50 protein-coding genes, 2 tRNA genes and 1 rRNA gene are annotated in these 47790 nt (G+C 46.1%); 3 read left to right on the top strand and 50 right to left on the bottom strand.

What is annotated here, in order from left to right; genetic code table 11:
• Window positions 1-194: 194 nt before the first annotated feature.
• The 13 genes from lysS to spoIIE form a co-directional block, all read right to left on the bottom strand.
• The gene (gene lysS, locus AXG56_RS18485) at window positions 195-1679 is read right to left on the bottom strand and encodes a lysine--tRNA ligase (protein WP_008633529.1); all 1485 of its coding nucleotides are present in this window, start codon (window positions 1677-1679) and stop codon (window positions 195-197) included.
• A gap of 202 nt (window positions 1680-1881) precedes the next feature.
• Complete coding sequence (gene folK / locus AXG56_RS18490; RefSeq protein ID WP_062515801.1) at window positions 1882-2382, bottom strand: 2-amino-4-hydroxy-6-hydroxymethyldihydropteridine diphosphokinase; 501 nt, start codon at window positions 2380-2382, stop codon at window positions 1882-1884.
• Window positions 2379-2744 carry a dihydroneopterin aldolase gene (folB, locus tag AXG56_RS18495; RefSeq protein WP_008633527.1) on the bottom strand — a complete coding sequence of 122 codons (366 nt, stop codon included), beginning with the start codon at window positions 2742-2744 and terminating at the stop codon, window positions 2379-2381. The genes folK and folB overlap by 4 nt, the downstream gene beginning before the upstream one ends.
• Window positions 2737-3507: a dihydropteroate synthase gene (folP, locus tag AXG56_RS18500; RefSeq protein WP_081594773.1), complete on the bottom strand. Its 771-nt coding sequence runs from the start codon at window positions 3505-3507 to the stop codon at window positions 2737-2739. The genes folB and folP overlap by 8 nt, the downstream gene beginning before the upstream one ends.
• Before the next feature lie 180 nt (window positions 3508-3687).
• Window positions 3688-4614: a cysteine synthase A gene (gene cysK / locus AXG56_RS18505; protein WP_008633525.1), complete on the bottom strand. Its 927-nt coding sequence runs from the start codon at window positions 4612-4614 to the stop codon at window positions 3688-3690.
• Window positions 4615-4828: 214 nt separating this feature from the next.
• Window positions 4829-5713: an Hsp33 family molecular chaperone HslO gene (gene hslO, locus AXG56_RS18510; protein WP_008633523.1), complete on the bottom strand. Its 885-nt coding sequence runs from the start codon at window positions 5711-5713 to the stop codon at window positions 4829-4831.
• Between the two features lie 5 nt (window positions 5714-5718).
• Window positions 5719-6510, bottom strand: coding sequence for a type III pantothenate kinase (locus AXG56_RS18515; RefSeq protein WP_026577053.1), 792 nt, complete (start codon window positions 6508-6510; stop codon window positions 5719-5721).
• 128 nt (window positions 6511-6638) lie between these two features.
• Window positions 6639-8681 (bottom strand): ATP-dependent zinc metalloprotease FtsH, encoded by a 2043-nt coding sequence (gene ftsH, locus AXG56_RS18520; RefSeq protein WP_008633518.1) that lies wholly within the window; start codon window positions 8679-8681, stop codon window positions 6639-6641.
• Between the two features lie 117 nt (window positions 8682-8798).
• The gene (gene hpt, locus AXG56_RS18525; protein ID WP_008633516.1) at window positions 8799-9338 is read right to left on the bottom strand and encodes a hypoxanthine phosphoribosyltransferase; all 540 of its coding nucleotides are present in this window, start codon (window positions 9336-9338) and stop codon (window positions 8799-8801) included.
• An 11-nt stretch (window positions 9339-9349) separates the two neighbouring features.
• Window positions 9350-10744, bottom strand: coding sequence for a tRNA lysidine(34) synthetase TilS (gene tilS, locus AXG56_RS18530; RefSeq protein WP_064503525.1), 1395 nt, complete (start codon window positions 10742-10744; stop codon window positions 9350-9352).
• Between the two features lie 80 nt (window positions 10745-10824).
• Entirely contained in the window at window positions 10825-11748 is a 924-nt protein-coding gene (locus AXG56_RS18535) for a protein kinase (RefSeq protein WP_062515802.1), read from the bottom strand.
• The gene (locus AXG56_RS18540; protein ID WP_255358545.1) at window positions 11729-12496 is read right to left on the bottom strand and encodes a VWA domain-containing protein; all 768 of its coding nucleotides are present in this window, start codon (window positions 12494-12496) and stop codon (window positions 11729-11731) included. The genes AXG56_RS18535 and AXG56_RS18540 overlap by 20 nt, the downstream gene beginning before the upstream one ends.
• 31 nt (window positions 12497-12527) lie before the next feature.
• Window positions 12528-14969: a stage II sporulation protein E gene (gene spoIIE, locus AXG56_RS18545; protein ID WP_062515803.1), complete on the bottom strand. Its 2442-nt coding sequence runs from the start codon at window positions 14967-14969 to the stop codon at window positions 12528-12530.
• A gap of 276 nt (window positions 14970-15245) precedes the next feature.
• Between spoIIE and AXG56_RS18550 the strand changes: the two genes are divergently transcribed.
• Both AXG56_RS18550 and AXG56_RS18555 read left to right on the top strand, forming a co-directional pair.
• A tRNA-Met gene (locus tag AXG56_RS18550) sits at window positions 15246-15322 on the top strand.
• A gap of 21 nt (window positions 15323-15343) precedes the next feature.
• A tRNA-Glu gene (locus AXG56_RS18555) sits at window positions 15344-15415 on the top strand.
• Window positions 15416-15577: 162 nt separating this feature from the next.
• On the opposite strand, the gene AXG56_RS18560 is transcribed toward AXG56_RS18555, so the two are convergent.
• The 25 genes from AXG56_RS18560 to metG form a co-directional block, all read right to left on the bottom strand.
• Complete coding sequence (locus AXG56_RS18560) at window positions 15578-15964, bottom strand: S1 domain-containing RNA-binding protein (RefSeq protein ID WP_008633506.1); 387 nt, start codon at window positions 15962-15964, stop codon at window positions 15578-15580.
• A 75-nt stretch (window positions 15965-16039) separates the two neighbouring features.
• Window positions 16040-16423: a septum formation initiator family protein gene (locus AXG56_RS18565; RefSeq protein WP_008633504.1), complete on the bottom strand. Its 384-nt coding sequence runs from the start codon at window positions 16421-16423 to the stop codon at window positions 16040-16042.
• Window positions 16424-16439: 16 nt separating this feature from the next.
• Complete coding sequence (yabQ, locus tag AXG56_RS18570) at window positions 16440-17030, bottom strand: spore cortex biosynthesis protein YabQ (RefSeq protein ID WP_008633502.1); 591 nt, start codon at window positions 17028-17030, stop codon at window positions 16440-16442.
• A complete protein-coding gene (gene yabP, locus AXG56_RS18575; protein WP_026577056.1) occupies window positions 17027-17302 on the bottom strand; it encodes a sporulation protein YabP in 276 nt (91 codons plus the stop codon). Before yabP ends, yabQ begins: the two co-directional genes overlap by 4 nt.
• Window positions 17303-17432: 130 nt before the next feature.
• Window positions 17433-17693, bottom strand: a complete 261-nt coding sequence (locus tag AXG56_RS18580; protein WP_008633497.1) for an RNA-binding S4 domain-containing protein — start codon at window positions 17691-17693, stop codon at window positions 17433-17435.
• A gap of 3 nt (window positions 17694-17696) precedes the next feature.
• Window positions 17697-19163, bottom strand: a complete 1467-nt coding sequence (mazG, locus tag AXG56_RS18585; protein WP_008633495.1) for a nucleoside triphosphate pyrophosphohydrolase — start codon at window positions 19161-19163, stop codon at window positions 17697-17699.
• Window positions 19160-20740, bottom strand: coding sequence for a polysaccharide biosynthesis protein (locus tag AXG56_RS18590; RefSeq protein ID WP_008633493.1), 1581 nt, complete (start codon window positions 20738-20740; stop codon window positions 19160-19162). The genes mazG and AXG56_RS18590 overlap by 4 nt, the downstream gene beginning before the upstream one ends.
• Window positions 20741-20834: 94 nt before the next feature.
• Window positions 20835-21371: a stage V sporulation protein T gene (spoVT, locus tag AXG56_RS18595; RefSeq protein ID WP_008633491.1), complete on the bottom strand. Its 537-nt coding sequence runs from the start codon at window positions 21369-21371 to the stop codon at window positions 20835-20837.
• A 181-nt stretch (window positions 21372-21552) separates the two neighbouring features.
• Window positions 21553-25092, bottom strand: a complete 3540-nt coding sequence (gene mfd / locus AXG56_RS18600) for a transcription-repair coupling factor (RefSeq protein WP_062515813.1) — start codon at window positions 25090-25092, stop codon at window positions 21553-21555.
• Window positions 25093-25139: 47 nt separating this feature from the next.
• The gene (locus AXG56_RS18605) at window positions 25140-25370 is read right to left on the bottom strand and encodes an anti-sigma-F factor Fin family protein (RefSeq protein WP_008633487.1); all 231 of its coding nucleotides are present in this window, start codon (window positions 25368-25370) and stop codon (window positions 25140-25142) included.
• 81 nt (window positions 25371-25451) lie between these two features.
• The gene (pth, locus tag AXG56_RS18610; protein WP_062515804.1) at window positions 25452-26015 is read right to left on the bottom strand and encodes an aminoacyl-tRNA hydrolase; all 564 of its coding nucleotides are present in this window, start codon (window positions 26013-26015) and stop codon (window positions 25452-25454) included.
• Window positions 26016-26166: 151 nt separating this feature from the next.
• Window positions 26167-26820 (bottom strand): 50S ribosomal protein L25/general stress protein Ctc, encoded by a 654-nt coding sequence (locus AXG56_RS18615; protein WP_008633484.1) that lies wholly within the window; start codon window positions 26818-26820, stop codon window positions 26167-26169.
• An 81-nt stretch (window positions 26821-26901) separates the two neighbouring features.
• Window positions 26902-27855, bottom strand: a complete 954-nt coding sequence (locus AXG56_RS18620) for a ribose-phosphate diphosphokinase (RefSeq protein WP_008633483.1) — start codon at window positions 27853-27855, stop codon at window positions 26902-26904.
• 16 nt (window positions 27856-27871) lie between these two features.
• Window positions 27872-29251, bottom strand: a complete 1380-nt coding sequence (gene glmU, locus AXG56_RS18625) for a bifunctional UDP-N-acetylglucosamine diphosphorylase/glucosamine-1-phosphate N-acetyltransferase GlmU (protein WP_062515805.1) — start codon at window positions 29249-29251, stop codon at window positions 27872-27874.
• A 157-nt stretch (window positions 29252-29408) separates the two neighbouring features.
• Window positions 29409-29708, bottom strand: coding sequence for a septation regulator SpoVG (gene spoVG / locus AXG56_RS18630; RefSeq protein ID WP_008633479.1), 300 nt, complete (start codon window positions 29706-29708; stop codon window positions 29409-29411).
• Window positions 29709-29871: 163 nt separating this feature from the next.
• Window positions 29872-30690, bottom strand: a complete 819-nt coding sequence (gene purR / locus AXG56_RS18635) for a pur operon repressor (RefSeq protein WP_008633477.1) — start codon at window positions 30688-30690, stop codon at window positions 29872-29874.
• Between the two features lie 60 nt (window positions 30691-30750).
• Complete coding sequence (gene ispE, locus AXG56_RS18640; RefSeq protein ID WP_062515806.1) at window positions 30751-31617, bottom strand: 4-(cytidine 5'-diphospho)-2-C-methyl-D-erythritol kinase; 867 nt, start codon at window positions 31615-31617, stop codon at window positions 30751-30753.
• A 104-nt stretch (window positions 31618-31721) separates the two neighbouring features.
• Entirely contained in the window at window positions 31722-31901 is a 180-nt protein-coding gene (locus tag AXG56_RS18645; RefSeq protein ID WP_008633473.1) for a small, acid-soluble spore protein, alpha/beta type, read from the bottom strand.
• A gap of 167 nt (window positions 31902-32068) precedes the next feature.
• The gene (veg, locus tag AXG56_RS18650; RefSeq protein ID WP_008633471.1) at window positions 32069-32329 is read right to left on the bottom strand and encodes a biofilm formation stimulator Veg; all 261 of its coding nucleotides are present in this window, start codon (window positions 32327-32329) and stop codon (window positions 32069-32071) included.
• A gap of 196 nt (window positions 32330-32525) precedes the next feature.
• Window positions 32526-33398, bottom strand: coding sequence for a sporulation peptidase YabG (yabG, locus tag AXG56_RS18655; RefSeq protein WP_008633469.1), 873 nt, complete (start codon window positions 33396-33398; stop codon window positions 32526-32528).
• Window positions 33399-33470: 72 nt separating this feature from the next.
• The gene (gene rsmA / locus AXG56_RS18660; RefSeq protein WP_062515807.1) at window positions 33471-34340 is read right to left on the bottom strand and encodes a 16S rRNA (adenine(1518)-N(6)/adenine(1519)-N(6))-dimethyltransferase RsmA; all 870 of its coding nucleotides are present in this window, start codon (window positions 34338-34340) and stop codon (window positions 33471-33473) included.
• Window positions 34333-34893 (bottom strand): ribonuclease M5, encoded by a 561-nt coding sequence (gene rnmV, locus AXG56_RS18665; protein ID WP_008633465.1) that lies wholly within the window; start codon window positions 34891-34893, stop codon window positions 34333-34335. Before rnmV ends, rsmA begins: the two co-directional genes overlap by 8 nt.
• A gap of 94 nt (window positions 34894-34987) precedes the next feature.
• Window positions 34988-36229, bottom strand: a complete 1242-nt coding sequence (locus tag AXG56_RS18670) for a G5 and 3D domain-containing protein (RefSeq protein WP_062515808.1) — start codon at window positions 36227-36229, stop codon at window positions 34988-34990.
• Between the two features lie 223 nt (window positions 36230-36452).
• Window positions 36453-37226, bottom strand: coding sequence for a TatD family hydrolase (locus AXG56_RS18675; RefSeq protein ID WP_008633463.1), 774 nt, complete (start codon window positions 37224-37226; stop codon window positions 36453-36455).
• Window positions 37227-37293: 67 nt separating this feature from the next.
• Window positions 37294-39246 (bottom strand): methionine--tRNA ligase, encoded by a 1953-nt coding sequence (gene metG, locus AXG56_RS18680; RefSeq protein ID WP_062515809.1) that lies wholly within the window; start codon window positions 39244-39246, stop codon window positions 37294-37296.
• Between the two features lie 417 nt (window positions 39247-39663).
• Between metG and AXG56_RS18685 the strand changes: the two genes are divergently transcribed.
• Window positions 39664-39939, top strand: a complete 276-nt coding sequence (locus tag AXG56_RS18685; RefSeq protein ID WP_008633460.1) for an AbrB/MazE/SpoVT family DNA-binding domain-containing protein — start codon at window positions 39664-39666, stop codon at window positions 39937-39939.
• Between the two features lie 108 nt (window positions 39940-40047).
• On the opposite strand, the gene rsmI is transcribed toward AXG56_RS18685, so the two are convergent.
• From rsmI to rrf, 12 genes are all read right to left on the bottom strand, one after another.
• A complete protein-coding gene (gene rsmI, locus AXG56_RS18690) occupies window positions 40048-40920 on the bottom strand; it encodes a 16S rRNA (cytidine(1402)-2'-O)-methyltransferase (RefSeq protein WP_026577065.1) in 873 nt (290 codons plus the stop codon).
• Window positions 40889-41188: a GIY-YIG nuclease family protein gene (locus tag AXG56_RS18695; protein WP_026577066.1), complete on the bottom strand. Its 300-nt coding sequence runs from the start codon at window positions 41186-41188 to the stop codon at window positions 40889-40891. Before AXG56_RS18695 ends, rsmI begins: the two co-directional genes overlap by 32 nt.
• Window positions 41178-41921: a tRNA1(Val) (adenine(37)-N6)-methyltransferase gene (locus AXG56_RS18700; protein ID WP_062515810.1), complete on the bottom strand. Its 744-nt coding sequence runs from the start codon at window positions 41919-41921 to the stop codon at window positions 41178-41180. Before AXG56_RS18700 ends, AXG56_RS18695 begins: the two co-directional genes overlap by 11 nt.
• A gap of 76 nt (window positions 41922-41997) precedes the next feature.
• Window positions 41998-42345: a DNA replication initiation control protein YabA gene (gene yabA / locus AXG56_RS18705; protein WP_008633452.1), complete on the bottom strand. Its 348-nt coding sequence runs from the start codon at window positions 42343-42345 to the stop codon at window positions 41998-42000.
• A 15-nt stretch (window positions 42346-42360) separates the two neighbouring features.
• Window positions 42361-43188, bottom strand: a complete 828-nt coding sequence (locus AXG56_RS18710) for a stage 0 sporulation family protein (RefSeq protein ID WP_008633451.1) — start codon at window positions 43186-43188, stop codon at window positions 42361-42363.
• 7 nt (window positions 43189-43195) lie between these two features.
• Complete coding sequence (gene holB / locus AXG56_RS18715) at window positions 43196-44182, bottom strand: DNA polymerase III subunit delta' (RefSeq protein WP_026577068.1); 987 nt, start codon at window positions 44180-44182, stop codon at window positions 43196-43198.
• Between the two features lie 15 nt (window positions 44183-44197).
• Complete coding sequence (locus tag AXG56_RS18720) at window positions 44198-44638, bottom strand: YaaR family protein (RefSeq protein ID WP_008633445.1); 441 nt, start codon at window positions 44636-44638, stop codon at window positions 44198-44200.
• An 18-nt stretch (window positions 44639-44656) separates the two neighbouring features.
• Complete coding sequence (locus AXG56_RS18725; RefSeq protein ID WP_008633442.1) at window positions 44657-44986, bottom strand: cyclic-di-AMP receptor; 330 nt, start codon at window positions 44984-44986, stop codon at window positions 44657-44659.
• Between the two features lie 53 nt (window positions 44987-45039).
• On the bottom strand, window positions 45040-45672 hold the full coding sequence (gene tmk, locus AXG56_RS18730) for a dTMP kinase (protein ID WP_062515811.1): 633 nt from the start codon (window positions 45670-45672) through the stop codon (window positions 45040-45042).
• 2 nt (window positions 45673-45674) lie between these two features.
• Complete coding sequence (locus tag AXG56_RS18735) at window positions 45675-47102, bottom strand: aminotransferase class I/II-fold pyridoxal phosphate-dependent enzyme (RefSeq protein ID WP_062515812.1); 1428 nt, start codon at window positions 47100-47102, stop codon at window positions 45675-45677.
• A gap of 139 nt (window positions 47103-47241) precedes the next feature.
• The gene (locus tag AXG56_RS18740; protein WP_008633437.1) at window positions 47242-47421 is read right to left on the bottom strand and encodes a sigma factor G inhibitor Gin; all 180 of its coding nucleotides are present in this window, start codon (window positions 47419-47421) and stop codon (window positions 47242-47244) included.
• Window positions 47422-47584: 163 nt separating this feature from the next.
• Window positions 47585-47698: ribosomal RNA gene (gene rrf / locus AXG56_RS18745) — 5S ribosomal RNA — on the bottom strand.
• Window positions 47699-47790 lie beyond the last annotated feature (92 nt).

Raw genomic sequence — 47790 nt, forward strand, 5'->3', positions numbered from 1 at the left:
ACAACTTTTTTATATTTTGTTTCGTTAAGTTCTGTGCGGTGCGCCGCTCTCTTAACGCGACAAGTAATAATATATCATGGATATTAAACCTTATCAAGCGTATTTTTGTAATAAAATAATTCAGATAATTTACCCTGTATATAAGAAAAGCCCCCGCTGAAAACGGGGGCTTAGATTTGTAATTCAATCTTCCTTTATTCTTTGTTTCTCATTTGAGGGAACAGCAGTACATCACGAATAGACGGGGAGTTCGTCAACAGCATAACAAGGCGGTCGACTCCGATACCAAGTCCTCCTGTAGGCGGCATACCATATTCCAATGCCTCCAGGAAGTCCTCATCCATCATGTGTGCTTCATCGTTACCTTCTTCTCTTTCTTTCAATTGAGCTTCAAAGCGCTGGCGCTGATCGATTGGATCATTCAACTCGGAGAAAGCATTCGCGTGCTCTCTTCCTACAATAAACAATTCGAAGCGATCCGTGAAGCGTTCATCTTCACGGTTCTTCTTAGCCAACGGTGAGATTTCGATCGGATGCCCGTAGATAAAGGTCGGCTGAATCAATTTCTCTTCTACACGCTGCTCAAAGAATTCATTTACAATATGACCGAAAGTCATCGTATCCTTAATCTCAATACCATGCTCTTCAGCAAGTTCTTTCGCACGTTCATCAGACATCTGTTCCCAGAAATCTACGCCAGTATATTCTTTAATAGCGTCGACCATATGCAGACGTGCCCATTCAGGCTCCAGGTCAATCTCTTCATCGTTGTACATCACTTTAGTCGTTCCCAGCACTTCTTTCGCTATGTGAGCAACCATATTTTCAGTAAGAGCCATGATATCCTGGTAATCCGCATAAGCCTCATATAACTCGATCATTGTAAATTCCGGGTTATGGCGGGTAGACACCCCTTCATTACGGAAAACTCGACCGATCTCATATACCTTCTCCAATCCTCCCACGATTAGACGCTTCAGATGAAGTTCGATAGCGATACGCATGTACAGCTGCATGTCCAAGGCATTATGGTGCGTGATGAATGGACGTGCCGATGCACCACCTGCAATCCCGTGCATAAGTGGTGTTTCCACTTCCAAGAAGCCCAGGCCGTCTAAGTACCGGCGCATAGACTGGATGATCTTACTGCGCAGCACGAATGTATCGCGGCTTTCCGGGTTGGTAATGAGATCAAGATAACGTTGACGGTAACGCTGTTCCACGTCCTGCAGACCATGAAACTTCTCCGGCAATGGACGAAGTGACTTAGTCAGTAGTTGGAACTCACTAGCTTTTACCGAAAGCTCTCCTACGTTCGTTTTGAACATAACGCCGCTGACACCTACGATATCTCCAAGATCGGCCGCTTTGAAAACGTCGTACGCTTCATCACCGATTTCATCTTTACGGACATACAGTTGGATTTGGCCGGAAAGATCCTGGATATGAGTAAATCCAGCTTTTCCTTTTCCGCGTTTCGTCATAATACGGCCCGCTATAGTAGCAGGAAGCTGTTTCTCTTCCAATTCATCTTTCGTAAACTGGTCGTATTTCTCTATAAGTTCTTGAGCAGAATCGGTACGTTCGAATTTGTCACCGAAAGGATCCATCCCTTTCTCACGGTGTGTATCCATCTTATCGCGCCGCACCCGCATATGTTCATTTAGTTCTTCCGCCATTATGATCACTCCATTCTTTATCTTTAGGTTAACTCCGTTACAATAATAAAAACTGCCAGTATTGGACTGGCAGTATCTAACTAAGATTTAGTATAAAAAAGTCCTATGGTCGTGTCAACGATTCAAGAGGCACGAAAAGCGCAAACACGGTTTCCGGAAAATGTATCCTTCCATCCCGAGCTGCTGTTTATGACTGTAACTCTCAAAGATTCCCCCACCTTTTCACCTCTGCTCGTTCTGTCTCTGGAATTTGATCCAGCACATCCTGAGCCTTGCGGTTTAAATGAGGAAGAACAACATCGCAGCTGATATCTACGAGAGGAACCATCACAAAGGCCCGATCTTGCATATATGGATGAGGAATCTTCAAGTGTTCCTCGTTCACACCTTCCTGATTATACAACAAAATGTCAAGATCGATCGTCCTCGGCCCCCATTTCACTACTCTCCTTCTGCCCAATTCTTCTTCTATCACCTGGCAGTATGCCAATAAGGGAGAAGGAGCAAGATCTGTTTCCACTCGGATGACCATATTAAGAAAGTCCGCTTGATCCGTGTACCCCACAGGGGCAGTTTCATAGACGGCGGACTTATTAGTAATTTGAATCGATGCGTGTTCATCCAGGAGAGTCAGCGCGTCCTGAAGGAACTCTTCTCTTGTATTAATATTGGATCCTAATGCAATGAAGGCGATATTTCTCATGAATGGCGGCTCCTGTGAATCTCAACGGCAACAGAGTCATAATGCCCCGGGATCGGCGGGTCCGGTTTGTACCCTTTGACCGTACATGCTTCTAACAGGTCGAAAGAGAGAAAGAGTTCCGCAGCTATTTTCTCTACCAGCGTCTCGACTAAACGATATGCCTCCCCTTCCACAACCTTCTTCGTCACTTCATAAACAGCGCCGTAGTCTATAGATTTGGTCATATCATCACTGGTCGATGCCGGTTTCAAGTCCAATTCCAGCTGCAGGTCGACATAAAATCGCTGTCCCAATTTATTTTCTTCCGGAAAAAGGCCGTGATATCCCCAGAACTCCATTTGATTAAGATAAATTTTATCCATTCTTCTTCACTCCTATCATAGCATCCATCATCTTCGTCATTTTCACTATTGGCTCTACATCATGGACACGTACCATATGTACGCCTTGCGAGATCCCAAAACAAACCGTTGCACCAGTTCCCTCCATGCGTTGATCCTTCGGAAGATCCAGCACCGTTCCAATAAAAGACTTTCTTGATGTGGCAAGAAGAATCGGATAACCCAGCTCGTGAAAGTCATTTAAATGACGCATGACTACAAGATTATCTTCCTGCGTTTTGGCGAAACCGATACCTGGATCAAGAATAATCTGGTGGTCTTTTACGCCCGCTTCCTTCGCGATGGCCACACTCTGTTTCAAATCTGATTTCATATCTTCGATTAAGGATCCGTACGTTTTGTCTGTACGGTTATGCATAAGGATAATCGGTACATCATAGCGGGCAGCAACGTCGGCAATTTCCGGTTCTTTCTTTGCGCCCCATACATCATTAATAATGGAGGCCCCTGCTTCTACTGCCTGTTTAGCCACTTCCGCCTTATACGTATCAATAGAGACCGGAATATGCACAGCGCGAGTAACAGCTTTAATAATCGGCAACACCCGTGCCAGTTCTTCTTCTTCTGAAACAGGCGCATGCCCTGGGCGTGTGGATTCGCCCCCTATATCAATAATATCCGCACCGGCTTCTTCCATTCTGACTGCTTGTCTTACAGCATCATCCATATCATTGTATAGTCCCCCGTCCGAAAAGGAGTCCGGGGTTACATTCAATATTCCCATAACATGTGTCCGTTCATTCAACGTAAATGTCTTCTGAGGTGTCTCTAATGTAAAAGCCACGCTTGATTCCCTCGTTTCCAAATAATTTCTTCCCCTATCTTACAACATTTTTTAATTTCTATCAGGAACTTCTTATATAAAAAAACTGCACCCCTTCAAAAGGAGTGCAGTTCCCATTATTTACTCTTCGTCGAATTGATAAAGTGGTGTAGACAGGTAGCGCTCCCCATTACTCGGAATAATCGCTACGACTTTTTTTCCTTTACCAAGCTTCTTCGCCACTTGTTTGGCTACGTGAATCGCAGCTCCGGAAGAGATTCCGCCAAGGATTCCATCTTTCCTTGCAGCATCTCTTGCTGCAGCAAACGAATCATCCTTCGACACAGTGACCACTTCATCATAAACTTCTGTGTCCAAGATGCCGGGAACAAAACCTGCTCCGATTCCCTGAATCTTGTGCGGCCCCGGGCTCCCTCCGGACAATACCGGAGACTCTTCCGGTTCAATAGCATAAATCTTAATATCCGGATATTTTTCCTTGAGTACTTTACCAGCTCCGGTGATTGTTCCTCCAGTACCAATCCCTGCAACAAAGGCATCCAACTGATCGCCCATCTGCTCCACGATTTCCGGTCCTGTCGTTCTTTCATGAACAAGTGGATTTGCTTCGTTATTGAACTGTTGCGGCATGAAATAACCGTGCTTCTCTTCCAGTTCTGCCGCTTTTTTAATCGCGCCCTTCATTCCATCACTACCAGGAGTGAGAACAAGATCCGCACCATACGCACGCAGTAAGTTACGACGTTCTTGACTCATCGTATCAGGCATAACCAGAATTGCTTTGTAACCTTTAGCTGCAGCGATCATCGCAAGACCGATACCAGTATTACCGCTTGTCGGTTCGACGATGGTATCTCCAGCTTTCAGACGTCCGGCCTTCTCGGCCTCTTCTATCATAGAAAGGGCAATCCGGTCTTTCACGGAACTCCCGGGATTCATGTACTCAAGCTTCAAGTAAACGTCTGCACTGTCTGCATCTGCGCTTCCGTTCAATTTAACTAAAGGCGTTTGTCCAACCAACTCTGTAACATTATTTACGATTCTCATACATTCACTCCTAAAACCAAGTATTTTTATAGGATTTAAACCTAATGTACTTAAAAAATCGTCAATTGTCAAACATTTCAATCATTATTTCGACTTATTTTTCCTTTGAGTCAAACTGCATTGCATGGTCCATAAGGAGCGCTTCTCCTTATAATAAAAGAAATGGCGGATCACAATCACCCGCCATTTCAAACTTAATATTCTCCGGTACGAATTATGAATCAGAAGACGTTGATTTCAATGCTTCTAATTCGTCCACGCCGAAGTGATATTCCTCATTACAAAAATGACACTTCGCTTCGGCTCCTTTATCTTCCTCAATCATACGTTCAATTTCTTCGTTACCAAGACTTGAAAGCGCCATTTCGACACGCTCTCTTGAGCAGTGACATTGGAATTTAATCGGCATCGAATCCAACACACGTACATTTTCTTCCCCTAGAAGGGCGTACAGAATTTCTTCCGGTGATTTCCCATCACGCACTAGAGAAGAGATTGCCGGCATTTCCGACAGTCGTTTCTCAATCAAACTCGTTGTCTCTTCATCCGCCCCAGGCATCATTTGAATAATAAAGCCGCCCGAAGCAAGGATGGTGTGGTCTGTATTCACTAATACTCCAGCGCCTACAGCAGAAGGAACTTGTTCCGATGTTGCAAAGTAATACGTGAAGTCCTCACTGATTTCACCGGAAACAATAGGAACCTGACCGGTGAAGTGATCTTTCATCCCCAGATCCTTAACGATACTCAATGTACCGGATGTACCGACCGCACGGCGCACATCCAGCTTTCCTTTTTCATTCAAATCGAAATCGACATGTGGATTTTTAATATATCCACGGACTTCTCCTTTGGCATTGGCATCTGCGACGATTGGTCCAGCCGGGCCGTCTCCTTCTACTTTAACGGTCAGTTTGTCTTCCCCTTTGAGCATAGCACCCATCATGGAACTGACTGTCAGCGTTCTTCCCAGCGCGGCAGATGTCGTCGCCCACGTGTCCTGCCTGCGTCTTGCTTCTTCCACTGTATCTGTAGACTTAACTGCAAACGCTCTGACCTGACCGTCAAAAGCTATTGCACGCACTAAATAATCGGACATGCTGATCATTCTCCTTTAAATACTTCTTTTTCTTTGTTGCGCTGATATATCTTATGCAGACCTTTCAAAGTCAGATAAGGATCTACATGGTCGATCGTCCGGGACTGACCCGCAATTAAGTTGGCTAGACCTCCCGTTGCGATTACCGTAGGAGTTTGTTCCGCTGTTTCCTTCATCCGCCTTACCACTTCATCCACTTGACCGACATACCCATAAAACACACCGGACTGCATTGCTTCAACTGTGCTTTGGCCGATGACTTGTTCCGGTTTCTTAATTTCGATCTTAGGAAGCTTGGCAGCCTTGGCATACAATGCCTCCATGGAAATATTTATTCCCGGGGCAATAGCCCCTCCCAAATATTCCCCTTCCGCATTAATGTAACAATACGTCGTTGCCGTTCCGAAATCAATGATGACCAGCGGCAGCTCATATTCGTCTTTTGCACCGACAGCATTCACGACCCGATCCGCTCCGATCTCTTCCGGGTTCGGGTATTTCATCTCAAGGCCGTGATCCACATGACCATCTCCGATGATCATCGGCTGCTTTTTAAAATAATAACGAGACATGCGCTCCAGTGCAAACATTATGGGCGGAACAACAGAAGAAATAATGACTCCGTCCATATCTTCAAAGCGAAGACCTTCATGATCGAACAAAGACTTGATGAGCATTCCGAATTCATCTTCTGTTTTATGACGATCCGTCTTGATCCTCCACTGATATTTTAATGTATCCCCTTCGAATACACCTAGTACTGTATTGGTATTTCCCACATCAAGGACAAAATTCATACGTATAGCCTCCCGCATCGTTTCCTTCGGCTACCATCATATCACAACAACGGTTCCCGCGCGCTTCTGCGGCACAGGAAAAGCCACACCGCTCGGGTCATGAGCTGGTGTGGCCTGGTTAAATCAGATTAAGAACGACGGTCTTCGGAATCAGGGGAATGGTTATCTCCCTCTTGCTCCGCTGTGTCTGCTTCTTTTTCCTCTTTCACGGTATCTGTTTCCTGTACATTTTCCTCATCTTTAGACTGGATGTTGACGCGTACGTCCTCATCAACAGAAGAGGTGTTATTTTTTATCTTCGCATTGTTTTCCTGTGCAAGTGCTTCCAGTTCTTCATCCGTAGGTAAACGCCCTTTGTCGAAAAGGGAACGGATTTGGACAGCATCAAGCGTCTCAATATCCAACAATGTCTGCGCGATTAACTCCAACTTATCCTTGTTCTCGGTAAGAATCGTCTTCGCACGGTCATAGCAATATTCAATGAAGTTTTTAACTTCCTGATCGATTTCATAAGCGATTTGATCACTATAGTTCTGTTCATTTTGGATATCACGGCCCAAGAATACTTGACCGCCTGAATTGGAACCGAACTGAAGCGGACCGAGTTTCTCGCTCATTCCGTACTCGGTAACCATCTTACGAGCGATGTTAGTCGCACGCTGGAAGTCGTTATGAGCACCTGTACTCACTTCACCGAAAATGATTTCCTCAGCAACACGTCCACCCAGCAAACCTGTAATCTTATCGAACAGTTCCGGCTTCGTCATGAAGTAACGATCTTCTTTCGGAAGCATTACGGCATAACCGCCGGCTTGGCCACGAGGAACGATGGTAACTTTGTGAACCATATCGGCATCATCAAGCACCATACCGATTACCGTGTGACCACTTTCATGGTGAGCAACGATGTCACGTTCTTTCTTGGAAATGACACGGCTCTTCTTAGCAGGTCCTGCAATGACGCGATCGATCGCTTCATCGACATCATCCATATCAACCTGTTTCTTATCTCCACGGGCAGCTACAAGAGCTGCTTCGTTCAAGAGGTTCTCAAGGTCTGCACCTGAGAATCCCGGTGTACGCAATGCAATCGTCTTCAAGTCGACATTTTCAGCCAACGGCTTGTTCTTCGCATGAACGCCCAAGACTGCTTCCCGACCTTTGACATCCGGACGATCTACCGTAATCTGACGGTCGAAACGACCTGGACGCAGTAGTGCAGGGTCCAGAATATCAGGTCTGTTGGTAGCCGCGATGATGATGATTCCTTCGTTCACGCCGAAACCATCCATCTCTACAAGAAGCTGGTTCAGTGTCTGTTCACGTTCATCGTGACCTCCACCAAGACCTGCTCCACGCTGACGACCGACTGCATCGATCTCATCGATGAAGATGATACCAGGTGCGTTCTTCTTCGCATTCTCGAACAAGTCACGAACACGGGAAGCACCGACACCGACAAACATTTCAACAAAATCAGAACCACTGATAGAGAAGAACGGCACTCCCGCTTCCCCTGCAACAGCACGGGCCAGCAATGTCTTACCAGTACCAGGAGGCCCCACTAATAGAACCCCTTTAGGAATACGCGCTCCGACAGCAGAGAATTTGCGAGGGTCTTTCAAGAAGTCTACGACCTCTACAAGCTCCTGCTTCTCTTCATCTGCTCCGGCAACGTCTTTAAATCGTACTTTTTTCTTCTCTTCGGAATACATCTTCGCCTTGCTCTTACCGAAGTTCATAACACGGCTTCCGCCGCCCTGAGCCTGATTAAGCAAGAAGAAGAATAAGATGAAGATAATGATGAACGGAATAATGGAGGTCAAGAATGTCACCCATGCACTAGGCTGCTCTTCTTCTTCCACATTCAGAACACTTTGTTCCTGAGCCGTCTGTGTAATGTTCGAAATCACTTCATCGTTAGCAGGGATGTTAGCAGTGAAGGATCCTTCCCCTTCAGCCGCACCTTCTAACTGACCACTGACACGAAACACCCCATTGACAGGCTGGATCGTCATCTCCTCAATATCACCGTTATTCAATTTATCGTAAAACTCATTGACATTTAACTCTTGTTGCGCATCACCTTGCCCTCGGAATAGACCGACTACGCCGATTACAACGAGGAAGATAAGTAAATAAAATAAGGTGTTACGAAATATCCGGTTCATTGCCTACCTCCTCCCAAACGAGAAAAACTATAGTAAATACTACCATACAAAAAACGGACGATACAACTAATTACCCTTGATGACAAAGAGTTGACGCTCTGCGAAAAACTACTACGATCAGCCGCCATAGACTTCCGGCTTCAAGACACCTACATATGGAAGATTGCGGTATTTCTCCTGGTAATCCAATCCGTATCCTACGACAAACTCATCAGGAACACGGAACCCTACTGTATCCGCCTTAATGTCAGCACTTCGGCCGGTCGGTTTGTCCAGTAACGTTACAATTTTAATGGATTTGGCTTTGCGGTACTTAAACAGGTCCACTAAGTAAGCAAGTGTTCTTCCACTGTCGATAATATCCTCAACGATCAAGATGTCGCGACCTTCCACTTTCGTGTCCAAGTCTTTTACAATCTTGACTTCTCCGGAAGATTCCATACCTCCGTGATAACTGGAAACATCCATAAAGTCCATTTCCAGATGCGTTTCTACACGTTTCAAAAGGTCTGTCAGGAATGGGGTTGCACCCTTCAGGACTCCGATTGCCAGCGGAAAGCGCCCGTTATATTCCTCTGTCAATTGGGCTCCCAATTCTTTACACTTCTCCTGAATCTCCTCTTCGGAAATCAAGACCTTTTCAATGTCGTTATGCATGATTGCTCCTCCTACGTGTCTGCTTTGTTTTTATAATGTAACCGAAGCCATGTACCTGATGAAGGGTCTACGGGAGTCCCGCTTCCTCTTAGACCTGCCACCCATATGATCTTTCCGGTCTGGTCCGTAACAATCGGCCAGGAATCACGCAATGCAGCAGGAACCTTCTGATCGATAAAAATATCTTTTACCTTTTTCGATCCGTCCATTCCTTTCAACCTGATCCGATCTCCATTCTTCCTGGAACGGACGATTAACGGCAGCTCTACGTGAGCGGTATCACATATGTACATAGTATGACCTTTAGTATCCAACGTTTCTGTCCACTCCGCCTCCACCACCGAGCCGTCGGGTGTAACGACATGCCCGCCGGGTTCCAGCTGGAACCGATAGGGGGCTGATCCGCTTTTCTTTTGGAAAGAGAGCGTGACTTCATCATAGGCACGGACAACTTTCAAACCGCCCGGGAAGTCCAGCATTACGTTTGATTTTTCACCTTTTAACAGGTCAAGAAACAGATCTTCATGCAGGTAAGATATGTCTTCGGTCTGCTTCACATACAGATAGTTCAATATTAGATGAAAGGCAGTCCTTTGTAAAGCTGGCGGGAAGGTTTTGAATGTTCGCACAGACAATTGTACGAATTTCTCAACATTTGTAGAAAAATGTACGGTTTTCAGCACTTCTTCGGCCTGTTTCCTTATGTACGTTCTCTCTTCCCTCGCCCTCTCACTCCACGCCTGCATGTGTTCATGCAGCTTCGGGTTCTGCTCTTTCATGAAGGGCAATACATACTTACGAAAAGCATTCCGTGTATAATCCGTCTGTTCGTTTGAAGGATCGTGCTTCGCCTCGATACCGTGCCTATCCAGATAAGCGGCAATATCCTGTTTGGATACTCCCAGGAGCGGGCGGATAATTCTTCCCGTACTGAAAGGCCGCTCAAGCGGCATCCCCTGGAGTGCTTCCGGCCTTGCACCCCTGACCATCTGCATAACCATCGTTTCTGCCTGATCATCCCCGTGATGCCCTGTAGCAAGCACATCGGCATCATGTGCTTCCATCATCTCCTCGAAAAAACGATAGCGTAAATCTCGCGCCGCTTCCTGGGTTCCTTTCCCTGTCCATTCTTTGTACGTTTGTACATCCACGGAAGTTCCGACAAATTCGATTTCCCACTCCCTGCATATACGCTCCACGAACAAGAGGTCCTCCTGAGACTGGACCCCTCGCAGGCCATGGTCAACCGAAAGCGCCGTCAGCCGGAAAGGGATGTCCTCACGCAGGAGATTCAAGAAGTGCAGAAGTGCCAGAGAATCCGGACCGCCCGATACAGCTGCCAACACCACTTGGCGAGGCTGTATCAACTGATGTTTCGTGATGAATGCACGAACATTGCGATCCATGACATGTACCTCCTGTCTGTAATTTCAATCTAACTAATCCTATCGTATCACTCTTCGATCTATCTGCAAAAGAATACCCACTAAATAAAGAAACTTATTATCGACACCCCGAAAAGAAGAGCAGATACGAGGGAAAATACGGTCCACTCCTTTGTTTCCACATCCTCTTTCTTTCGTCTGACATAACGTGTCTGGTTGTTTTGAGCTTTCTTGCTGCTCATCAATACGCCAGAAAGAGCCTGCTTCATTTCCCGGGAATTAATGTATCTGCCTCTCCAACAATCTTGTATGAAACGCCGATATGGTTTTAGAAGATCTGCCTGCTGCAGCTTATGTTCCAGTGTCTTCTTTGGACTGGAGCCTCGTTCGAACCGCTTCGGGTACGCCATCTCCATCATAATCATCGTTACAGCGAAGAGGTCGTAAGATGGTTCCGCCCTTCTCGATCCCATCCCCCAGTACCCCCTGTCATAAAACTCGGTATACTCCTTGATCGCTCTTCCCAATGCTGTCACACCTCCTACATCGATCCAACGAACTTTGGAAGCGGACATAAGGAGGTTGTCCGTTTTTAAATCGCCAAATACATAGCCTGCCTGATGGAGATGATCCAAATCACTGAGAAGCTGCAGTGTACATATACCGATCCAGTCTTTCGTCTTTCCTTTAAGGAATTGTTCTAAAGGAATTCCGTCTATATATTCCATGACATAGAAAGGCATAGCCTTTCCGCCTATTCTTGTCCAATCATCGACGTCAACAAAAGAAGGCCCAAGCTTGACCCCTTGGACCTTGCTGAACTTCTTCAGCATATTCACTTCCATCATCATGCGCGAGCTGTCCTCGCCCGCCTTCAAGGCGTACTTGCGCCCATTTTCATTCCGGCACAAAAAAACCGTACCACAAGCACCCGAGCCCAGCTCTCGGATGATTGTGTAGGTTTTTCCATTCCACTTTCCTGTCACCTTCGCTCCAGGTTGAAGATTAATTACCTGTTTCTTCATAAGGATCGACCTCATCTCGCATCGTACGGAATAATGGCTTTTCGGCAAACGCATAGATCGCCTCTTTCAGTGCAGGTCCAGTCGGTGTGTACCCTCCACTGTTCAATTTGGAGAAAATGCCGTTGATTTCCCCTAGTTCCGGCGTCCAATCCACCATGCGTTTGATGGTTCGCTTCGGATCAGGGAACGTGTAGACGCTGAACTGATTCGATCCGGTCCTTGCATTCAAACTTAAGGATAAGTCATACAATGCATCTTTGACCGTCGGCAGCTTGTGATGCATGCTTGCACTCGTGTCGACAAGCACGAGAACTTCCAAATCACAACTTTCTCCAAGCTCATCCACCACCTCCACGACTTCCCCCCGCTGTTCCGGAGGTAATTCCTCAATCGTCTGGCTCTTTCCGAGGATCTCCTGCAATTCTTTATTAACGACTCCTTGTATCGTTTGGGTCATGGCTTGTCTCGTCACCATCTGCACGGTTTGGGACAAACTTTGTTGATAAACAATTTGACTGACGCCTCCACCCGCCTCTGCAATGGACTCTACTTCCTCAAGCCCCTGAGGTTGTCCGTTCTGACGATCGTCAAGAACGCCAATCACATTGACCGTTATGCCCTGATTCCTGGCAAGTGCTGCTACAGCAATCGGGTCTTCTCCGTGGTTTGAGCAACCATCCGTTAATAAAAGAATCTGCTTCAGTCGGCCTGGTTTCATGTTGGATCCCTCCTGTTTCGTTGCTCTCAGCTTCGCCGAAACGGAGGAAATATATACTAAATCACGCCTCTTTTTTCTCTGCTGGAATGGAGGACCACTCCGGCATATACCGATCAATTCTGGCGACGATAATCGTCATATCATCATCGATCGTTCCTGCTTGGGCGCGAATAACTTCTTCTAATAAAAGATCCGCGATAATCTGCGGGTCTTTCTCTGTTATACCTTTGATCCGATGCTTGAGCCACAATTCCACATCATCCAGCTGTTTCGGACCTTCCAAAATCCCGTCGCTCATCATGATAAGGAAATCTCCCGCTTTCAATTGTTCACTCGTCATATCGACGTCGACTTCCGGGATAATTCCCATTGGCAGGTTTCCTGACTCCACAGTAAGGATCTGCCCGCCTCGTTTGATAAAGCTCGGTGTGCTTCCTACCTTAATAAATTTGGATGTCGCCTTATGCAGGTCGATCACCGCTAAATCGAGAGTAGAGAAGATTTCATCATTCGTACGTAGAGATAGAATGGAATTAATGGACTGGATCGCGACAGACTCCTGAATCCCTGACTGCAGAATTTGTTTCAGCAGCCGGAGCGTTTCCATACTTTCTTCATGTGCCCGCTCCCCATTCCCCATCCCATCACTGATTGCAAGGGCATATTTCCCTCTGCCCAATTCCATCATGGTGTAACTGTCACCGGATATGAACCCTCCTCCTTTTGCCGCGTGTGCGACGCCTGATTCAATCGAATAATGCTTTGCCGAACCAAAAGATAAATAACACCGGCCGTTCGGATAAGGAGAAATCTCCTCCATCGTCACAACAATCGTCTCCCCTAAGATATCGGACAATACCGGCGCAATGATCTTGGATCCTTCTCCGCGGTAATTCTCAATTTCTACAATTAACTCCAAGTCCATGTTTCCTTCATCAAGCGAGTAAATTTCAAGTTTCTGAATAATCATCCCCATTCGTTCCAGTGCATGATAAATGATCTGTTCTTTATGTTCGTGCTGCTCCCGCTCCTTTACAATCTCTTTGGCGAAATTATTCATGACCTCTGATACACCCTGCAGCTGCTCCGCTACGAATTTGCGGCTCTCCATCACCTGCCGCTTCAGCTGCTTATTAGCATGATAGAAAGATAATTCATGATTCATCGTATCGATCAGCTTCTGTGATTTCACACAGTGCTGGTCTACATTTTTCCTTAAGAGCCGGCTCGGTTCCCCCTTCTCATCCAGCTCATGCATCAGATCAGTCATTAAATCATGGGTGTCGTCGAACTTACTCACCCAGCATTTCTCCTTCTTAAAGCACGACTGACACGTTTTCTCCGTTACATGACTGAGAAAATAATCGACCTCCTCCGCTTGTCCTTCGTCTACTTTCGGCTGTTCCAATGTAAAACTCTTCGATAACGCCTGAAATACGTCGGAAAACTTTCCGACGCGTACAGCCGTCACATCTCTAACCTTCTGCAAATATTTTTGCTGCTCTGAATGATGTTCTTCCGTTCCCGGAATGTATTTCGATAATTGTGTCACCCATGAATTCGGAGTCAATATAAACAAAGCCACCGCCCACGCAGACGCCCACAGAGAAGACGGCAGACCTGCCCCACTGTTCATATAAAAGCCGATAAGAAGGGTGCCGACGATGAGCCCAGCACTCACCCCCAGCTTCTTCCCTTCTTTCAATAAACCACCCAGCAAGCCCGAGAATGCAAGCAGGCTCATTTGATAGATATGATCCAAGTTAGACAAACTTAATACGAGTCCTGTCACGACTCCTACCGTCGACCCGATCGCCGCCCCCGCGATATAGGCCAACAAAACAACTAAGTACCGTGCAAATATATCCACAACTGCTACCCCTTGAATCTGCCAACCGATCATGCCTGTCAATACAGAAGCTAACAATATGATCAAACAAACAATCTCTTCATTCTTTAACGTAGGTTGATATCTTTGTGGTGTTAAAATCGGAAGACTCTGCATAAAGATTAGTACAAGGATGAAGCTCAATACCCCTTCTGCCGCCATTAATGTAATTTCGTAAAGCTGCCAGCGATCGAGCAGTGCCAGACTGACGGTCCTTGGTATGAGACTGGCAATCAAGGCGAGTGCCGGCAGCCATCTCTGGGGGTGACTTGTTTTGCGCACTCCCAGACTTAAGAGCAAAAAAGCCAGCGACGCTCCGACGATAAACCCCGCATGACTGTAGCTGTATGTAGAAGCTCCAGCAGCCATCATAATGGTGACCGGTATAACCAGCGGCCGCTTCAACCACCAGATCACGGCCAGGAACGCAACACCGAAAGGGGCCATGGACGATAATATAATCGCTCGTCCCAGTAGTAGTGCAAGAAGCATGTGGAACACGCCTTTGTTCGCCATGAAGGAGAACGTTCCGAAAGAAACCTTCTGTAAACCTTGTACAATTCCTGATCCTCGAACAGCCTGACGACTTTCCCGTTTTGATACAGTACCCAACATCTATCACCACTCCTTTGTGAAACCTATTAAACCACAGCAAGAACAAGCATTTTGTCAAAACAACAGGAGAGCAGAAACAAAAACTTCGATGGTTTTCCCACGAACGGATGGAGTTTCTACAAAATGTCTCAGGTCCAACCCCCTTCTCCCCCATAAACCTCCTTCATTCCCTAGCGAAATAGACAGACTTATCTGATATTTTTATTTGTTGTTGACACTTTTTTTATCATGGTGTACTATATTTCTTGTGCCTTTGAGATAACTATTTAAAAATATGGCGGTGTAGCTCAGCTGGCTAGAGCGTACGGTTCATACCCGTGAGGTCGTGGGTTCGATTCCCTCCGCCGCTACCATTATTTTTTCAAATACATAAAGGCCCGTTGGTCAAGCGGTTAAGACACCGCCCTTTCACGGCGGTAACACGGGTTCGAATCCCGTACGGGTCATCGAAAGCATTCTTGTCCTAAAAAAGCACGTCTCCCTATGGAGACGTGCTTTTTTCTTTCGCATAGAAAGATAAGCAGCAAAAAAGCAGATCCGCCATGGGATCTGCTTTTTCTATAAGTTATGAAGACGCGCACCTTTTACTCATTGTCCTAGACAGCAAGCTATCCTCTTTTAGCACCTCGACCTCCACGTTTGGATTCCGTGTGCTTTTTCAGTGATGCTAAACGCTCGTCGCTATCCTTGATAAAACGGTTCATCTTCTGTTCAAAAGACTCTACCGGTTTACGAGGTTTTGGCGGACGACGATTCTGGTTCTCTTTTGCCTTTTTTATGGAAAGGCCGATCTTACCGTCATCTCCAACATTAATGACTTTCACTTCCACCTGGTCGCCCTGGCTCAAGTGCTCATTAATGTCTTTGACATAGTTGTCGGCAACTTCACTAATGTGAACTAGACCCGTCTTACCATCTGGAAGCTCGACGAAAGCTCCGAAATTAGTGATTCCCGTTACCTTACCCTGCAGCTTGCTGCCTACTTCAATTGACATAAAAAAAATGCTCCTCCTTAAGTTTTCGATAAAAGTATCGTTCCTACATATTATATATAAGCTTTGAAAAGAGTGTCAATAAGACGGGTCCTCATTAGGCATTTTAAAGATAATTTCGCCTTCTTTAGAGAAGAAATAGTTCGTTCTGGCTATCTGAAGGACATAATCTTCATCATTTAACAGCTCGATCTCCTGTTCCAGCCCATTTTCCTCTTTTTTCAAAGCGGCCATCTCTTGCTGAAGTTGTTCGTACTGTTCGTTCTTTTCGGCATACACGGATTGCTGTTTCCAGTGATACACACCCATGGAGCCGGCAACGACCGTCACTAACAAGGCAAACATAACAAGACGACGAATCAAGCGTTTCTTCTTACGCTGGTGTCTGTCCATGTAAGCATCGTAGTGCTTCATGTATGTAGAATCCATGCGTGCTACTGACTCCGACTGTCTCTTTGCCATGCAGGCTCTGCCTCCTTTACCTCTTTAATCGTTTTATCCACTTGTTCCATGTATTCTTTATTTTATCCAAAAAACCTGCTGTTTTCCTTAAGTAATTTTTCATGTTTTTCGGCACAAGTCGCCAAATCACTCGTAAAATTAACCGGATCGGATAAAATATGACAAGAAACAATAGAATGATACCCTTTAAAAGTATCTTATAAACGCCAAGAAGTAAAGAAATAATAAGGAAAATGATGGATTTCGATGGAAGGAAAAGCACATAGTACACCAGCTTTTTCACAGCATTCCAAATTCCGAGCCATAAGCGGATCCAAGCTTCAAGCGCTCTTAAGTAAACCTTCTGAAACAATGCACGATAGGCGGAAAATCCACAGAGAATCGCCAGGAATACATAAACTCTAAGCTCACCATAGTTAGCCAGGTACAGCAAATAAAACAAAAATACCGCCTGAACGAACCAGAAACCAAGCTGATAAAAAACCTCCCGCCACGCGCGTTTATTACGTCGGCCGAAGATGCGCTCGAATGTGTCCATGGAGGCTCCCACCCCCATCCCTCCCACAATCATAGAGAGGATGGTGATGAACTGTACCGTGAGCGTCATTTGAAGAGCTTGCTAAATAGTCCTTTAGCTTTCTCCCCTTGGTGTTCGTCCAGGTATGTCATCTCATGCATTTTACCCTTGATGGCCACCACACCGGAGTCCAAATCGAGATTCTTCATTTGTAGATTCTGCCCGCGGACGACGAGGTATCCCATGGATGTCTGAAGTAAGAACTCCTCGCTGTCGAAGCTGTCCACTTCTTTCACACCAGTGATTTCTATATTTCTCCGGTTCCAAACCTTCACATTATGTTCTGCCTGCTGTGTGCGCATACCATTGTTCTTATCGTAACCTTCCATTGATTCACACCCTCCTTCTCTAGTACAACCTATGAAAAGAAACAGGAGAATAGAACAGGAAGAAAAACCCGCCGTCCTCATGGACAGCGGGATAAGAACAGCATTATTGTTTCACCGGTTCTTCTTTCTTAATTTCATAAAGTGTCGTCGCTTCATCCTTTGTTACGTTTTCCTTGAGAGACTTCACTTCAATGGTCAAGATTTTCTGACCGAACTGGATCGTCAATTCATCGCCGACGGCTACGTTGCTTGCTGCCTTGCTTTGAGATCCATTGATGCTGATTCTGCCTTGATCCGCTACTTCTTTAGCCAGTGTACGCCGCTTGATCAACCTGGAAATCTTCAAGAATTTATCTAAACGCATCTGTTATTCCGCTCCTTTATTTTTTGCTTTCGCTTCTACCCACAATGCTTCCAGCGAATCAAGATCGTAGTCTTCCAGCTTACGCCCCTGCTGACCAGCCGCTGTTTCCATTAATGACAGCCTCGTCCGGAACTTGCGGTTGGTTCTCTGAAGAGCATTCTCCCCACTTATCTTGTAATGCCTCGCCAGATTAGCGATTGCAAACAACCAATCACCGAATTCCTTCTCCATCTCTACTTCATCCCCGGCATCACGCGCTTCGAGGAATTCCGCCCATTCTTCGTTCACCTTCTCTATTACGGGTTCCGCCGAATCCCAGTCGAATCCAACCTTGGCGGCTTTCTTCTGGAGCTCTTGTGCCTGCAGCAATCCAGGGAAGCTCTCCGGGACACTATCCAGAATAGAGGCAGGAGCCGCTCCCTTCTCTTCCTGTTTGATTGCTTCCCAGTTGGTCAACACTTCCTCCGCATCCCGAGCTTCCTCATCAGCGAATACATGAGGATGACGACGGATCATTTTATCCGTTATGGATATAATTACGTCATCGATTGTGAAAAATCCTTCATCTTCTCCAATTTGACTGTGAAGCATGACTTGAAGCAGGACATCTCCGAGCTCTTCAATCATATTCTCATCATCCACACGATTAACCGCGTCTATAAATTCATATGCTTCTTCAATCATATATTTGCGCAGAGATTCGTGCGTCTGCTTCCTGTCCCAAGGACAACCTTCCGGACTTCTTAAAATGCGGATCACTTCCCGGAGGCGGAAGAATTGATGGTTAAGGCGCTCCCTCTCCAGAGGAGGAACATAGACACTCGTAAGGTTGTCTACTTCCACATGGCGGTCCAGTTCCTCCAGAGGTACAGTCGTAAGCTTCTCTGCAGAGCTTCCCGCCGCCGTTACCACCGTCACGGGATGACTGGCAGGCAGGTCTTCCAGCAGCGTCAGTTTCACTTCTGATGCAATCATACTGTCGTAGACCTGGCAGAGAATAATGTGATTTAAATATTGCAGTTCTTCCCGCTTCAAAGCAGTGGCATCCAGAAATTGAAATCCTTCTACAGGATCGATTTCCAGTGCCGAAAAGGTAGCATCCAGGTAACTCTGTCCCCCCAGTATTTCTACAGCGATGATTCCCGCTTCCCTTTTCTCCAAAAGGAGCTGAGTCGTTCGTTCTGCAAGCATTGGATGTCCAGGTACCACATAGAGAAGATCCCCTTCTGCGGATGCCTCGACCAACCTGTCTACGATTTCCTTGTAGACATCCCCAAACTGCTGATGAGACTCATATACATCATCAAAGCTGCGAAATGCCAGCCCCTCCTTCTCCAATTCGTGGACGACCGGGTGTTCTTTCGTCCTCATATAAACCGGTGATTCGGCATGGATCAACGCACGGTAAATTCCGAGCGGGAGCTGATTCAATTCCGCAGCACCAAGCCCGATTACTCTAATCGTGTTCATTCTTTCATTCCTTTCGGCAACAATTTCATCAACCATCTCCGGGCCGGCAGTGCGGCCACTTCCACTCTTGTGAAACATCCGCACTTAAGCAGGAGCAATAAGTAAAGAGCAGCACCGACACCTACTCTCACAAGCACAAATAATAACAGCCAGATACGGCTTCCTGATATATTCACATATGGTAAAACAGCATCAATAATCCACAGACCGACAACCATCCCGGAAGCAGAAACAAAGACAGCCCGCCAAGGTAATGCGAACCATTTCCTCCATGGGATCTCTTGCCTTAAGAGTACGATATTTCCCACTAAAACGAAAGCAACAGCTATTATGGATGAAACCGCTGTGCCATAGACACCGAACGCAGGTATCCACACTAAGTTGCCAAGCGTCTTCACAACTACCCCTATCACCAGGATCCCAGCTGTCTGCCTCATATATCCCAGCCCCTGCAGGATAGAGGACAGGGTGATGATCAACGAACTGAAAATGATAACAAACATAAACACTCGGAGTGGACCGGTTCCTGCTTCATCCCGAAAGAAGGAAATGTTGATGTCCCGAAACAGATACATCAGTCCCACTGCTGCGCCTGCAGCGATTATGAGAGTAAATTTTACTGCCCGAAACGCATCCCTTTCTACCGCGCTTTTTTCTTTCTCCCATCGTTTTCGATTGATGGACGGCAGAACAGCGAGTGCAAGGGAAGATGCAAGGACCGTCCCTAACTGAACGAGCGGCTGGCCGCGGTCAAAGACCCCTTTTGCCTCCCGGGCTTCCGTTACACTGAATCCGTTGTCCATTAGACCAGGTATCATGGTAAACGCATCTATGAGCTGAAGAGATATCAATAACATATAATTCAAACAGATGAAAATCCCGTTGAGCAGGATCCTCCTCCCCATCTTCGGGTCGACCGAAGAACGCTCCCACGTCCAAAAGGAAGGGGTCTTTCTAAACCATACGTACAGAAGCACCGCAGCACCAAAGGCACCAAGCATGGATCCAGCGGCGGCACCAAGCCCGATCCGGTACACTTCTCCGCCCCTCATTACAGAAATAGCGGCAGCGAGAATAAGCCCTACCCGCAAGAGCTGTTCTGTAATTTGCGAAATCGCCGTGGGCCCCATGTTTCCCCGCCCTTGAAAGACGCCCCGGAAGATAGCTGCAAAAGGAACAAGCAGGAATACGGCAAAAGATGCGCGCAGCGCGGAAACCAGGCGCGTATCGCCCATCACCGAAGCGAGATCAGATGCCATTAAATAACCCGCACTAAAAATCAACAGACACAAACCCGACATGTACCCAAAAACCGGAAGATAGAAGGAAGGAATCGACAGCGGCCGTTCTCCTTTTTCAGCAACTAATACAGAAATAGCCGCAGGAAATCCATAGAGTCCCAGCAGAAGTGCAACACCCAGAATAGGGTAAACCTGCTGATAAATATAAAAACCGATATCTCCCGTCAAATTTTGAAGAGGAATTCTGTAACCTGCACTGATGACTTTGCTGATCAAACCGGCAAGAGTTAAGATGAAAGCTCCTTTTAGAAAGGAGTTGGAACGTGTATGAGTCATTGCGAAACCTTTCTTTCTTATGTATATTCGAAGCTTTCATTATACCATATGAAAAGGTCAGATCCCTTAACCCGCTCGGACCTGACCCTGTTCACTACTCCATTTGTTTCGCCAGAAAGCTGGCAGCTGTCTGCAGCGCTTTTGTCATACTTTCCTCCATTGGTGATCCTTCTTTATTAAAGGCAATCACACATCCAATCGGGTCTCCCTGGGCGATGATAGGATAAATAATGTAGGAAATAACGTCTTCTTCCTGCCCTTGGACAAACTCAACCGGATCCGGATGCTTTTCAAAAGACATCGTTCTGGTATCCATAATTTCTTCGACTTTACTCCCAATCGAGCGATTCATGTACTCCTTCTTCACGCCTCCGGCCACGGCTATAAACTCATCCCGGTCGCAGATCAAGACAGGAGATTCCAACGATTCACTCAGCGCTTCCGCATATTCCTTAGCGAAATCACCCAGCTCACTAATCGGCGAATACTTCTTAAGAATAACTTCTCCTTCACGGTCAACGAAAATTTCTAAAGGATCCCCTTCACGAATCCTCAATGTGCGGCGGATCTCTTTCGGAATAACTACACGTCCTAAATCATCGATACGGCGTACTATACCAGTTGCTTTCATCCTTTATGCTGCCTCCTTTTCTGTGATGAATTCCATTCTTTCTCCTGTTGAAGCGCAAGCAGAATGAGCGGGTGATTAAGGATAGTATGATTCAGCAGAAAAAACCTATGCACCCTTGGTATGGTTTTTTAAATAAATTATGTAAAAACCCCCACTTTCCATGGGATAAGTGGGGGTTCTTTCAAGCTGTAGTCGTTTCACGCATCATTTCCGGCAGTTTACTGATAAACTCTTCAACTAATTCATATTTGTTCCAATCGGCTTTTCGATTCCAGCTGATGGTCACCTTCAATTTCGTTTCTTCCGTACCAAGTTGAACCATCCGCCCATACTTGTTAGCAAATTCGAACAGCTTCGCACCATCAACCTGCTGACTTTGTTCGGATTCCATCAACAATTCAATCTTCTGCTTACGTTCTGTAATGGCTTCGATCCGGGCTCGTTTGGCATACAGACGTATGGAAGAAACGCGGAACAAGTTGTCAACCTCTTCCGGATAATCCCCGAAGCGATCAATCAATTCATCCCGGAGGTCATGAATGTCCTCGACAGATTCAATCGCTTGGAATTGTTTGTACATATCTATTTTCTGCTTCTCATCCTTGATGTATTCTTCCGGAATATACGCATCGACCATCATATCCAGTTCCGGCTGGAATGGTTGGACCGCTTCCGGCTCTTTCCCTTGGCGTTTCGCTTCGATCGCATCCTTCAGCATTTGGGAATACATATCGAATCCGACAGAATCAATATATCCATGCTGTTGGGCTCCGAGCAGATTACCTGCACCGCGGATAGAAAGATCGCGCATGGCGATTTTGAATCCGGAACCGAGCTCTGTAAATTCTTTGATCGCCTGAAGACGCTTCTCCGCCACTTCTGTCAGGACCTTGTCTTTTTGGTACGTAAAATAGGCGTAAGCTACCCGGTTGGATCGTCCGACTCGTCCCCGCAGCTGATACAGCTGGCTGAGGCCCATTCGATCTGCATCGTAGACGATAAGCGTATTTACGTTCGGTATATCCACTCCCGTTTCGATGATCGTCGTACTGACAAGCACATCGAATTCCCCTTCTAAGAAGGAGAACATGACATTTTCTAGCTCGGTTTCGTTCATCTGCCCGTGAGCGAACGTTACTCTTGCTTCCGGTACCAGTGCGGAGATCTCCTGCGCCATCCGCTCTATATTTTCCACACGGTTAAACAGGAAAAACACCTGACCGTCACGGGCCATCTCCCGTTCCACTGCTTCACGAAGAAAAATCGGATTGTACTCCAGGACGTAAGTTTGAATCGGGAAACGGTTGGCAGGAGGGGTTTCTATGACGGACAGATCCCTGACGCCGAGCATAGACATATGCAGCGTACGCGGAATCGGCGTCGCTGTAAGGGTCAGTACATCGACATTATTCTTCAACTGCTTGATCTTTTCTTTGTGTTTGACTCCGAAGCGTTGTTCTTCATCGACAATCAACAGACCAAGGTCTTTGAACTCTACATCTTTGGAAAGGATGCGGTGGGTACCGACGACGACGTCCACCAGTCCTTTGCGTAAACGATCAGACGTCTCCTTCAGCTGCTTCTTCGTACGGAAACGGCTCATCAGCCCAATGTTAATACCAAATCCCTGGAAGCGCTCCTGAAGCGTCTCAAAGTGCTGTTGAGCAAGTATGGTAGTCGGTACAAGCAAGGCTACTTGTTTGCCGTCTACAATGGCTTTAAATGCCGCACGAATCGCAACTTCCGTTTTTCCATAACCAACATCCCCGCAGAGGAGACGATCCATCGGGCGAATTTGTTCCATATCCTTTTTGATTTCCTCAATACACCGGATTTGATCTTCCGTCTCTTCATAAGGAAATGCTGCCTCAAATTCCCGCTGCATCTCCCCGTCTTCACTGAAGGCATACCCTTTCGATGCCTCACGCTCCGCATACAGCTGGATCAAGTCATCCGCAATGTCTTCGACAGAGGATTGGACTTTGCTTTTGACTTTCTTCCACTCGCTGCCTCCAAGCTTATAAACTTTCGGCTCTTTCCCTTCCGAACCGACATACTTCTGGATCAAATCGATTTGGTCAATCGGCACATACAATTTGTCGTTTCCAGAGTATTTAACCATAAGGAAGTCCTTATGGTTGCCCCCCATTTTCAATGTTTCTATACCAAGGTACTTCCCGATTCCGTGGCTGGCATGGACGATATAATCGCCCACTTTCAACTCCTGGTAGCTCTTGATCCGCTCCGCATTGGACATCTTCTGCTTCTTACGCTTCGGCTTGGCCGTACGTTTTTTGAATAACTCATTCTCTGTCAGCACCGCAAGCTTGTGCATCGGCCACTCAAAGCCACTGCTGATATTCCCTTGAACAATCGTCGGTTTGACTAATGGGAGCTTCACTTCTTCTTTACTGACGACGGCTTCCATGTCGTAATCGTCCAGGACACTTTGGATTTTCTCCTGACGTTTCTCATCAGGCGCCAGAATAACGACGGAGTATCCCTGCTTCTCCCATCGGTCCATTTCGTTCTTCAACAAATTCATCTGACCATGAAACTGCTGCATCTGTCTGCTGGATATGTTCACAACATTCTGGGGCTGTGTATTCGGAATATGACGCATAAACACAGACATATATAGACGAGGCTGCTCGATCTTATCCCACGTATCCTGCCAGTCGAAGGATATGTTCAGATCCCTCACCGTTTGATTAGCCTCCAGCAAACTCTGATGCCATTCCGCCTCTTCCTGATCCAGACGGGTGGCTGTTTCCTGAATCCTGCTCATTTCATCCAGAATGACAAGGCCGTCTTTCGGAAGATAATCCAGTAAGCTTACCGGCTCTTCATAAAAGTACCCAATATACTTATACATCTCCTGAAAACGTTCCTGTTCCTTCAGTCTACCAAGGTCATGTTCCACGACCTGGGCAAGGGTTTCTTTCGCCTCGGATTTCGTCAACTTTTTCAACGATTGACTCAGTGCCGTTTCTAAACGATCGTGGGAACGGGCATAATCCTCTTCCCTCAACAGAAGCTCTGCTGCTGGCCCAACGACAACGGAATCAAGCTTATCATGGGACCGCTGCGTTTCTGAGTCGAACGTGCGAATAGAATCGACCTCTGTATCAAACAGCTCAATCCGATACGGGTGCTCCGATGTCAGCGGGTAGACATCTATAATGCCGCCCCTTAACGAGAATTCTCCGGGACTTGCCACCATTTCCGTCCGGTCGTAACCCATACTTATAAAACGGGTTAAGTATTCATCAAGATCCACTTCTTCTCCAACACGAAAAGGGAGCTGGTTATGCTCCCAATACTTTTTCGACGGCATGATTCGTTTCAGAGCGGCTACCGGTGCAATCAACACACCGGACTTTTGATTCAACCACTGGCTTAGCGCCTCGATGCGCTGACTACGCAATTCTGGACTTGCGACGGCAATTTCAGATGCAATCAATTCGTTAACCGGATACAGATGCACCTGCTCCCCGTCCGTCAATTCCTGCATGTCTTCATATAGCTGCTGTGCTTGAATCAGCTGATGGGTGACGAGAATAATCGGCCGTTTCAACGATTCACGCAGCATCGATATTAACACTGTTCTCGATGCTCCGGAAAGGCCGGCAACCATCTGTTCTTTCATCCCTGACTCATAGCCAGCTATCACCGAATGTATATCATCTTTTGGATATAAATAATCCTTTATTCCCTGCATATCGAATTCCTCCACCATCCGGATCTTCCATGATGGAAGATCACGATTTACTGAATGAAAAAGTCTAGCTCATGATAGTGTGGATTCTCGTCTAATGATTCTTTGCATGAATCACAAATCGTCCGTATATCCATATGCCCGTCCGTTGTCATGCGGACCATCTGCTCCTGGTCGGTGTCATTTAAAAGATCAAACCCCAACTGGGAGACATCCACTTGTGCAGCGTCCAATTCTCCAACTTGGTTCTCGCAGTGACGACAAAAATAACGTATTTTCATGTCCATCCTCCTCTAGGTTGATGGTACATAGTTTTACCGTCACAGGCGGGCGTTATACGGTTATCTGACGAGAGGCGACGATCATTTCACATTGTAATCATTCATCACTTCATTGAAAGGCTGATTGAACCATGCTTCGCACGCTTGGACAGACTGTTCGATACTCTCTTCCACAGCCTCCCACTCTTCCTTATAGAAATCCCCCAACACGTGGTCAATTACAGTCTGGGACCCATTCGGTCGGCCAACTCCTACACGAAGTCGTTTAAATTCTTTCGTACCAAGCTGGTCAATGATATTCCGGATACCGTTATGACCGCCGTGGCCGCCTTTCTGCCTTAAACGGATCTTCCCGGGAGGAAGATCCAGGTCATCGTAAACGACCAAAACATCCTCGACATCCATATCGTAATATTCCATCAATGGACGAAGGGACTCTCCGGAAAGGTTCATATACGTTTGAGGTTTCAACAAAACGACCTTTTCCCCGTCTACACGTTCCATCGTGAAGAGGCCGTTGAATTTCTTCTGAGTAAGTGTCCAGCCATTCTTCTCTGCCAGCTGGTCGACAATCATAAATCCGATATTATGACGTGTCTGTTCATATTTCCTGCCTGGATTACCCAGGCCTACGATACATTTCATACATAACTTCCTTTACTGTCTTTGTACTATTTCTCTATTATATCAAAGCATGGATAAAAATAATGTCACAATTCTTGGTCATTGAAAAAAGACGAAATACAAAAGAAGAGGACGCGCCTTCCGGCTACGCCCCCTTATCCTATTCCGTTGTTTACTCTGATTTCTCTTCGGAATCCCCATCTTCATCTTCTGATTTCTCATTGATGACTTCCGGTTCTTCGTCTGCATTATCTGTATCCGGCTCTTCCGGCATTTCTTCCGGTGGAGTTACGGAAACAATTGTCGTATTATCATCTTCTGTGATTTCATAACCGCGGGACTCTTTCAAGTCGCTGACCATCACACTGTCACCGATATTCAATTCAGAAACGTCTACGACGATTTCTTCCGGAATATCCGCTGGTTTAGCACGAACCGCCAATTCATAAAGCGGTTGTTGTACGACACCGCCTTCTCTGGCGCCGGCAGCCTCCCCTTCAAGACGGACAGGAACTTCTACATCCATCTCTTCTGACATGTTAACGATATAGAAATCTGCATGAATCAGCTGGTCCTTCAACGGATCGACTTGATATTCATGTAGCATAACATCCACTTTATCTTTTCCATCGATATCAAGGGAGATAATTGCGTTCTTCCCTTCATCACGCACAGTTTTAAGTAACTCTATGCTGTTAACAGCAACCGTGATCGGCTCTTTTTCTTTACCGTATACTACACTCGGCACATTGCCGTTAAGTCGCAGTTCACGAGTAGCAGACTGTTTGAGATCTTTTCTTTGATTTGCTTTAAGAGTAATAGCCAAATTAATCAACCTCCAGTAATTTACCAATCATAATAACAGTTTCCCGTTAAACAAGAGAGTTAAACCTAATTTTATAAAAAATTAGTCAAACAAGATGCTGATGGATTGACGTTCATGGACACGAATAATGGCTTCACTAATTAAACCGGCAACAGAAAGTTCTTTAATCTTCTCACTGGATTTCTCTTCCCCTAAAGGAATCGTGTTCGTAACAACAAGCTCTTTAATCTTGGAATTATCGATGCGCTCAATCGCAGGACCTGAAAGCACCGGGTGCGTACAGCATGCATATACTTCCTTCGCTCCATTCTCAACAAGAGCGTTCGCAGCAAGCGTAATCGTACCGGCTGTATCAATAATATCATCGATCAAAATAGCTGTTTTCCCTTCGATGTTTCCGACGATATTCATCACTTCCGCTACGTTCGGACGAGGACGACGCTTATCAATAATGGCAATCGGCGCTTTCAGGCGATCGGCCATTTTGCGTGCGCGGGTCACTCCACCATGGTCAGGGGAAACGATGACGAGGTCGTCAAAGTTCTTCTCCTCGAAATAATCCGAAAGAATCGGCACACCAACAAGGTGATCGATAGGAATATTGAAGAAGCCTTGAATCTGCGGGGCATGCAGATCAAGCATCAGCACACGAGTCGCTCCGGCTGTTTCCAACAGATCCGCAACCAATTTCGCAGTAATAGGTTCACGCGGACGGGCTTTACGGTCCTGCCTTGCATATCCGTAGTAAGGCATAACGATGTTGATGGTTCTTGCAGAAGCTCGTTTCAGTGCATCGATCATAATCAGAAGTTCCATGATATGTTGGTTGACCGGTTCACACGTGGATTGCACCACATAAACATCACAACCGCGGATACTTTCTTCGATGTTGATTTGAATTTCGCCGTCACTAAAGCTTGTGACTGAACATTTCCCTAAGTCTACTCCGATTTGGTCGGCAATTTCTTTTGCCAGCTCCGGGTTGGAGTTTAGTGAGAATACTTTCAGTTTTGAATCCTTATATCCAGTTGCCATGGAATGGAACCCTCCGTTAATCTTTTTTGATCGATTTCATTTTAGTAGCGTAGCCTTCTTTATTCGTCTGGCGGGAACGCGCGATGGAAAGCGCTTCGGACGGGACGTCTTGATTGATCGTCGAGCCGGCAGCGACGTAAGCTCCCTTGCCGACCGTGACAGGTGCAATCAAGTTGGAGTTACATCCAATGAACGCATCATCTTCAATAGTCGTCAAGAACTTATTCTCTCCGTCATAATTCACTGTTATTGTACCACATCCGATGTTGACACCACTTCCAACTTCCGCATCACCGATGTAGCTTAAATGAGAAGCCTTGCTGCCGTTACCGAACTGCGCCTTCTTCACTTCCACGAAGTTACCGATTTTGACATCATCGCCTAGAGAAGATTGCGGACGGATGTGGGCAAATGGTCCAATTTGGACTCTTGCGCCGATTTTGCTGTCAGCAGCAGCACTCTGCTTAATGCTCGTTTCTTTACCGACATGGCAATTTTTAATTGTCGTATGTGGACCAATAACGGCATCATCCTCGATAACCGTCTCCCCTTCCAACACAGTTCCAGGGTAAATCACCACATCCGGACCAATGACGACATCCGGACCAATGTAGGTTTGATCAGGGTCCACCAATGTAACCCCGTTTCTCATATGCTTCTCATTAATTCGTTCTTTCATTAATTTCTCTGCTTTCGCCAATGCGACACGGTCATTTACTCCAAGGGACTCCGAAAATTCAGGTGTCTGATAAGCGGAAACCGTCTCCCCGCGGTCTTTCATAATTTCCACGACATCCGGTAGATAGTACTCTCCCTGGACGTTATCATTGGAAACATTCTTCAGCGCTTCAAAAAGCATAGCGTTATCAAAGCAATACGTTCCTGTATTAATTTCCTGTACGGCCTGCTCTTCTTCCGAGGCATCCTTCTGTTCGACGATTCGCTCCACCTGACCATTGCCACCACGGATCACGCGCCCGTATCCATGTGGATCTTCCGCATGGGCAGTCAAAATGGTTGCCTTCGCCCCTTCTGCATCATGGTGGTCAAGCAGTTTCTGGAGCGTCTCCCCCGTAAGAAGAGGAGTATCTCCGCAGACAACAACCGTCGTCCCCTGCTTGTCTGCCAGGATATCGTCTGCCTGCAGTACAGCATGTCCTGTGCCAAGCTGTTTTTCCTGGACGACATAGTGGCTGTCCTCACCCAGTTGATCCTGAACCTTCTCTGCGCCAAAACCAACAACAGTGATTAGCTCATCTAATTCCAATGTATTTAATTGATCGACAACGTGCTGTACCATAGGCTTCCCACATACGGGGTGCAAAACTTTATAAAGTTTCGACTTCATACGTGTACCTTGGCCAGCAGCGAGAACAACAGCGTAACGGTTAGTCATGAACGTACCTCCATCCTAATTATCCACTTTGAATCATATCTCAAACGTAGGGTGATTTCAACATTTGAGCCGGTGGGAAAAGGTAGGAATCGACATTTCTCCCTATCAAAAAAAGAGCCTGACCGCAGTGGTCAGACCCTTTGTTGTGCTTTAAGTATTACGAAGCTCCGGCTTCTTCAAATTCCACCCCTGCTTCGTCTTCTTCACCGGCCTGGTGGTAGGCTTCAAGAACAGCGTCCTGAATCTTTCCACGTGTGCCGGAATTGATCGGGTGTGCAATGTCTCTGAACTCCCCGTCCGGGGTACGTTTGCTCGGCATTGCTACAAACAACCCATTGTTGCCATCAATCACCCGTATGTCATGGACAACAAACTCCTGATCCAAGGTAATAGAAGCAATTGCTCGCATTCTTCCATCGGTATTCACGCGTCGCAGTCTCACGTCAGTTACTTCCATTAAATTCACCACCTTTATCCAAAAGGAACTTATGTTAAATAAATTCCACAAAACGGGAATAATTCCTGCTTATTTTTCTAAAAAATTTTTCAAATCAATTAATTTTTCACAAACAGGTATAGAAAAGGCCCCCATCACAAGGATGAGAGCCTGATTGACAGTCCTATATATTTTCCAGCAAGTTCCCAGGTCGTACTTCAATGGAGAATTTCCGTTCATCCGCATTGACGATTTGAACTAAGGAAAGGTAATCGTCCACGACACGATCCTCTTCATCGTCTTCGGCTTCTGCCAATACACCGATGCCGGCAAGCTCTGCGTCGAATTCCTTCAAGAGATTCCGCATGCCGTTGATCGTTCCCCCGGCTTTCATGAAGTCATCAATGATACATACGCGTGAACCTTCCTGCAGAGAACGCTTGGTTAATACCATCGTCTGGATCTTCCGCGTCGAGCCTGAAACATAGTTGATACTTACCGTCGACCCTTCCGAAATTTTAGGGTCTCTTCTAGCTATAACAACAGGAACGTTAAGATAGGAAGCGACAGCGTAAGCAAGCGGTATTCCCTTAGTGGCCACTGTCATGACGACATCTATGTCTTTATCTCGGAAAGCGGAAGCGAATAATCGACCGATATTCCTTGTCGTCTCGGGATCACCGAGTATGTCACTCATAAATAAGTATCCGCCCGGCAGAAGCCTCGCCGGATCCTGCAATCGTTCGCACAATTCACGAACAAACGTCTTACTGTATTCTTCTGAAAAAGCAGGGATATATTTAACGCCGCCAGCTGCTCCCGAAATCGTCTCCAGGTAGCCTATCCCTTCATGTTGAAACATTTTATTAATAATACCTAGATCTTCGCTGATCGAGGATTTTGCCGCTTCATACTTCTCCGAGAAGAAAGGAAGGGAAATCAATTCTCGAGGTCGATCAAGGATGAAATGGGTCATCGCAACTAGTCGCTCACTTCTTTTCATAAGAGGACACCTCAAAATCCGAATATTTTCATTAAATATAACAGATTTGTACGGATTTTATCAAGTGTTTTCTCTATATCCCAGCATCCGAACCATATATACTTCGGTACAGAAGCCTTTTAAACTGTTATAGATCCGTTGGGCGCGTGCATCCTGCTCTACAAGCGAAAACACGGTCGGTCCGCTTCCACTCATAAGCACAGCATCCGCTCCGGCCTGGCGCATCTGCTCCTTGATCTGCCCCACCTCCTCATGCAGCTTAAGCGTCACACCTTCCAATGTATTTCCTACATTGGCACAGATTCCTTCGTAGTCCTCTTCCTGTAACGCCCGTACCATCGCTTCCGTATCAGGGTGTTCCGCCTGGGAAACGTTCAGACCCTGATAGACCGTTTGTGTAGAGACACCGATAGTCGGCTTCGACAGAACAACCCAGCAGGGCGGCGGTGCTGGCAGGAAACGAATCTGCTCTCCTCGCCCAGTAGCAAGGGCCGTTCCTCCATAAACACAGAACGACACGTCTGATCCGATTTCCGCACCGAGTTCGGCCAGCTCATCGTCAGAAAGCCCAAGGCCCCACATTCGATTGACACCACGCAGAACAGCAGCGGCGTCACTGCTGCCTCCCGCAAGGCCCGCTGCGACAGGGATATTCTTTTCAATAAATATGTTAACCCCTTTATTTACCTTAAACCGGTCCTGGAGGAGTTTCGCCGCACGATAAGCTAGGTTACGCTCATCATTAGGGACGAAACGGCTCTCTGATTCGACCTTAATGACAGGTTCGGAAAGCAGCGTCAATTCAATCCGATCTGCAAGGTCCACCGTTGTCATGACCATTTCCACTTCATGAAAACCATCCGGGCGCTTATACAGGACGTCCAGTGACAAGTTTATTTTGGCAGGAGCTTTTTCAAGTATTTGCATGCAAGCACCTCATCTTCAAGATTATCTTACAGCATTGTACCATATTTATATGAACAAGAAACGTTATGTAAAAAACCCCTCTGTTATGCACAGAGGGGATTCATTCACCGCTGGTTGTCCGCCAGCTGTTCTTCTGCCATTTGTATCGCTCGTTTTACCATGTTACCTGCATCACGCGTGGTGATGCCACCCCATCCATCTTGCTGCACCTTGTCGTAAAACCCAAGTTCTTTCGCGAGTTCCTCTTTAAACGAATCGGACATGATACTTCGCTTACGTCCCATCGCTTTCAGCTCCTTTCGCATTCACTTAGTTACGACAGTCCTAGTATGTGTCTAGACGGATGAATTATAGCGGGGAGTTGTATGTAATTGTTCCATAAAATACATGGGAACGCTTTTTATATTTCATTGAAAAAAAAGACAAAATAAAAAAGCAGTAAACGAAAGGTTCACTGCTCAAGAGCCATAGTCTGTAGGTCGTCGAAGTTCAATTCGACTGTCTCTGTAAGAACATCTGCATAGCTGTACGATACACGTTCAAAAGCATTTTCATCTTGGTCAAGTTCAACAATGAACACGGCAGGATATGTCTCTGCCAAAATTCCAGAACGCTCAATCGTCTTACGACGGCCGCCATTCGCCTTTAATGTTAAACGCTTGCCAATTTGTCCTTCTAAGGATTGCTTAATTTCTACTAATGTTTTAGCCACTGCACTCCACCTCACTAAAGATTAGTTTACCATAAGACAGGGACAAAGTCAAATAAAATTATTAATTATACCAATAGCCGCTTCACATTGCAATAGAATGACGTAAATAATGCGTTGATGTTTATGTTATCCATTAACAGGAAAAATATGTACACCCCCTTGGAAAAGAAAAACCGCTATCGTCGTTCGATAACGGTCAATCTTCTTCCTGATCCTTCGTGTACGGCATTCCGATCCGTAGCAGCCCTTTTGTTTCCACGCCGCCAAGTCCATCTTCTCCACTAATCGTGTTTCTGATGACCTCCCATACATTTATATGCTCTGTAAAGGATGTATATGCCACCCTTGCAGCTACATAAACAGGATCGATCGCATGAATATTGACGCGGGCCGGGGAACTTGCGAAATTGGCTCCTGCCCGGATGATGGATTCAAAATGGGACTGGCAGGCTCCTGCAAAAATGACCATTTGATCGAAATTAGGGTGCTTCTGCCTTATGTTGCGTACGGCCTCTACAAAATATTTGGAGTGTCTGTAAGAGTCAAGGGCTCGAATAGACCCCTTAGCTTTTGAGTATGCATCATGGCCTGTAAGAACCACAATTTGAGGGTGAACCTTCTCGATAAGAGGCATCACTTTGTGAGGCATTTCTTTTTCATGCAGATACTGGCCGTGTACCTGAAGACCGAGCTGTTCATACAGCGCAATACACTTCTTTAGAAACAACGGGTCCCCGTCAATATGAAGGATCCGGGGGGGCAGTTGGAAATAGTTCGTCTCCGATTCCTTCGTGTATCCGGTTCCCGCTTCTGCGTCTCTTTTCTCTTTCAGCAATCGGTAATCCTGACGAAAAAGCCTGTAAGAATAGGCTTCCTGCTCTTCATATTCATTTCTGATCCGGTGGTATGCTGCACCTGTTACTTTTTCCAGGTCATCGAGAGGTGCATCAGCCTCAAGGCGTACATGTTCGCCCATCAGCTTCACAACCGTTTGAGCCTGTGCCATCACTCGGAAGATGATATCGTGCCGATAGGACTTCCGTGTTACAAGATCTCCGTTTGCTATCATAACTCTCCACCTCATTCCAAAACACTACTGTAGTGTATGTGAAGAGGTGGGCTTTGTGCCTTCAGAATTCTGTTATTTATAAAGAATGTTAGCTAAGGAGGCGAATTCATCCATCGATAGAGATTCCCCCCTGCGCTGAGGATTGATGTTCACCTCTGCCAGGCGGCTGCGGATCTCTTCTTTATCTAATGTCCCCTTAAAATGCCTTGCCAGGTTGTTCATCAATGTTTTACGGCGCTGACCAAAAGTAGCTTTTACAACATCAAAGAAGAAGGACTCATCATCGACATGAACCGGCGGCTCTTCTCTCATCTCCAGATGAAGAACAGAGGAATCTACGTTGGGCTGTGGCATAAAGACGGTTTTCGGCACGTTCAATGCCACCCTGGCCTTCGTGTAATATTGAACAGCTATTGAAAGGGAGCCGTAACTTTTCGTATTTGGTTCCGCAGCCATCCGATCAGCAACCTCTTTTTGAATCATGACCGTGATGCTGTCTACAGGCAGACGATCCATCAACAACTTCATGAGGATCGGTGTCGTAATGTAATAGGGAAGGTTTGCGACGACGCGTATTTTCTGACCTTCTTCAAAATGTTCATCAATCATCCCGGCAACATCCGCTTTCAGGATATCTTCATTGATGATGTGGACATTGTTATATTCGGAAAGCGTCTCTCCCAGAATAGGAAGCAGGCGCTGGTCTATCTCAAACGCCACAACCTTGTCGGCATGCCTTGCAAGTTGTTCTGTCAACGCGCCGATTCCAGGTCCGATTTCGATAGCTGCTGTTGTGTCGTCAATCCCTGCTTCTGCAATGATATTCGTCAAGATGTTCACATCGATCAAGAAGTTCTGACCAAGACTTTTCTTGAAGGAGAAACCGTAATTCTTCAATATTTCTTTCGTGCGTGTAGGTGTTGCAATGGCTTTGTTATTCATTATTTTCCTCCTGCATGATCTGCTTCATCGCTTCTCCCAATTGCTGTGGCGTGATGTGGAACATATTCAGTCGCTTGAGCAGTTGTTTTCCATTAGTCTTTCCAATTCTTAAGTGCAGCCCCAGCTGTTCTCTAAGATCCGTCGATCGGGAGCCTCCGATCAGTCCGAGATCGATCAAATCCTGCTTCGTTATCTCTCCCTCTATCCCGTCCACCAGTTCATAAACCGATGAGAGGGCAGTTCGGATATCCTGGATAGATGCATGTTCGATACCAATCCCTTTATCTCGTTTGGCCCTCGCTTGGTCCTTCGGAAGAAATGCATGCTTACAATTCGGGACATGCTGGTCGACTATATGTCTGATTCGCTCCCCTGGATAATCAGGGTCTGTGAAAATGATAATGCCACGTTTTGACTGGGCATGTTTGATGCGGTCGAGAACTTCCTCATCGATGGCAGAGCCGTTCGTTTCGATCGTATCTGCATCTACAGCCGCTTTGATTTTCGCTGTATCATCTTTCCCTTCAACAACGATCACCTCTTTTATTTTCAATACCTTATCCTCCTGTACGTACGTGTCCATCTTCTTCTAGCATACCATGAGTTTACAGACGAAAAAAGCAGAGGTATCCCCTCTGCTGTCTCCTTTAATCCAGTATTTTGACCGTTACTTGTTTTCTCCCATAGCTGTGGGCCTGACTCTTCGATGGAACGAATAAATCAATGCGTTTCCCATCGATGGCTCCCCCGGTATCTCCAGCAATGGCTGTGCCATACCCTTCTACCCACACACGGCTGCCGAGTGGAATGACATCAGGATCGACGGCAACAACTTTTCTATCAGGATTCTCTTTCAAATCAATTCCTGTAGCAGTCACACCGGAACAGCCGGCGCAATTTGCCGTATAGGCAGTCGCATGCATTTGTAACGTCTTCGTATCATCCTGCTTATCAGAAGGTTTGGCTGACGCTTGAACAACACGAGCTTCCTTCTTATCAGAGGAAGCAGAAGCAACCGTTACAGGCGCTTTTTCCTCTTCCACTTTCGTACCGAGCGCTATGATCTCTTTCCTGCTTTCCTTCTGCACCGTTTCTTCTATCAGCTCTCGGCTTTTCTCTTCACCGTTCTCAAGAATGACTTCATATTTTTTCGTGACGAGGCCGTTCTCCCCGGAGGAAAGAACTTTCCTTTCCCCTTTCGGCAGAGACTCGTCCCGCCTTGTTTCCACCGCATACTCCATATCTTCTTCTACGGTGTCCGTCATTTTCTCAATTCTGGTAATTTTGATAGGAGTGTCTGCCTTGACGATTTCCTCCTCGGAAACGTTCAACTGATCAAGGTCGCTGAGTTCAACCTGCTGATCTTTCAGTAAGTCTCCGACAGTTGTAGCGGTTGTCCATATCTTCTCTTTTTCTCCCCCATCATGGAGGGTCACTTGGAATGCTTTCTGTACTTCAATATCCATCCCTTGTTCGATCGGTGCTGCTAAGTCATGAGACACCTCGTCCCGTTCTTGGAACTCCAGACCTTGTTCGTCGAAGAATTCACCTACTGTAGAGGCTGTCGTGTTGTATTGTTCTGTATTGGAACGATCAATGGCTAATTGAATACGCTTCGATGCTATGTAGTTTACATCCATACCACGTTCAATCGGATCGGATAACTTATGGGATAGTTCATCATGCTGGTGTACAGTAATTCCCATTTCGGACATAAGTTCTTTAACAGTATTGGCATGAGTGCGAATTATTTCTTTCTGTCCGTTTTGAGACACTTGTACAGGCTTTTTAGTAAATTCATAGGAAGCCATTACTAAAAAAGTGATGCACAGGACGGATACGGCGGCGACCCAAATATAAATGGATTTAGTCACTTTTTCCTTGTTCATCCTTCATCCTCCTTTCAAAAGCATGCGTTCTATTCTAGTCAGACATAGATTCGATGTCAAACGGACTGCTTTTTTCACAACATTTTCCTGTCATAAAAAAAGAAGTCAGATGATAGAATCACTGACTTCTTACATTATGCTATTATACCTAGACAATTAACATAACAAACATGTTACAGTTCCTAAACAATTACATCTGTTTTGTAACAATCATGACACAATTTTACTTTGATTCTATGCCGAAGAACCGAAGCGCGTTAGCTGTTGTCGCTTCACTGACTTCCTCATAAGTCAGCTCCTTCAAATCCGCAATCTGTTCAGCCACAAGCTTGACATAAGCAGGCTCATTGCGCTTTCCACGGTTCGGGTGGGGAGCGAGAAACGGACAGTCCGTCTCAATAAGAAGGTGCTCCAGATCGACAGCTTTAGCGACCTCTTTAGGCAGTTTCGCATTTTTGAATGTAACAGGTCCACCGAGTGAAATCATGAAATTCATCTCAATACATTCTTTGGCGATGTCAGCAGGTCCACTGTAACAATGCATGATGCCGCCCACTTCCGCTGCATTCTCTTCTTTCAGTATTTCGACGATATCCTCCGTCGCTTCCCGGTTATGAATGATGATGGGCATCTTTACCTTCTTCGCAAGACGGATCTGTTTACGGAATACTTCTTTCTGGACTTCCGCCGGAGACTTGTCCCAATGATAATCGAGCCCCATCTCGCCGAGAGCCACGACTTTGGGATGATCGGTAAGCGATTCAATCCACTCCAGATCCTCCTCTGTCATATCAACGGCATCGACCGGGTGCCATCCGACCGCAGCATAGATATGTTCGTGATTCTCAGCGATTTCCAACGCTTTTGGAATCGTCACCCGGTCGAAGCCAACGACCGTCATATACGTGACCCCTGCTTCACGGGCCCGCTCGATCGTCGCTTCTAAATCCTCTTCAAACTGATCTGCGTTCAAATGTACATGCGTGTCAAAGAGCATGTCTATTCCACCTTTCCTATTGAAAAAAAGGGAAAGCTGTATGGATGCTTCCCCTTTTTTCCTCTTGTTATTTCACTTTCGTTCCGTTCGCAAGTGTTTGATCTACTGAAGCGAGGGCAAGCTTGCCTTCGTCTTCTCCGGCAAGGATCATTCCTTGAGAAAGCTCTCCGCGAAGTTTGACAGGCTTCAGGTTAGCGACACAAATGACCTTCTTGCCCACCAATTGTTCCGGTGTATAATGTTCTGCAATTCCAGAAACAACCTGGCGCTGCTCATAACCGAGATCCAATTGAATCTTTAGCAGCTTATCGGCTTTCTTCACTTTGTCCACCTTCGTCACTTCTGCAACACGGAAGTCCAACTTCATGAAGTCATCGATGGTGACTTCTTCTATTTTCTCTTCCTTCTCGACCTTCTTCTCTTCTTTCGGAGCAGAAGATTTCATCATGTCTTTAATCGCTTGTGTTTCCTCTTCTGCATCCAGACGAGGGAAGATTGGTTCACCTTTGGCTACGTGTGTACCCGCCGGAACAGCACCGAAGCTTTCCAAACTGGCCCATGCTTTCCCAGCTTCCCCTTCAATACCAAGCTGCTGGAACATACGATCCGGTGTACGTGTGAGGAAAGGTTGAAGCATGACGGCGATTTGGCGTAGTGACTCTGCCAGGTGAGCCATTACATTTCCAAGGCGGGCGCGCTTACTCTCATCTTTCGCCAGCACCCACGGCTGTGTTTCATCAATGTATTTATTCGTACGGCTGATGAACTTCCACAGGTCTGCAAGAGCAACAGAGAATTCCATGTTTTCAAGGGATGTTTCCACCGCGTTTTTCGTATCCGCAGCAAGCTGTTCCAAACTTTGATCGAATGCATCTTCCCCAAGGGTTAATGCCGGGATTTCCCCATCAAAGTATTTGCTGATCATCGCGACTGTACGATTCAGCAGGTTTCCAAGGTCGTTCGCAAGGTCATAGTTGGTACGCTCCACGAAAGCCTCTGGTGTAAATACACCATCTGAACCGAATGGAACTTCTCGAAGAAGGTAGTAACGAAGCGCATCAAGACCGTAACGATCGCTGAGTTCGACAGGATCGACGACGTTTCCTTTGGATTTGGACATCTTTCCGTCCTTCATAAGAATCCAACCGTGTGCGAATACTTTCTTCGGCAGCGGAAGATCGAGCGCCATCAACATAATCGGCCAATAGATGGTATGGAAACGAACAATTTCTTTCCCGACAAGCTGCACATCTGCCGGCCAGAATTTCTGGTAACGGCTGTCATCTTCACTGTCGTAACCCAGTGCAGTAATATAGTTCGTCAGGGCGTCGATCCAAACATAGATGACGTGCTTCTCATTACCAGGTACGCCAATCCCCCAGTCAAATGTCGTACGTGATACGGCCAAATCTTCTAATCCCGGCTTAATGAAGTTATTGATCATTTCATTTTTGCGGCTTTCCGGCTGAATGAACGTCGGATTCTGTTCATAGAATTCCAACAACTGATCGACATATTTACTCATCTTAAAGAAGTAAGATTCTTCTTTTACTTTTTCAACGTCACCGCCACAGTCCGGACATTTGCCGTCTTCCAGCTGACGTTCGGTGAAGAAGGATTCACAAGGTGTGCAGTACCATCCTTCGTACTGATCCAGGTAGATATCCCCTTTGTTCTTCAAGTAGTCAAAAATCTTTGCAACAACTTCTTTATGACGGTTCTCTGTCGTACGGATGAAATCATCATAAGAAATGTCGAGTTTGTCCCATAACTGCTTAATTCCGCTCACAATATCATCGACATATTCCTGCGGGGAAACGCCTTTTTCCTCCGCTTTCCGCTGGATCTTCTGCCCATGCTCGTCCGTTCCAGTCAAGTACATGACCTCGTATCCCTGCAGACGTTTGTATCTCGCCATTGCATCTCCGGCAACAGTCGTATACGCATGTCCGATATGCAAATTCCCACTTGGGTAATAAATAGGTGTGGTGATGTAAAAGGTGTTCTTATCCTCAGCCATGCTGTTCCCTCCTAAAAATCTTCCATTCTCATGCCGAAAACGGCCATGTTAACATTCTATCGATTTATTTACTTTATTTCCATTCCTAACATTAAAATATACCGAACAAAAGTCGAAACTGTCAAAGATTGGCTTTGTCGAATTCCACAACTGTCATGACTACAGTAAAAAAACTTGTCCATACATCCATGGATAAACTAACCAATTTTGGAACATAAGGAGCATTAGAAATACAGCTTTAATTCGGCTAATACCCTGAAATGAAAGGATATCGTTATACCCCACGATGTATTAAATGCTGGAAAAGAAAAATCGGTTATTAGTAATTGACACGTCTGGGAATGGTTGGTACTATTATGTCGAGACATATGTCGAATATTGACGATTTTAAACTTTTGATTGAGGGGAGACAGAAAAATGAAATCTACAGGTATCGTACGTAAAGTCGACGAACTAGGTCGTGTAGTAATCCCGATCGAACTTCGCCGCACATTGGGAATCAACGAAAAAGACGCATTGGAAATTTATGTTGATGATGATCGTATCGTCCTTAAAAAGTACAAGCCGAACATGACATGTCAGGTGACAGGGGAAGTTTCAGATGACAATATGAAACTGGCCAATGGCAACCTCGTCCTTAGCAAAGAAGGCGCACAAATCCTTCTTCAAGAGCTACAAGACAACCTTAAATAATTATTATAGAGATAAAAACAAAAAGACGACAACTGGTTACAAAGAAACAGATCAACAAGACATATGTTCAAACAAATCCCTTACTGTAGTACAGTAAGGGATTCTTTATTAATCCTCGATATGATAGGCCTGATACACATCCCGTTTCGGGATTTTCCGATCGAGGGCTGTCTGTTTGATGGCATCTTTGTTCTTTTTATTCTCTTTCCTAATATAGTATTCGACATGTTCGACTAAAGACATTGCCGACCACCACAATTGATCCTCTGTGACCGCTTCATCCGTTCCCTCCACAAGCACAACGAATTCGCCGCGGAGCTCCTGTTCCTGAACCCAGCCGCTTAACTCTTCCAGCGTACCGCGCGCATATTCCTCATACCGCTTGGATAATTCACGTGCCAGGGCCGCCGGACGTGCACCAAGCAATTCGTATAGATGAGCAAGCATCTCTTTTAAACGGTGGGGAGATTCGTAGAAGATTAGTGTTGCTTCCATTGTTTTCAGACGATCCACAACCACTTTACGATCTTTCTTTTTTCGTGGCAAAAAGCCACAAAAATGGAATTCTTCTGTAGGCAGTCCGGAACCTGCTAAAGCCGGCAGGGCCGCGTTTGCTCCCGGCAGTACGACGACGGGTACGGCTGCTTCCACAGCCAATCGCACCAAATCTGTACCTGGGTCAGAAATTCCCGGCATACCTGCATCACTCACCACAGCCAGGTCTTCTCCGGCAGTCAGACGCTCAATCAGTTGAGGACCTCTTGTCTGTTTATTGTGTTCATGATAGCTGACAAGCGATGTGTCGATGTCGAAATGATTAAGCAGTTTTTTCGTATTGCGCGTGTCTTCTGCACCGATTGCCTCTACTTCTTTCAAGACCCGGACCGCTCGGAACGTCATATCCTCCAAATTCCCAATAGGGGTAGGAACGATATAAAGCGTACCGGTTTCATGGTTTTCGAAACTTTTCTGTATGTTCATAGTCATCCATCCTCGCTTTCCGCTCTGTGATCCACGCTTCCTTCTCGCCCTTCGACAACTGCTTCAAACGATATTCTTCACGAAGTGCCTCGCCTCTGCTTTCATAAGATTCAAATGCCTCGAGGAGAAGCGGGCCGCGGCCGCGAGTGTATTTTGCCCCCTTGCCGGCACGATGCTTCTCCAGGCGGGCGGACAAGTTGTTTGTATAACCGGTATATAGTGTATCGTCCTTGCAGCGGAGCATATAAACACAGTGCTCATTCTCCATCAAGGATCTCCCTCAATTCATCCGTGTAGGAGCCGTCATCCTTTAAAGCGTAGAACGGCGGGAGAATCTTGAGACCAGGCTTCCCGTCTCTTACTCCTTCCACCAACAGAATATTCGCTTCTTTTCCTGCTTTCGGATATACGAGCTGCATTCGTTTCGGTTCCAGTTTATATTTCTTGAACAACTCAATGATTTCCACCATTCTGTCCGGCCGATGGACCATAGAGACTTTCCTTCCGGATTTAGTCAGCTTGCTGCACGCTTGTACGACATCTTCCAGCGTGCAGTATATTTCGTGCCGCGCAATGGTCAGATGCTCATTGTCATTCTGCTCTTCTTTCTTCGGCGTTGGGAAGTATGGTGGATTGCACGTCACCAAATCAAATTTATTGTTCCCATAATAGGCCGGCATGTCTTTCAGATCCCCATGAATCATCTCCAGTTGATCTTCAAGCCCGTTCAATTCGATATTCCTTACCGCCATATCGTAAAGCCGCTCCTGGATTTCCACCCCCGTAATCGGCACGCTCGATCTAGTAGATAAGAAAAGGGGGATGACGCCATTCCCAGTACAAAGATCTAAAATCTTTCCTCTCGTTTTCGGAACATAGGTGAAATGCGCAAGCATGACCGCATCAAGAGAAAAGGCGAAAACACTGGGACTTTGAATGATTCGTTTATCTTTCTTTGCTAACAAATAGTCTATCCGTTCATCACCATATAATGAAACCATCTTCCTCTAACCCTTTCTTCCTTCTATATAAAGACAGCCCTTCCTCGGACGAGCAAGGAAAGGCTTGGACCTGGAATTATTTCTTTTTATTTAAGAATGATAGACAGAACAAGCAGTCTTCGTCTCTCGGGCTGCCAAAATGCAAATTACAAATATGAAAGCCTTCTTCGTAAAGCCTGGCGAGGTTGTCATAACCTTCACCGACGACGGCGCCCTTTTCCTGTTTAGAGGGGGAGGAAGCTGTCTGTTCTTTCTCATTTTCTTTCTCTAGTCGTTGCCGCAAATGATGATTCTCAAGCGATAAGTGCTGGTTCTCCTCCAACAAATAGGCAAGCTGCTTTTTTAAATCGCCCAGCTGTTCATACAGCTCGCCGATCTGACTTTCAAAATGGGATACTTGTTCAAAAATGGCTTTCTTGTTCACGCTTGACTCCACCCTTTATTCTGAAGCTTCTGCTTGAAGGACTCCTTCGTCAATCAGCTCTTGCAAAGAGTATTCCAATACCCGCTCTTGATCGCGGAATTCGACCTGGATCAGCCGTTCCAGCATGTTCAGCCCGACAACTTTGCCCTTGCCGACAGAAGTCGCAATACTTTCACCAAGGTCTGGAAGCTCTTTCTTCGCATGTTCATAATCATCATTCTCATATTTGAGACAACACATTAAGCGGCCGCACAATCCGGAAATTTTCGCTGGATTCAACGATAGATTCTGATCTTTAGCCATCTTAATGGATACCGGTTCAAAATCTCCTAGAAACGTCGAACAACATAACATCCGGCCACACGGGCCGATGCCGCCGAGCATTTTCGCTTCATCCCTCACACCGATCTGGCGGAGCTCAATCCGTGTCTTAAATACGGATGCCAGATCCTTTACAAGCGTACGGAAATCCACGCGTCCATCGGCTGTAAAATAAAAAATCACTTTATTACGATCAAACGTATATTCCACATCGACAAGATTCATGTCCAATTTATGTTCTTGAATTTTCTTCTCACAAACGCGGTAGGCTTGGAAAGCGTTATCTTTGTTTTCATCCACCGTTACTTTATCTTTATCATCTGCAAGCCGGATGACCTTCTTGAGAGGTAAAACAACGTCTTCTTCATCTATGGATTTATTAGCAATGACAACTTTCCCGAACTCAATCCCACGGACCGTTTCGACGATGACATAATCTTCCGTCGTCATACGGATTCCGCCTGGATCGAAATAATATACCTTACCCGCCTGTTTAAATCGGACACCTACAACTTCGATCATTCGATCATCACCTCTGTAGTTGAAGGGTAAGTTGTTCCATCACTAAATTAGGATGGACATTTTGATTTATCTTTCGTTTCGCCTCAAGTATTTCAGACAAGCAGTTAGCAGCTGACTGACGGGACCACCGCATACTCGCTTGGTTCAATTTCTCTTTCTCTGTCATGAAAACGATGGATTCTTCCCGGTCCAAAAATAGGTTGATAACATCCTGGAACCAAAGCATCAAGACGTCTAGCCCACGTTGCAGCTGAACGCGTTCTTTAAAATGAGGCATCCACTGATGGTTGATAAACAAAAGTCCTTCATTTGGTTTATTTTGAAGCACTTCAACTAATTGTATCACTAGTTTTCGCACCTGCGCAAACCACTCATCATTATTCATATCGAGCGCTTCACTTAAATTATTCGTCAAAGAAGCGAGCAGCCTGGCATTGGATGCGGAAACGCCTTCTTGGATTAATTTTTTCTCGACATTGTGAGGATTGAGCGGTTGAAAAGCGAGGAGCTGGCATCGGGAACGAATCGTATCCAATATCGTCTGCCCGCTTTCTGTCAACAGCATCGCTGTCGTCTGCTGGCTGGGCTCTTCCAGGAACTTCAACAGCCTGTTTGACGCATTGACGGTCATCTTATCTGCATCCACAATAATGTAAACTTTCCGGTTGGATTCCATACCAGTATAGGCGAACTCCTTCTGCAGATGAAGGATCTGTTCTTTCTTAATGGATTGGCCGTCTGGTTCAATCCAGTGAAGGTCCGGGTGGTTTCCAGAATCGATTCTGTGGCAGTCCCGGCAGTTCTGGCAGGGTTCCGGACCTTCCCTCTGTTTACAGAAGATGCTCTTCGCAAATAGAAGACTCATCTCCTTTTTGCCTGTCCCTTTACTTCCCTGGAACAGATAGGCATGGGAAATGCGGTCTTTCTTAAAGCTGTTTCTTAACATTTGTGCCGCCAAAGGCTGGATCTCTTGCATAGTTGTCCAAGTCTGCATATGGCTTTTCCGTCCTTACGTATATAAATTGATGAGCAGACCTTTGATTTCACCGATCAAGCCCAGCAAATCAATAGAGTTGGATTCTTGATCCATGACAGCCTCGGTAAGCTCTACCAGTTTTTCGTCAACCGTTTCGACGATAGTGAGCTTCCTCGTCTGTCCGTGGAGGTTCCAACTGTGTGATTGTTTCTTTTGATAACCGTAACTGACTGATTCCTTCAGGAAATCACGGACCAAGCGCTTATATTTCGCTAAATCACGGAAGGAGCGGGAGCGGGCCACGCGGTCCCCCTGCGACGCAATCGTCGACATCAAATGGTTCAGCTGGGTCTGCTGCAACTGCTCGGTCTTCGTTTGAATGACGCTGTGGAAACTAGACTTAGCCTTCCCGGACGGAACCATCTGTTTCCCTGCTCCATCCACCTGCGTACGTACATCCTGCGTAATTTTCATACGAGTATCCTTCCTGAATTAAAAATGGAAAAATGATTCGACGGGAAGGACAAATACCGTCGCACCGCCGACTTCCACTTTGACAGGCTTCGGTATATAGGAATCGGCATTTCCTCCCATAGGGGAGATCGGTGCAATCATCTGCTCTCTTTGGCTGCAATTCTTTCGAATGATATCCAGTGTCGGATCAACCTGATCATCATCACAGCCGATCATGAATGTCGTATTCCCCTCCCGAAGGAAACCGCCTGTCGTTGAAAGTTTTGTTGTCTTTATATCGTTTTCCGCTAACGCATTCGTCAAGCGGTTGCTATCTTTATCCTGAACAACAGCAATAATCATTTTCATAAGCAAAACCCCTCCTATCGGGTGTTATCTATAGTATAACAAATGATGGAATCTTATGAGGAAGTCAAAAAACGGTCCAACACACGTTGGACACTATTTCTTACCTCTTCGAAGGATTTTCCAGCGTCAATGACCTTAATGCGTTGTTTATGAGCTTCTGCAAGCTTATGATAGGCGTCCCTGACTGTCTTATGGAAAGCGATATGTTCCAAGTCAAGTCGATTCTGCTCTCTTCCCTCATTAGCTTCGATTCTCGAAAGACCCTGCTCCGGTTCAATATCAAACAGCAGGGTAAGGTCCGGCATGTGATCATCAATGGCAAATTTGTTGATGTCATAGACTTCTTCCATCCCGAGGCCGCGGGCCGCACCTTGGTAGGCCAGACTCGAATCAATGAAGCGGTCACATAGAACAACCTCTCCCCGCTCTAAAGCAGGGAGGACTTTCTCGATCAGGTGCTGCCTTCTTGCTGCAGCATATAATAAAGCTTCTGTCCTTGCATCCATTTCTGTATGGGCAGGATTAAGTATTACCTTTCTAATTTCTTCTGCAATCCGGATACCCCCGGGTTCTCTTGTCTCTAGAACTGCATATCCCTGATCACGCAGCTCTCTGCCTACTTCGCGAAGGATGGAGGATTTTCCTGCTCCTTCTCCACCTTCGAATGTTACAAACAATCCCTTCACGTTCATTCTCCTTTAAACACTCGTATCCCATCTTCCATTCCTACATTATGAAAACGCGCCCCCAGCGATAGAAGGCGGCGGATTTCTGACACATGGGCCTCCATGATCCGCTCTCCTTTCATGAGGATCGGAATACCAGGCGGATAAGGAATGACCGCCTCTGCGGCGATTAAGCCCACTGCATCTTCCAAAACTGCCTGTTCCTGCTTTCTATCCCGCATTTCTGTATACCGCATCTCTAAGGTTTGGATTGGTGGAAACGTAATTTGTTCTTCTGCTATTGTAGCACGCCCGGGGGCCTTTTTTAATGCGGAATCTACTTTCCCAATACGTTCCTTTAACTCTTGAAGAGAGAAATGAGGACGCAATCCTAGAATAAGCAGGACCTGTCTGCTCGTAGCGAGCTCCGGCACGATTCCCTCCTTCTCCAACGCCTCAGCAAGTTCGAATCCGCTCCCTTCAGCGGGTTCCAATGTAATCTTAAATGGATCATCCCTTGGCCCCTGCTGCAGGACATGCCAATAGGGGGAGGATTGAAAGACATCCCGTACCTGCACCGCCCAATGCAAACCGGCTTCTCTTTCTTCTTCTCTCCAAGTAGATAAGAACTTCCGGGCGAGATCCAAGCTTGCCATCAATGGGTAAGATGGGCTGCTTGATTGAAGCATTTGCAGGTAATGACGCAATACGTATTTATCCACCCTTTTCCCTTGGACATGCATATAAGAGGCCATCGTCATCGCAGGAGCCATTTTATGAGCAGACTGAACGACGACATCTGCCCCTGCTTCCAGTGCAGGAACAGGCATTGGATCACCTAAATGAAAATGAACCCCGTGCGCCTCATCAATGAGTAAAGGTACACCTTTGCTGTGAACAACCCGGGCAATCTCCTTCAAATCGTAAGCACGGCCGAAATAGTCGGGATACGTCAATAACACACCTTTGCTGTCCGGGTGCTCTTTCAACGCCTGCTCAATGCTGGACGGAGTTATGCTGCTGTATCGTCCTGTTTCTTTCTCATACGCGGGACTTATTACCACCGGGGATGCATTCGCAAGCTCCAAGCCGTTCCAAACGGATTTATGACAATTCCGTTGGACAATAAGTTTTTCCCCCGGCTTACAGACCGCGTGAATCATAGCCAGATTCCCAACCGTCGTTCCATTAACAAGGAAAAATGTTTCATCACTTCTAAAAAAAGAAGCTGCTAAGTGCTGTGCTTCTTTTATGACCCCTTCCGGTGCATGCAGATCATCCAAACTGCTTACCTCCGTAGCGTCGATCCTTAGAGTTGATGGCAGGATACCTTCCGCTTCTCCCGGGAGAATCCTTCCATATTTATGCCCGGGGACATGAAACGACATTGGATCCCGGTCTATATTTGCTTGAAGGGCCTCATATAGAGGAACCCGTTTATAATCATTCATTTACTCCACCTCTTCCAATAGAAAGCGTACAAAAAAACCCTTCTACAATCAATGGATTAGTAGAAGGGTTGGTTATATCTTAAATAAGCTGAAATACCCTTATTATTTTTTTATAAGACCCATATACCAGGCACTCTTTTCAAGAAGGAATCATCGAACGCTGCGCTTTGGACATTTGTTTTACAAAATACTCATACCTTGGATCATCTGCCGGCGTCTCAATCATTTCTGCTTCACAGGACGGACAAATGTAAACTTTCAACAAGTAAATTCCTTCACTCGTTTCTTTTGAACAAATGCTGCACTCATGCTTAGCCATTTTGATTTCCCTCCCCTGTTACTTTCCATATCCTTAACTCTAGTTTCTCCGAAACTACGAATAATATACATCTCTTTTCAAAAAGAAGAAGTACTAGATAGAAAGAAAGCACACGAAGGATACACAAAACCCCTCCAGGATAACCTGAAGGGGTTTCAAAGAGACGTGGCAGCGTCCTACTCTCACGGGGATCTACCCGACTACCATCGGCGCTGAAGAGCTTAACTGCTGTGTTCGGCATGGGAACAGGTGTGACCTCTTCGCCTTCACCACCACATCTATATATGAATGAGGTAAACCCTCAAAACTGGATAAGGAAACATCTTTATCGAAAGAAACGTTTTTCACGCGATCATTTGATCAGATAGA

The organism is Halobacillus sp. KGW1 (assembly GCF_001592845.1).
Taxonomy (GTDB): Bacteria; Bacillota; Bacilli; order Bacillales; family Halobacillaceae; genus Halobacillus.

Coding starts and splice junctions, on each gene's coding strand:
- lysS (WP_008633529.1), bottom strand. CDS start 1,679: ATGGCGGAAGAACTAAATGAACATATGCGGGTGCGGCGCGATAAGATG.
- folK (WP_062515801.1), bottom strand. CDS start 2,382: ATGAGAAATATCGCCTTCATTGCATTAGGATCCAATATTAATACAAGA.
- folB (WP_008633527.1), bottom strand. CDS start 2,744: ATGGATAAAATTTATCTTAATCAAATGGAGTTCTGGGGATATCACGGC.
- folP (WP_081594773.1), bottom strand. CDS start 3,507: ATGGGAATATTGAATGTAACCCCGGACTCCTTTTCGGACGGGGGACTA.
- cysK (WP_008633525.1), bottom strand. CDS start 4,614: ATGAGAATCGTAAATAATGTTACAGAGTTGGTTGGACAAACGCCTTTA.
- hslO (WP_008633523.1), bottom strand. CDS start 5,713: ATGTCCGATTATTTAGTGCGTGCAATAGCTTTTGACGGTCAGGTCAGA.
- AXG56_RS18515 (WP_026577053.1), bottom strand. CDS start 6,510: ATGAATTTTGTCCTTGATGTGGGAAATACCAATACAGTACTAGGTGTA.
- ftsH (WP_008633518.1), bottom strand. CDS start 8,681: ATGAACCGGATATTTCGTAACACCTTATTTTATTTACTTATCTTCCTC.
- hpt (WP_008633516.1), bottom strand. CDS start 9,338: ATGCATAACGACATTGAAAAGGTCTTGATTTCCGAAGAGGAGATTCAG.
- tilS (WP_064503525.1), bottom strand. CDS start 10,744: ATGGATCGCAATGTTCGTGCATTCATCACGAAACATCAGTTGATACAG.
- AXG56_RS18535 (WP_062515802.1), bottom strand. CDS start 11,748: ATGAAGAAACAGGTAATTAATCTTCAACCTGGAGCGAAGGTGACAGGA.
- spoIIE (WP_062515803.1), bottom strand. CDS start 14,969: ATGTTGGGTACTGTATCAAAACGGGAAAGTCGTCAGGCTGTTCGAGGA.
- AXG56_RS18560 (WP_008633506.1), bottom strand. CDS start 15,964: ATGTCAATTGAAGTAGGCAGCAAGCTGCAGGGTAAGGTAACGGGAATC.
- AXG56_RS18565 (WP_008633504.1), bottom strand. CDS start 16,423: ATGGCAAAGAGACAGTCGGAGTCAGTAGCACGCATGGATTCTACATAC.
- yabQ (WP_008633502.1), bottom strand. CDS start 17,030: ATGACGCTCACGGTACAGTTCATCACCATCCTCTCTATGATTGTGGGA.
- yabP (WP_026577056.1), bottom strand. CDS start 17,302: ATGCGCACACAGCAGGCAGAACATAATGTGAAGGTTTGGAACCGGAGA.
- AXG56_RS18580 (WP_008633497.1), bottom strand. CDS start 17,693: ATGCGTTTAGATAAATTCTTGAAGATTTCCAGGTTGATCAAGCGGCGT.
- mazG (WP_008633495.1), bottom strand. CDS start 19,163: ATGAACACGATTAGAGTAATCGGGCTTGGTGCTGCGGAATTGAATCAG.
- AXG56_RS18590 (WP_008633493.1), bottom strand. CDS start 20,740: ATGACTCATACACGTTCCAACTCCTTTCTAAAAGGAGCTTTCATCTTA.
- spoVT (WP_008633491.1), bottom strand. CDS start 21,371: ATGAAAGCAACTGGTATAGTACGCCGTATCGATGATTTAGGACGTGTA.
- mfd (WP_062515813.1), bottom strand. CDS start 25,092: ATGCAGGGAATAAAGGATTATTTATATCCAAAAGATGATATACATTCG.
- AXG56_RS18605 (WP_008633487.1), bottom strand. CDS start 25,370: ATGAAAATACGTTATTTTTGTCGTCACTGCGAGAACCAAGTTGGAGAA.
- pth (WP_062515804.1), bottom strand. CDS start 26,015: ATGAAATGTATCGTAGGCCTGGGTAATCCAGGCAGGAAATATGAACAG.
- AXG56_RS18620 (WP_008633483.1), bottom strand. CDS start 27,855: ATGGCAACTGGATATAAGGATTCAAAACTGAAAGTATTCTCACTAAAC.
- glmU (WP_062515805.1), bottom strand. CDS start 29,251: ATGACTAACCGTTACGCTGTTGTTCTCGCTGCTGGCCAAGGTACACGT.
- spoVG (WP_008633479.1), bottom strand. CDS start 29,708: ATGGAAGTAACTGACGTGAGACTGCGACGCGTGAATACCGATGGAAGA.
- purR (WP_008633477.1), bottom strand. CDS start 30,690: ATGAAAAGAAGTGAGCGACTAGTTGCGATGACCCATTTCATCCTTGAT.
- ispE (WP_062515806.1), bottom strand. CDS start 31,617: ATGCAAATACTTGAAAAAGCTCCTGCCAAAATAAACTTGTCACTGGAC.
- AXG56_RS18645 (WP_008633473.1), bottom strand. CDS start 31,901: ATGGGACGTAAGCGAAGTATCATGTCCGATTCGTTTAAAGAGGAACTC.
- yabG (WP_008633469.1), bottom strand. CDS start 33,398: ATGATAGCAAACGGAGATCTTGTAACACGGAAGTCCTATCGGCACGAT.
- rsmA (WP_062515807.1), bottom strand. CDS start 34,340: ATGAATAACAAAGCCATTGCAACACCTACACGCACGAAAGAAATATTG.
- AXG56_RS18670 (WP_062515808.1), bottom strand. CDS start 36,229: ATGAACAAGGAAAAAGTGACTAAATCCATTTATATTTGGGTCGCCGCC.
- AXG56_RS18675 (WP_008633463.1), bottom strand. CDS start 37,226: ATGCTCTTTGACACGCATGTACATTTGAACGCAGATCAGTTTGAAGAG.
- metG (WP_062515809.1), bottom strand. CDS start 39,246: ATGGCTGAGGATAAGAACACCTTTTACATCACCACACCTATTTATTAC.
- AXG56_RS18685 (WP_008633460.1), top strand. CDS start 39,664: ATGAAATCTACAGGTATCGTACGTAAAGTCGACGAACTAGGTCGTGTA.
- rsmI (WP_026577065.1), bottom strand. CDS start 40,920: ATGAACATACAGAAAAGTTTCGAAAACCATGAAACCGGTACGCTTTAT.
- AXG56_RS18695 (WP_026577066.1), bottom strand. CDS start 41,188: ATGGAGAATGAGCACTGTGTTTATATGCTCCGCTGCAAGGACGATACA.
- AXG56_RS18700 (WP_062515810.1), bottom strand. CDS start 41,921: ATGGTTTCATTATATGGTGATGAACGGATAGACTATTTGTTAGCAAAG.
- AXG56_RS18710 (WP_008633451.1), bottom strand. CDS start 43,188: ATGATCGAAGTTGTAGGTGTCCGATTTAAACAGGCGGGTAAGGTATAT.
- holB (WP_026577068.1), bottom strand. CDS start 44,182: ATGCAGACTTGGACAACTATGCAAGAGATCCAGCCTTTGGCGGCACAA.
- AXG56_RS18720 (WP_008633445.1), bottom strand. CDS start 44,638: ATGAAAATTACGCAGGATGTACGTACGCAGGTGGATGGAGCAGGGAAA.
- AXG56_RS18725 (WP_008633442.1), bottom strand. CDS start 44,986: ATGAAAATGATTATTGCTGTTGTTCAGGATAAAGATAGCAACCGCTTG.
- AXG56_RS18735 (WP_062515812.1), bottom strand. CDS start 47,102: ATGAATGATTATAAACGGGTTCCTCTATATGAGGCCCTTCAAGCAAAT.
- AXG56_RS18740 (WP_008633437.1), bottom strand. CDS start 47,421: ATGGCTAAGCATGAGTGCAGCATTTGTTCAAAAGAAACGAGTGAAGGA.